Raw genomic sequence first — 53,883 nt, 5'->3', positions numbered from 1 at the left:
ACTCCCCCGCCCACCCGGCGCTTCGCGATGATCCAGGCGGAGCTGCCGAACGCGCAGAGCGGCATCCGCAACGAGCCGGCGACGGACGAGGGCGGCGGCGAGAACGCGGCGTACATCACCGCCGGTGACTGGCTGCGCTTCGACAAGGTGACGTTCCCCAACGAGTTCCCGATGAATTTCTTCGGCGCCCGCATCGCCTCCGGTGCCCGGCCCGGCGTGACCGGCACGCTCGAGGTGCGCCTCGACGGCATCACTTCCCCGGTGGTTGCGACGATCCCGGTCAGCAACACCGGCGGATGGCAGAACTGGCGTACCGACACCGTCGTCATGACCCGGACCATCGCCGGGGTGCACGACATCTACGTGACGTTCACCGGTCCCAGCCGGGCGGACTTCGTCAACGTGAACTGGGTGACGTTCTCCTGATCCACCGACGTACCACCGGCGGCCGGGGCCTTGAGGCCCCGGCCGCTGTCCTTCAGGGTCGCTTGCGCACGCCGAGATAGTGCTGCCACAGCAACCGGGCCGCGACCGCGCGCCACGGACGCCACGCCTCGGCGCGCACAAGAGTTTCCGCCGGGCTCGGCAGCGCCGGCAACTGCCACAGCTGAGCGATCCCGGCCACGACAGCCAGATCCCCGCCCGGCCAGGCATCCGGGCGCCCGAGGGCGGAGAGGCGATAGATCGCCGCCGTCCACGCGCCGATGCCCACCACGGCCCGCAGCTTGACGTCGACCGTATCGTCGTCGCATCCGGACAGTGCGTCCAGGTCCAGCGAGCCGTCCTCGACGGCGGCCGCGATGGCTCGCGCGTACCGGCTCTTCTGCCGGCTCAGCCCGGCCTGCCGGAGCTGCGCGTCGTCGAGCTGCAGCAGGTTCTTGGCGGTCAGCGGAGCAGCCAGCGCACCGAGCCGGTCGAAGGTGACGCGCGCCGAGGCCAGCGACACCTGCTGCTCCAGCATGATGTGCAGCAGCGAGGCAAACCCCGGCGGGCGATCCCACATCAGCGGAAACCCGTGGTGCGCCACAACCCCGGCGAACAGCGGCTCACGGCGGGTGAGCTCCTGCACCCCGAGTCGCAGATCGGCCGGGGTCATCGGCTGGAGGCTCATGGCACCGTAATGCCCCCCACGCGCGCCTTGACGCCTGCGCGCGTGCGTTCCGACTCCAGGACAACTCGTCCGGTGGATCATTGCGGCCTTCACCAGGCCTGCCCGATGCGCGACCCTGAACCCATCGGAAGCGTTCGCTGTAATCCAGGTCACACGCCCGAACGGTTGCTTCGAATTCGAAGCGCGCTATGGTCGGTGAGTGCTTCAAGTTCGAAGCACACGGCACACCAACCGGAAGGCACGTGGTTCTGATGAAGGCAGTGCGTTTTTACGAGTACGGCGACCCGTCCGTCCTGCGCGTCGAGGACGTCGAGCAGCCCACCCCCGCCGCCGGACAGGTGCGCGTCCGCGTCGCCGCCACCTCGTTCAACGGCGTCGACGCCACCATCCGCGGCGGCTTCATGCAGGGCCCGATCCCGGTGACCCTGCCCCACACCCCCGGCATCGACGTCGCCGGCACCGTCGACGCGCTCGGTGCGGACGTCACCGGCCTCACCGTCGGCGACCAGGTCATCGGCTTCCTGCCGATGGGCGGCGTGGGCGCGGCAGCGGAGTATGTGCTCGCCCCGGCCGAGGCCCTCACCGCGGCGCCCACCAGCATCCCGCTCGCCGACGCCGCCGCCCTGCCGCTGGTGGGCCTCACCGCCTGGCAGGCCCTGTTCGAGCACGCCAAGCTCACCGCCGGGCAGCGGGTGCTGATCAACGGTGCCGGTGGCGCGGTCGGTGACTACGCCATCCAGTTCGCCAAGAACGCCGGAGCCCACGTCATCGCCACCGCCAGCTCGCGCAGCGCCGGACGCGCCGAGACCGCGGGCGCCGACGAGGTCATCGACCACACCAGCACCGAGGTGAGCGCGGCGGTCACCGAGCCGGTCGACGTGGTGCTCAACCTCGCCCCCATCACCCCCGACCAACTGACCACGCTGATCACCCTGATTCGCGATGGTGGCGTCCTGGTCAACACGACGGTCTGGATGCCCGCCCCCAGCGACGAGGACCGCAACGTGCGCGGCATCGACCTGTTCGTGCGCAGCGACGCCGAGCAACTGGCCCAGTTGGTCGCGCAGATCGACGCAGGCCGGCTCCGCGTCGAGGTCGCCGGACGGGTGCCGCTGGCCGATCTCCCGGCTCTGCACACCCGGGCCGCCGCCGGCGAGCTGTCCGGCAAGGTCATCGTCCTCGCCCCCGCCGCCCGCTAGGAGACCACCATGATTCCCGACGGCGGTCGCCCGCCCCCGCCGTGCCGCCGACCTGGCCGCAGCGAGTTCCTGTGGCGCCTTCGTCCGGCCGGTCGCCCGAAGAACCGCAATCTCGAAGGGCGCGCCCGGGGTTTCAGGAGCGAGGCTGAAGCAGACGAGCGGGCGACGGGTGGGGGCCACGTGAGCGGGCAGGTCGTACGGTCAGCGCAGCGGGTCGACAGCCGGGCGTTGCGCGACGCCTTCGCGAGCTTCGCGACCGGGGTCACGGTGGTCACCGTCGGAGGGCCCGCCGCGCACGGCATGACGGCGAATTCCTTTGCCTCGGTGTCGCTGTCGCCTCCGCTGCTGCTGGTGTGCGTGCACAGCAAAGCCCAGATGCATGGGCTGCTCGCCTCGGGCACAGCCTTCGGCATTTCCGTGCTGGCCGAGCACCAGCGCGACCTCGCGGCCTACTTCAGTAATCCTGGCCGGCCCACCGGCATGGCTCAGTTTCGTTGCACCGCAACGGTTCCGGGGTCGCACACCGGCGTACCGCTGATCGCCGGGGCGCTGGCGCACTTCGAGTGTGAGGTCAGGAACCGCTATGAAGCGGGTGATCACACCATCGTCGTGGGGCACGTGTGCTCGCTGTACCGCTCGGGTGGGAGTCCGCTGCTGTTCGTATCCGGGCGTTATGGCCATACCGGTACGCACTGAGGCACCGCGGTAGACGTTCGTCGCATCCCACTGTGCAGTTGCGAGGGAGGACACATGTCGCTGATCACCCCGTCTCAGCAAAACCTGGTCCCGCCACAACCAGCGCACTCGGTGCGTACCGGATGGATCGTGCTTGGCAGTGTGGTCGCCGGCTTGGCAATGGCGTTGTTGTGGTCGTTCGAACTGGTGGACTCGGTCATCGGTGACAACGTGGCCAACACGGTGCTCGGGCACGACGCGAAACATGATGCCATCACCGGTACGGCCGCCGGGTTGCTGTTCGCCTTCGTCTCCGGGTTCGCCGGCACCTTCACGGCCTGCAACATCGCCATGGCGGCGACGGTCGGCCCGATGACCCGGTTGCAGGCGCACGAAATGCACGGGCAGCGCGCGACGTGGCGAGTTCTGTTGCGGCCGATGAGGTTGCTGGTCGCGGGCATGGTTGCGGTGTCGGCATGCTACGGCTTTGCCGGCGTGCTGCTGGGCGCTCGCCTGCCGCAACTGTCGACCGATCGGATCGGCGATTTTCCGGTACGGCTCATGCAGTCCTCCGTGGTCTTCGGCATCATCGGTCTTGCTCTGGTGTATCTGGGTCTGGCCTCGCTGGGGGTGCTGCCCGACGTCTTCCGGAACCGCCCCGCGGCCCGTGTCATCACGCTGGGCGCCCTCATCGGTGGCTTCCTGATCGGGCGTCCCTATCCGCTGTTCAACAAGCTGTTCCACTGGGCGGTGGAGGCCGGTAACCCGTTCTACGGCGCGCTGGCTTTCGTGCTCCAGTCGCTGGGCAATGTGCTGCTGGTGTCCTGCTTGTTTGCCTTGCTGCTGCTGCTCACCCGTGGCCGCTTCACCGGCTGGCTGGCTCGCAGCCCACGGGCCACCGCCATCGTCACCGGCGGCTTGCTGCTCGCGCTCGGCGTGTTCACGGTGGTCTACTGGGATCTGCGCGTGCCGTCCACATTCTCGGGTGGCTGGTTCCCTGTGTTGCCCTACAACCGCTGAGAGCCGATGCCGGCGACCGGTGGAGCGGCTGGGCCGCGCGCGAGCAGAGCCCGAAGATAGTCGCCGTAGGCGCGGGCGCCTGCCCCGGCGGCCAGCCGCTCCAGCCGATCGTCGTCGATGAGCCCGGACCGCCAGGCCGCTTCCTCGACGCAGCCGACCCGCACCCCGTCGCGGTGCTGGACGGCGGCGACGTAGCGCGTCGCCCGTTCGAGATCCGGGAAGGTTCCGGCATCGATCCAGACCGTACGGGCGGGTAGCCGGGACACGGTGAGGGCACCCCGGCCGAGGTAGCACTGGTGCACGGAGGTGATCTCGAATTCACCCCGGCGGGCCGGCCGCAGATCGCGGGCCAGCGCCACCGCCTCAGCGTCGAAGCTGTAGAGACCGGTGACCGCCTGCCCCGGCTGGGGATGGGCCGGCTTCTCCCGCACCGACAGGACCCGGCCCGCGTGGTCGCTTTCCACCACGCCGTAGCGCCGGGGGTCGCTGACCCGCGCGGAGATGAGGCGGGCACCGTACGGCGGGCCGGGAAAGTCCGGAGGCAGGGGGCCGTGGAACACGTTGTCGCCCAGGGCCATCAGCACCGGGCGGCCGGCGATGAAGTGCTCACCCAGCACAAGCGTCTGGGCGATGCCTTCCGGTCGCGCCTGCACGGCGTAGCTCAGGGACACCCCCCACGCCTCGCCATCACCCAGCAGACGCCGGTATTGCGGGAGGTCCCGGGGTGTCGTGACGACGAGGATGTCGCTGACGCCCAGGCTGAGCAGCGTGGCCAGCGGGTAGTGGATCATCGGCTTGTCGTGGACCGGCAGCAGGTGCTTCGACACCGTGCGGGTCAACGGCCACAGCCGGGTGCCGGTGCCTCCAGCCAGCAACAGGGCGCGCGTGGTCATCAGCGTTGTACCAGACCGGGCAGCGCCACCGCGCAGAGCCGCAGATCGCGGTGATCGCAGTACCACACCAGTTCGCCGTCCCAGGTCAGCCCGGTAGGGTTGCCCACCACACCGTACGAGACCAGCTCCCGCCCGGTGACGATGTCAACAACGGTCAGGCTTGCACCGGCATGATCGGCGTACAGCAGGTAGCGATCGGTAACGGTGAGCCCGGCGACGGCTCGGCTGATAGCGAAGGTGCGCAGCAGGGTCCCGTCCCGGTCACGCAGGTCGACGCGCCGCAGATCCTCGTATCCCAGCCAGAGTCCCTCACGGGTCGCCTCCAGGCCGCACAGCTTCTTACCGGGGCGGGGGTTGGCGAACTCGTACGCTACCTCGCCGGTGTCCGGGTCGATGGCCCGCAGCACGCGTTCGGCGGTGGCCACCTGCAGCAGGTTGCCGTCGACGGTGGTGAGATCGGTGCGGACCTGCGCGCACGGCACAGTGTGCGCGGCGGTACCGGAGACGGGATCAATGGCGCAGATGCGGCCGGAATACGCCTCGGAATACCACAAGTAGTCGCCGGACCAGGTGAGACCGCAGAGCTGCAGTCCTCGTACCCGGATGTCTCGGACGGTGTTCACCAACAACGGCATCACTAACCCCCGAGTCCGTACCGACGGCGGGCCCAGCCTGCCGCGTCCCTCTCCGGTGCGCCGGAGAGGGACGCGGCAGGCGCGATGCTCAGATGTTGACCGCAGCGGTCTCGCCGACGGTCGCCTCACGCATCACCAGGGTGACACCGGTCAGCCGGCCACGAGCCTGGCCGTCCGTGGTGACCAGCGCCGTGTCCGTGCCATCGAGCGTCAGCTCGGTGCCCGTGGCGTCCATGTCACGCAGCTTGCCGTTGATGTGCACCGCGTTCGTCGCATACAGCGTCTCGCGCGGGGTCACAAGCTCGAACTCGGCGTCGATGTGCAGGTCGCTGGGGAAGCTGACGCGGCTGAGGCTGTCCTCGGAGCCGTCGCCCAGCGTTCCGCCGGAGACCCGCGGCCAGCTTGCGCGCAGCATGACCCGGCCACCGAGCTCGGGGCTGTGCCCGACGACCGCGACGCGGGCCAGCTGGGCGAGCACGCCCGGGCCCTCGTCGTGCTTGTCGGGGGCGAACAGCAGAACCTCGGCGCCACCGGCCTTGAGGTGGTCGCCGGCGAGGTCGACGTGCACGGTCTTGCCGTTCACCTCGAGCGAGACCCGGCCCTCCATGCTGGTCTGCATGATCATGGACGGGTCGACCAGCATGGACATGCAGGGGCCGGCGCTCGGGGCGAAGAACAGGTTGGGCGTGATGCCAACCGGCTCGTTGTTGTCGTTCGACGGGTACCACGCCTCGGGGAGGGTGGTGCCGCGCACGACGTTGACGGCCTGAGCGACCTCGAACGGACCGTCACCGCGCGGCTTGCCGTTGTAGGGGCCGGTCAGCGGCTTCTTGAAGGGCGGCACGTGGTCGACCACACCGTAGATGTCGATGACATTGCGGTGGGCCAGCCGCAGCGTGCTGGACTCCAGGATGCCGAAGCGGCGGATGTAGAACTCCGCGGGGAAGTTCTTGCCCGGCACGATCTGCCGGACGTGGCCGCTGTTGGGCAGGAACGGGTTGGACAGGACCTGGATCCGGTCGTCGAGCTCGTAGCTGAAGCCCTTGATGCCGACCTCGGGGGCGCTGATGAGCTCGGTCTCGAACTCGGCGTAGCCCTTCTCGTCGACCCGGTGCTCAAAGCCCGGCATGGGCCACTTGTTCAACTGGACGAACCCGGACAGGTTGATCGTCTCACGACGCCCTGAGTAGTAGTCGTCGCCGAACACCACCGTCGCCGCCGCCAGGATGTGCGGACGGATGGGCTTCGGTTCGAGATTCAGCGACTCGTACGTCTCGCGCACACCGCTCAACGCGAACACCTCCATGAGCTTGGCAGTCTGTGACCCGAGTGGGCCCGTGACCCAAAAACTATATATTTCTAAAGTGACGGTCAACGACCCAGACTTCCGATAGTGCGGGTGCAACCTCCTGCATGGGAACCAGATAGCGTCGCTATCGACTGGCGCCCACGGTCGTTGATGATCAATTTACTTGATTATCCTATGGTAATCTCGGTCCGCGTCGTCATGGAGGAGGAGCAGCAGTGCTGCAGCGAGAGGCACCCCCAGCCGCCCATCCAGACCTCGAACCGTCCCCCGCAGGGCTGCATGCAGCCCCGTGGGAGCGGATCAGAGACCTTTTCCCCCTCGATCACGGCACGGCCCACCTCAACTCGGGCACCGTCGGCGTGATGCCGCACGCGGTCCTGGACACCTACACCCGGGTGACCCGCGAGTGGACCGGCAGCCTGGCCAACATCTACCCGCCGAGCCTTTATCCGCAGGACCGGGCAGCGATCGCCGCCGACTTCGGGGTCGCGCAGGACGAGATGGTCATCTGCCACAACGCCACCGAGGGCATGGCCCGCATCGTGGCGGGCCTCGATTTCCGGGCCGGCGACGAGGTGCTGACGACCACCCACGAGTGTTTTTCCGTGCTGTCCAACCTCAATCTCGCCCACAACCGGTACGGCGTGCAGGTCCGCAAACTCACCTTGCCGACCGGTTACGACGTGACCACCGAGCAGATCCTGGACCTGTTCGAGTCCGCCATCACGCCTCGTACCAAGGCGATGTTCTTCGCAGCGGTGACCCTGTTCGGCGGCGTACGCATGCCGATCCGGCAACTGTGCACGATGGCCCAGCGCCGGGGCATCATCACCGTTGTCGACGGCGCGCTGCTGCCCGGCATGCTGGACAGCGACCTGCGCGAGCTGGGTGTCGACTTCCTGGTCGGCTCCGGTTCCAAATGGCAGTGCGGCCCGCTGGGCACCGGCCTGCTCTACGTACGCAACCGGGTGACCCCGGCCAACCCCCTGCCGCTGCCGGTCTTCTGGCCGGTCATCTCCACGTGGTATCCGCTGGAGGGCGCACCGCCACCGCGCTCACACCCGGACACCACTGCCACCAACAACATCGGTGACTACCTGCAGAGCGCCGGCAGCGCCAGCGTGGCCCGCGCCGCCGCCCTGGCCCGGGCGTGCGAGATCTGGAACATGATCGGCCGTAACCGCATCCAGGAGCGCGTGCTGGAGCTGGGCCGCTACGCCAAGCGGCGCATCGCCGAGACGCTCGGCCCGCAGGCGCTGTATTCCCCCACCGCCGACGAACGGCTCAACTCGCCGCTCACCACGTTCCATCCGTTCCGGGCCGGCGAGGATGCCCATGACGGCATGAAGTTCGAGACGCTCGTGGCCCGCCTCGAGCAGGAGGACCGGGTCTGGATCCGGTGGGTCGAGTTCGACGTTCCCGGATCGGCGCGGATGCGCTACGCGGCCCGCTTCTGCACCCACCTGTTCAACTCGGAGGACGACGTCGACCGGGCGTTGCGGGCCGTCGTACGGCTGGCCGCGCAGTTGTCCTGATCCCTGTGCGCACGGAGGCAACGATGAGCGACACCCAACCGCGCTACGGCGGCGTCCTGCGCCTCTACGGGCCCGGCAGCATGGACCATCTCGATCCGGTCTGCGCCTACTACGCTCTCGGCGGGCAAATCATCCGGCTGTTCGCCCGGCAACTGTTCACCTACCGCTCGCTGGAGGACCTGCGCGATCCCTCGGCGATCACGCCGGTGCCCGATGTCGCGGCCGAAGTGCCCACCCGGGCCAACGGTGGGCTGAGCGCCGATCGCACCGTGTACACCATCACGCTGCGCCCGGACGTGCTCTGGGACACCAGTCCGCCGCGGCCGGTCACCGCGTACGACTTCGTGCGCGGCTTCAAACGCCTCGGCAACCCGGTTTCCACCAGCGGTGCCATCGGCTACTTCACCAGCACGATCCGGGGCATGGCCGAGTACTGCGAGCGGTACGCCAGCCAAACCGGACTCGCCGGAGCCCACGCCCAGCGCCTCGCCGCGTTCCAGAACGACAACGACATCGCCGGTATCCGTGCGCTCGACGAGACCACCATCCAGTTCCGCCTGCTGCGCCCGGCCAACGACTTCCTCAACATCCTGGCGCTGACGTTCGCCTCCGCCGCCCCCGTGGAGTACGACACCTTCGTCCCCGACAGCGATGAGTTCCGCGCCGCGGTGCGCTCCAACGGTCCGTACCGCATCACCCACTACGCCCACGGCCGGCGGATCCGGCTGGACCGTAATCCGGTGTGGTCACCGGCCGCCGACCCGGTACGCCATCAGTATCTCGACGGTGTCGAGGTGACGATGGAGCACGCCACTCCGGAGCAGGTCGGCCAGATGATCGCCGGTGGGGGCGCCGACCTGTCCTGGGCGTCGCCCATCACCGAGCCCTACGACGCCAACCCCACGGATCCCGGCAACGACCTGGGGTACGCGCTCAATCCGTACCTCGTGTTCAACATGCGCAGCCCCAACCAGAACGCGGCAATGAGCAAACGCCGGGTCCGGCAGGCAATCGCGTATGCGATCGACAAGGTCGCCATCGCCGAGATCTACGACAAACTCGAGGCGGGCACCGTCATGCGTCCGGCGCACAGTGCGATTCCGCCGGGCAACGACGGCCACCACGACTTCGATCTGTACCCGACGCCGGGCGACCGCGGCGATCCCGAGCGCGCACGGTGGTTACTGGCCAAAGCTGGATACCCCGACGGGCTCACGCTCATAGCGGCACACCGCGATGTCGATGCCAACCCCGAGGTGGCAAGTTCGTACGCGGCGGACCTCGCCCGCTGCGGCATCACCGTGCAGTTCCGCTCGTTCGGCCACGCCGGCTACTACCCGTTCCTGCAGGACCCGGCGAATGCCCGAGCCGGGTTGTGGGACATCACCGCCGCGTCGTGGACCCCGGATTGGTACGGCAACAACGGCCGCGCCTACATCCAGCCGATGTTCCAGACCAACGACTCGCGCGGGACCAGCAACTACGGCGGCTACCACAATCCTGCGGTGGACCGGCTCATCGAGCAGGCACTGTCGGCAGCGGACCCGGCCCACGCCACCGAGTTGTGGCACCAGGTCGACCTGCAGGTGATGAACGACGCGGCGATCGTGCCGATTCTGGCGCACGCCCCGACGATCCCGCACGTACGCGGCCCCCGGGTGCGTCACGCCATCGCCATGCCCACCGTCGACCGGTGGTTCGACCTGGCCAACCTCTGGCTGGAGGACTGAGCATGAACACCGGGGCCCCGCGGTACGGCGGCACTCTGACCATGGTCGGCGCCGGTGACGTCGACTTCCTCGATCCGGCGCTGGCCTATCACACCGTGACCCGAGGCATCATCCGGGCCTACACCCGCCAGCTGGTCACCTACCGCTCCAGCCGCGACCGCGCGGCCACCGCCGTGATCGTGCCCGACCTGGCGACCACGGCCCCCGTGCCGGAGCAGGACGGCCGGCGCTACCGGTTCACGCTCAAGGAGAATGTGTGCTGGGACGCGCCCACCGGCATCCGCACGCTCACCGCCCAGGACGTCGTCCGTGGCATCAAGCGGCTCGCCCATCCGCTCGCGCCCAGCCCGGGGCTGCCCTATTTCATGAGCACAATCGACGGGCTCGCCGAGTTCCGCGACCGGCTGGCCGCGGCGGGCAAGGATCCGGCGATCATCGCCGACGCGCTGGAGACCACACCGGTCGCGGGGCTGCGGGTGCACGACGAGCGAAGTCTCACGCTGACGAGCATCCGGCCGGTCCCCGACCTGCTCAACATCCTCGCCCTGCCGTTTGCCACCCCGGCCCCGGCGGAATACCTGCGCGGGGTCCCGGGCAGCCCCGGGCAGGAACAGCGGATCATCTCCTGTGGGCCCTACCGGATCGCCGGTTACACCCCCGGCGAGACGATCGCGCTCACCCGCAGCGCCGCCTGGACGCCGGCCAGCGACGACATCCGGGCCGCCTACGTCGACGAGATCCTCGTTCACGAGGGACTCGGCGAGGACAAGTGCTACGCCATGGTGATGGCGGGCGAGGCGGACATGCTGTGGGACATCCAGCCGCCGACCGAACGCCTGGACGAGCTGTTCGCGACCGGCGACACGCGGCTGGAGGTCTACCCGGCCGGGCTGCTCAGTCCGTACCTGGTCATCAACATGTGGTCCGGCACCGCCGGGCATGCCCTGGCCAAACCCGAGGTACGTCGGGCCCTGCAGTACGCGGTGGACAAGGCCGAGGTGTCGCGGGTCTGGGGCGGCCCGCGGCTCAACGACATAGCCGATCAGATCCTGCCGCCGCTGTGCACCGCGCACCGGCCGTTCGCGCCGTATGCGACGCCGGGTGGGCGGGGCGATCCCGGAAGAGCCCGGCAACTGCTGAACCAGGCCGGCTATCCGCACGGGCTCACGCTCAAGCTGGTGTTCCGCAACCGCGACATCCATCCGGAAACCGCAGCGGTCGTACGGGACGCGCTCGCCCGCGCCGGGATCACCGCCGACCTGGTACCCGCCTCGATCGGCGAGTTGTTCGGCTCCTACCTGGCGGCACCGCAGGCCGCGCGCGACAACCGGTGGGACATCGCCTTGACCGGGTGGGAACCGGACTGGCACGGGCACAACGGCCGGGTATACCTCCAGGCACTGTTCGACAGCTCGGCTGCCTCGGGCGACGACGGCTGGGGAACCAACTTCGGGCACTACCGCAGCGCCCAGACCGACCGGTTGATCACCGAGGCTCTCAGCAGTGCCGACCAGAACCTCGCCGACGAGTTGTTCCGCCGCGCCGAAGCCGAGATCCTGCGGGACAGCGCTGTCGTGCCGATTCTCTTCGCGCACCAGTACTGGCTGCACGCGAGCCGGGTTCGTAGCTGGTTGCCGTACCCGGTGCTCAACGGAGACCTGACAAACCTGTGGCTGGACGGCCCCACCGACCGCGAGGAGTTCCCGCTATGACAACACCGACGGCAGCCGTGCAACGTTCGCTGCCGGCGCCCGGCAGCTACATGTGCGGGCTCACCTTCGACGGCGAGGTGTTCTGGCACTCCGATCAGGACGGCGAGCTCATCTCCGCCATCGACCCGGCATCCGGCGAGGTCCGCCGGTCCCTGCCAAATCCCTGGGTACGCGCCGACTTGACCGTGCACAACGGTGAGCTCCACCAGATCGGTGGCCGCCCGAAACGCCTGGTACGCATCGACCCCCGCACCGGGCAGGTGCTGGGCCACGTCACCGTTGCGCCCCCCAGTGGGCGGCTGTGCGGGGTGGAAGCTGCGCCCGAAGGCATGTGGATGTCGTTGCGTTCCCCCGATGTCGTGCAACTCCGCGACTTCGCCACGATGACCGTGCAGCGCGAGATCCCCATCGAGGCACCGCCCTCGGGTCTCACCTGCACCCCCGAACTGATCGTGTTCGGCGAGTACGAGGCCGGTCTGGTGCACGCCATCGATCGGCAAAGCGGCCGTCCCCTCGCCCGGGTACGCGTGGAGGGCCGCCCCACCGGGCTGACGTACGACGGCGAATACATCTGGTACTGCGACTTCCCCGCCCGGGAGCTGAAGGCCCTGTGCGTCGAGGACCTGACGGAGCCGGCCAATGCTGCCTGAGCCCCGGCTGGTCAAAGCCGTCGAATACAACCTGAAAGGCCAGTGCGCCCGGATGCATGCCGTGGCCTCGTACGGCGGGAACTTGTGGCCGGCCACCGTGTGCGGTCTGGCCGGTCAGGCTTACGTACCAACTGGATCTTCGTATGTGCCGGGGCAGGGACAGCCGAATTGCTCCGCCTGCGATGCCGCTCTCGCCGAGGCAGCCGGCTGAGGCAGATGCTTCACTAAGATATGGTGCAAGCCTCCGCGTGTCGCAGGGATCCGCTTGTCGAAGGGAGTCGCGTCATGACCGCACCCGGTTTCGATCCGGTGAAGTTCAAGGCCGGTCAGCGAGCACTGTGGAATTCCGCCAGCGAGGTCTGGAGCGACCTGCCACCCGAGTTCGCCGCCGGCGCCCGGCTGCTCGACCGGGAACTGCTCCGCCTCAGCGGGCTGCGCCGCGGGCAGCGAGTGCTCGACGTGGCCTGCGGCACCGGTGACACCGCGCTGAGCGCTGCCCAGGTGGTCGGCGATTCCGGCTCGGTCACGGGCATCGACCTGGCTTCCGACATGATCGCGGCAGCCCGCAAACGCGCGGACGACCAGCCGCACGTCGAGTTCCGGGTCGCCGATGCCGATGATGTCGAGCTGGCCCCCGGCTCCTATGACGTCATCCTCAGCCGGTGGGGGCTCATGTTCTCCGCCGACCGGCCCGCATTGTTCCGGCGGCTGCGGGAGTTGCTCACCGACGACGGGGTGCTGGCTGCGGTGACGTGGGGCCCCGATCACCGGTCCCCGATGATGACGCTGGGCGGCACTGTGCTGGCCGCGCGGCTCGAGCTGCCCACTCCCCCGCCGGGGGCTCCGGGGCCGAGCGGCATGGTCGACCCGGAGAAGATCCGGACGGAATTCACCGGCGCCGGTTTCTCCGCGGTCACGGTCGCCGAGTTCATGGTGCCGTTCAGCGTGTCGTCGCCGCAGCGGTATGCCGCGTTCGTCAGGGACATGTCGCCACCGATGATGCAGCAGATGCTGCAGCAGCGGTTCGGCGATGCCGGGGATCCCGCCACCTGGCAACTGGTCGCCGCGGCGGCCGAGCCCTATGTGGCTGCGGACGGCACGGTGCAGCTGCCCAGCAGCACCAACCTCATCAGAGCGGTCCGCTGAAGGCGACCGCCCCAGCCCAAGCACCCCGCCGGTGACCGATCCGGTCACCGGCGGGGGGCTTGGGCTGGGCGGTATCCAGGTCCTAGTGGCGCCGGGGGCTCGAGGCGGCGAACAGTACGCCGTGCGGGCGGGCAAAGCCGGTGGCGCCGTGTGGCCAGGTCGTGCGGTTGAACTGCAGGCACGGCTGACCGGTGAACTCGTCACGGAACCTCTGGTCGATGCTCAGCGAGCCGTTCACCCCCTGGTGCAGCATGCAGATCCGGTGGTCGCCGTCGATCCCGGTGGGGGCCACGAAGTAGTTGGCCACCGCGAGCCGGTCGGGATGCCGGGTCTCCTTGATGACGCCGCGCGCGTCGGTGGCGAAGTTGTCCAAGGCACCCCAGTGCGGGCCGACACCGATGGCGGTCGACGTGGTGTCCCGGATGGGTACGGCGTTGATGAGTTTCGGGCAGTCCGGCTCGAAGCCACCGCGTTCCACCTCGGCCAGCTCGTCAACCGAACAGCGGGCGCCTGCCCCGGAGCCGATCAGCTTGCGGACGTCCAGCACGTAGACCATGCCGGTCTGCTCGGCGCGCGGCAGGAAGCCGTTGGTGCCCATCACCGCGTGGTACAGATAACGGTCGTCGGGGCTCAGTTGCAGCCAGCTACCGCCGTCGAAGGCCCCGCTCAGCGGTCCGTCCGGCTGGAACGACCGGTAGGCCGCCGTGTCGTCGAAGACCTCGCGCCACACCGGCTTGGCCGCGGTGATGTCCGGCGTGTAGAAGACGCTGCCGCCCTGCATGGTGGAAGCGAACGCACCCCGGTGCTTGCGCTCATGCGTCAGCGCGGTCTCCATCACCATGCGCTGCTCGTCGGAATACGCGTCCGGGTCCGGCGGGCGCGGCCCCTTCGGCAGGTGGGACACCGACAGCAGTTTCGGCCGGTTGCGGTGGGCGATGTCCCAGATCCGCACGGTGTCGCGCGACAGGTAGGGGTTCCTGGAGCCCTCGGTGGGCGCGACGACGTTGCGGATCTCGACGTAGTCGCTGGTCACCATCCGGTTGAGGTCCTCGCGTACGCCGATACCGTGCGGGTTGGCGCAGGACGGAACGGGCAGCGACGGTACGGACGGGCAGGTCACCGCGTCCTCGGGTGTGGGCAGCGCAGCCGCGGTCTCGCTGAGCGTGCGCCCCGACGAGTTGATGCGCACGACCTCACCCGGCGTGCCGGCGAACCCGTTGCCCGTACGGACCTCGCCGTTGCTGTAGCGGCACGGCCCGCTCACGTTGGGACCGCCCATGTACGTGCCGTACGCTGTGTTGTCGCTGAGCACCCAGAACGCGTCGGGGGCGGTGCCGCACGGCGTGTCCATCGGCGTGTTCACCCCGCTGAGCCGCAGCTCGGGCAGTCGCGAGGTGTCGAAGACGAACGTGGTGTCGCTCAGGATCCCGCCGGCGTACAACGACTGACCCTGGTGCCACGTGTACTGCATGTGGTGCGGCTCGTTTCCCTTGAGCGGCCCCAGGGTCACGGTGTTCACCACTTTGCCGTACGAGGGTGAGGTGGCGGATGCGTCGACCACCGCAAGAAAGTCCGGGTCCGGGGTGTCGCCGGAGGCCGTGCCGCCGGCCCAGACCAGCAGCCATTGGTGGGCCTGGTTGCTGTGGGCGTACCGGATCGTATGGTTGATGGCTGTGTAGGTGACACCGTCTGTCCCGACGACGCTGGAGCGCACGTTTCCGAGCCGTTCGACAGCCCCGGAAGGCACCGCTCCGGCCGTGCCGCCGGAAATCAGCACCACGGCGCTCGCGAGCGCGAAAAGGCTCAGGCCACTGCGCCGGGTTTGAGATCTGTACCGATTCCTCGGCATGCTTCCCCCTAGCAGACACTGTTCTTGATCGGTAAGACACCCGGGACGCCGACGGCGCGGCCGTCAGACCGGACCGGCCGTTTCCCGGGCGCGTTCCGCGGTGAGGAGCAGGTAGCCGGGCTCGTCGATCGCCAAGCAGTCCTCGAAGACGGAGACGAAGGTGTGCACCATCTCGGTGCCGTAGAGTTCTTCCAACTCGAAGCGCTGCTTCTCGACGTTGGCGATCATCTCGCGGTGGTGGCGCATGGTCTGCCGGGTGATGTCGAGGAATTCGACCTGGTGCAGCCCTGCGGTGCGCAGCAACGGCGGGAAGTCCTCGGGCAGCAGCAACTCGCCGTTGAGCGAGAGCCGCCGGTATGCCTCCACCACTTGCGCGGCGTGCCCCTGCAACGGCTCCTTCTGGAAAAAGATGGTCAACACGATCCGGCCGCCGGGTTTGAGCACCCGGCTCACCTCGCCGAAGACCCGGGGCAGATCGGTCATGTGCACGATGGACTCGATGGCCAGCACGGCATCGAAGGAACTGTCCTCGAACGGCAGAGACAGCGCATCGGCGACCTGGAAGCCGACGCGATCGCTGACCCCGGCCGTCCGGGCGGCTTCCTGAGCCTTGCCGATCAGCACCGAGCTGGTGGCCACCCCGGTGACGCGCACGTCGGCGGCTCGGGCGAGGCGCACCGCCGGCGCCCCCAGCCCGCATCCCAGGTCGAGCACCGTGGCACCCGGTCCGGCCCCCAGCCGTCCGACCATCATGTCGGTGAGCCGGTCGGTGGCCTGCTGGACCGAGCTCGGATCCTCGGGCGACGTCCAGTAACCGAGGTGGACGTTGTCACCGACCAAGCGGTTGATCATGGGGACCGCGTGGTCGTAGAAGGCGATCACCTCGTCGGTCGTGGGACGGTACGCCTGAACCATGCGAGCCTCCTGAGGAGCACCGGCGGGCGGGATGGCGTCCGAGACCCGTGCGGCAACGGACCGCACCGGCTCTTAAGCTTTACAAAGATATGCCGATCGTTTCGACCTGGCAAGCCGCAGATCGCGGCCGCAAACCCGTCACGAACAGGCGATTAAGGATGCCTTGCGCACCGGGCGGGTCCATTTCGGATCAGCTATGCTACGGTAACCGATAGCCAAGAATGACTGATCGTCAACGACGAACTGCCTGGCCACTGTGGAGTTCCCGGGGTCGCACGCCTCTTGACGGGGGATCACCCATGCGCATTTTGTTCCTGCCCGCGCCGGCTATCGGTCACGCCTACCCCATGGTGCCGCTGGCCTGGGCCTGCCGCGCCGCCGGGCACGAAGTCGCGTTCGCCGCCTCCGGCGACGCAGTGGCCGTGGCGCAGGCCGGACTTGCCGTACTGGACGCGCTGCCCGGTGTCACCTCGCAACAGATGTTGTTCACCTTTGTGAGCGACGCACCCGAGTTGTTCCGCCCTTTCGAGGGTGACCCCGCCGCGGACATGGCCCGGCGCAAGCCGTCGATCGTGGCCGTTTGGGACCGCTACGTGGATGTCCACCTCGACGCGGCGGCCCGCTTCGCTGCTGATCTGATCATCTCCGACTCGGTCTTCGCGGTGGGGCTGCTGGCGGGCGCGGTGCACCACGTGCCGGTGATCTCGTTCGACGTCGGCATCGTGCGGTTCGGCCCCGACCTGGTGCGCGAGTTGCCGGCCGGCGTCGCCTTCCGCCGGCACGGCGTCGCGGTGCCGGACAACGTGCAGACCATCGGCATCGCCCCCGATGCCCTGGCCGACGACAAACCTCCTCCCGGCATCGCCATGCGGTTCGTGCCCTACAACGGCGGCGCGGCGGTTCCCGGCTGGGCCTGGCAACCCGGCGACCGCCCACGGATCATCGTGTCGGCCGGATCCCTGCTGCCCGGCTCGGCGGCCCCCGAGTTGCTCGGGCGCATCGCCCGGATCGCCACGCAGGTGGACGCGGAGTTCGTGGTCACGCTCGGGCAGGCGGGCGCCGCTGCGGCCGCCGGCCTGCCCGCCAACGTCCGGGTGACCGGCTGGCTGCCGTTGCACACCATCCTGCCCACGACCACCGCAGTCATCCATCACGGGGGCGACGGCACCACGCTGACCTGCGCCGCACTGGGCGTACCACAGATCGTGGTGCCCGAGGGTCCCCAGCGGGTGCTGAACGCCGAGATCACCCGCCGCCGGGGCGTTGCCCGGGTGTTCTCCGAGTTCCCCGGGGCCACCGCGATCAAGGCGCTGCTGCAGGACGACGAAGCGCGGGCTGCGGCGGCGGGGCTTCGCGCCGAGATCGCGGCGCTTCCGGCGCCGGCCGAGGTGGCAGCGCGCCTGACCGAGCTGTTCTGACAACGCTCCGGCTGCTCAGCACCGCGCCGGGCCATCCTGCGAGGAGAAAGCGATGTCCACCACCGAGACCCCCCGTTCCGAGTACGTCGGCAAGGTCTTCAACTGGATGGCCGAGCTGATCGAGATCCAGGGCGGCAGCATGCACGTCGGCTACTGGACAGACGACGACGACCACTCACCGATGCTCGAGGCGATCAACCGCTGCACCGACATCGTCGTCTCGCAGCTACGGCTCAACCCCCGCGACCGGTTGCTCGACATCGGCTGCGGGGTGGGCATGCCGGCGATCCGGGCCGCGCACATGTTCGACGCGGACGTGGTCGGCATCGCCAACAGCGAGTGGCAGGTCGAGGAGGCCCGGCTGCGCGTCAAGCAACTCGGCGTGCGCGCCCACGTGACGATCGAGTTCGGGGACGCGAACGCGCTGAAGTACCCGGACGGCTCGTTCGACGCGGTGCTCGCCTTCCAGTCGCTGCAGCATGCCGAGGATCGCGGCCGGTGGCTCGGCGAGATGCTGCGGGTGCTGCGGCCCGGCGGCCAGGTGGTGATCGTTGACTTCTACACCCAGACACCGCTGACCGATGAGGAGGAGCACATCCTGCTCGCCCAGGGCATGGAGCCGCCGCTGCCGCGCGAGGACCTGCTGGACACCATTGCCGGCAGCGGGTTCGTGCTCGCTCACACGATCGACGGCAGCGCGAACATCCGGCGCTCGTACCCCGCGTATTTCGAACGTCTCGAGCGCATCCGCGACGATCTCTCCGCCACGCTCGGCGACAAGGTGGCCATGCAGGAGCAGGCCATGCGGCAGATGCTGCCCATCTACCAGCACAAGATCGGCTTTTTGATCATCTCAGCGGACAAGCCCGAGTGAGTGACGTGCTCGCCGGCGGAAAGGGATCATGACCGGGCAGACAAGATCCGAGACGACGCCATCCGGACCGATGGGTGGCCCCGCCGCGGTGGGTGACGAGGCGCAGCGGGTGACGCCGCGCATGTGGCTCGGCCTCATGGCACTCTCGCTGTCGGCGATGATGCACGGGGTCGACGCCATGGTGGTCAGCGTGGCAAGCCCGACCATCAGCAGGGAACTGAACACTGGACTGCACCAGCTGCTGTGGATCACCACCGGGTACATGCTCGGCTATGCGGCCAGCCTCGTGGCCGCCGGCATGCTCGGCGACCGCTACGGCCACCGGCGGGTCTTCCTCGTCGGCATCGTCGGTTTCGTGCTGAGCTCGGTCCTGGTCGGACTGGCCGGCGGCATCGGCACGCTGATTGCGTGGCGCGTCGTGCAGGGCATCTGCGGCGGCGCCCTGGTGCCATCCGCGCTGGCGATCATCCGGCTCACCTTCCCCCCGGACCGGCTGAAGATCGCCATTGGCGTGTTCGTCGGCACGTTCGCGCTCTCCTCGGCCGGTGGCCCCGCGCTCGGCGGAGTGGTGGTGGAATATGCGGGCTGGCGCTGGGCCTTCTTCATCAACGTCATCGCCGGCTCGATCACCTTCGTGCTGGCGCTGCTGCTGATCCGGCCCACCCCGGCGGTGGGCGCCCGGCGCGGGCTCGACATCCCGGGCATCCTGTTGCTGGCCGCCGCACTGGCCGCGTTTGTGCTGGGCATCAACCAGGTCGCCACCGAGGGCTGGACCGGTGTCGTACCGCTGACCTCGTTCGCCGCCGCGCTTGTGCTCGGCACGCTGCTGGTGCTTCGCGAGCGCGCGGTGACCCATCCGCTGCTGCCACCGAGCCTGTTCCGGCCGCGGGCCTTCATCGCCGGCAATCTGCTGATCCTGGTCGCCGGTGGGCTGCTGTTCGCGGTCTGGTTCTACCTGTCGCTGTTCCTGCAGAACGTGCAGAACGCCTCGCCGCTGCGCACCGGGGTCGATCTTCTGCCGATCGCGCTGGCAGGCATTTTCGGAGCCCCGCTCAGCGGGGTGCTGAACCAGAAGCTGGGCGCCCGGCTGCCCCTCGCCATCGGCGTCGTGCTGTCGATGGTCAGCTTCTTCCTGCTGTCCCGGTTGTCGATCGGCTCGGGTTATTCGGCGCTCTGGCCCATCCTGGTGATCATCGGCCTGAGCATGAGCTTCATCGTGCCGGTGGCCACCGAGGCCGTGGTCAGCAGCGCCCCGCAGGAACAAGCCGGGGTGGCCTCCGGCATCGCGGAGACCATGGGCAGCCTCGGACCGGCGCTGGGAGTGGCTGCGGTCGGCACCGCGATGACCTTCGCGGTCAACCACGACCTGTCCGCGCAGGCCGCGCGGGCCGGCATCGACCCGGCGACCACCGACCGGCTCCACGACGGGGTGGAGGAGATTGCCCAGGGGGCGAACCCGGCCGGGCTGCCGGACGCGCTATCGGCAACGGTGTCGCGCGTTGTCGATCAGTTGTTCACCGACGGGTGGCACACCGTTCTCCTCGGTTCGATGATTGCGGTGCTGGTGCTGCTGCCCTTCGTCTGGCTCATCGCATCGTCTACGCCGGCGCGCGCGGACACCTCATCACGGCAGGGAGGCACCCATGACGCTCAGTGACTTGCGCCGGCGCAAGCTCGCGAAGTCCTACGGATCCATCGACGTCGACCAGGACGGGGTGATCGACGAGCTGGACGTCACTGCCCTGTCGCAGATCTGGTGCGACACCTACGATCTGCCGGCCCGCTCGCCGGCCTGGCGCAGGATTCACGGGCAGGGGCAGCAGATGTTCCGCGGCATGGCCGGTTCGGTCGATGCCGGCGGGGTCAAGCGGGTCACCCTCGACGACTGGCTGACCTGGGCGACGAAGCCGGAGTTCGCTGAGTTCGTGGAACGCGACGCCATCCCGTACAGCATGGCCGTGTTCTCGGCAGCCGACAAGGACGAGGACGGCAAGATCAACGCGGCGGAGATGATGGCTGCGCAGATCCGCGGCGGCATGTCGGAGAAGGAGACCACCGACGCATTCGGCGTCCTGGACACCGATGGGGACGGCTACGTGACGTACGACGAGTACGTTGCCGCCGCCCGCGATTTCTACTTGAGCGAGGACCCCGAGGCGCGCGGGAACTACATCGCCGGCGACCTCTGACCCGCGTCCGGACGGCCGATGGCCCCGAACCCTCTCACCCGGGTCCGGGGCCATCGCACGGCGGCGCGAAGCCGGGGCCGTCTCAGCAGTGCCCGCCGGTTCGCCCCGGGCCGCCGCGACGGTGCGGCACCATCGGCAGCGAGTCCACCGGCATGGTCAGGGCCGGCTTGGGCCTCGGGGTGTGCCCGGGCACAGCGCTGAACTGCCAGTAACCGGCCAGGGCCGCCAGCACAATGATCATCTCCGCCCAGGCGAACTGTTCACCGATGCAGCCGTGCACGCCCGTTCCGAACGGCATGAACGCACCCCGCGGGATCTGAGTCGCGCGCTCGGGCAGCCACCGGTCCGGGTCGAAGCTCTCCGGTTGCGGATGGATCGCCGGGTTGTGGTTGAGGGCATGGAAGCTGTACAGCACCGTGGCGCCCGCGGGAATGCGGTAACCGCCCAGATTGGCCTCGCGTGTGGTGACCCGGCTCTGGAAGTAGCCCTGGGTGCGCACCCGTAGCGTTTCGGTGAGCGTCCGCCGGGTGTAGTCGAGCCGGCGGACGTCGAAGTATCCGGCTGGCCGGCCGCCGAGCACCGAGTCGACCTCCGCTTGCAGCCGCTTCTCTACCTCGGGGTGCCGGTTGATCTCGTGAAGCGTCCAGCTCAGGGTGTTCGCCACGGTGTTGCTGCCGGCGATGAAGAAGGTGATCACCTCGTCGTGCAGCTGCCGGTCGGTCATGGCGGGACGACCTTGCTCGTCCTTGGCGAACACCATCATGGACAGCAGGTCCCCACGGTCGACACCGGCGGTGCGGTAGGAGTCGATGATGCTGGCGATGGTGGCGCGCAGGTGAGCGGCGGCATTCTCGAACCGCCGGTTCGCAGGGGTGGGCAACCGGCTGAGCAACCCGGTGGCATCCGTCATGCGGCCGAACAGCCCGCCCAGCACCACCGCGGTGGCGGCAAGGAACCGCGGCCGGTCGAAGGCGGTCTGCGGGCTGAAGATGACCTGCGTGACGTTGGCCAGGGCCAGCTCGTCCAGCTCCCGGTCCAGCCGCACGACCTGGTCCGGCGGCCAGGATTGCACCCGCTGCCCGGTCAACTCGCCCATCATCGTGCAGTACCGCTCGATCCGGCGGCGGTGGAAGGCCGGCTGGATGATCGCCCGCTGCCGCCGGTGGAACTCCCCTTCGGAGATGCCCAGTCCGTTGCCGAACATTGTCCGGAAGCGCTCGGCGATGGGGCCGCCACGACCGTAGACCTCGGGTTGCCGCATGACCTCACGCATCAGCTCGGGTGTGTTGACGACGTACATCGGGGTTCGTCCGAGCCGGATCAGCGTCACCGGCTCGCCCGGCTGCAAGCTCAGCATCAGCCCGCCCGGATTCTTCTTCATGGCCAGGCCATGCCCGAGAACGGCGCTAGCTCCGGGGGCGAGAGTGGGTGTGAGAAGTGTGTCCGTCATGGCAGACGTCCCCCGTTCGAGGGTTTCGGCGGAATTGCGCCGGCAGATGGCGTGCACGGCCCGTGCTGCACAGAAGGCAATCGCCCGAACTAAGCTAACTTATCATGTAGCAAATGGACGGACAAGGCGGCCCGTTTCCGCAGCTGACCGACCCCCGCGCTGTGGTAGGGTCCCACCCGTCGATTTGTCCTTCCAATGCTGGAGATGGTGGCGATGTCGCCAGAAGCGATGAGGCTCGAAAAGGCGCCGGTCGTCGAAACCGGAATGCTGATGCGCAAACCGGTGGACGAGGTTTTTGAAGCTTTTGTCAATCCCGAAATCACCACGCAGTTCTGGTTCACCGACAGCACCGGCCCGCTGGAGCCCGGCGCCGAGGTGCAGTGGACCTGGTCGTTCTACAGCGTGACGACGCCGGTGCGGGTGCACGAGTTCGACAAGAACGCCAGGCTCGTCATCGAGTGGGGCGAGCGGCCCGCGTCCACGACGTTCACCGTCACGTTCACCCCCAAGGGCGAGAGCACGACGTACGTCGAGATCAAGGAGAGCGGCTTCGGCGGCGACACCGGCGACGACGTCGTAGCGTGGGCGCTGGGGTCAATGGGCGGGTTCACGCAGGCGCTGGCCGCCTTCAAGGCCTACCTCGACCATGGAATCGTCGTGCGGATCGTGGCCGACCGGTTCCCCGACGGCAAGCACGCCTGACGGAGCCCGCCATGGCCGACACCGAGGGCGCCTTCCTGCCGATGTGGCCGCAGGACGCCAGCGACGAATACATCAGGGCCCGGATGGAGCTGGCCGCGGCCGGGCGGCGGCTGCGCGACGAGATCGAAAACGTGGCCGCCGCCCGCCGCGCCCTGCCGCCCGGCGCCCTCGTCGAGGACTACCGTTTCACCGAGGGCGACCCCGAGCGGCCGGCCCGGCTTTCCCAGCTGTTCGGCGATCACGACACCCTGGTGATCTACCACCTGATGTTCCACCCCGAAGCCGACGCGGCGTGTCCGATGTGCTCGATGTGGGTCGACGGTTTCCATGGCGTCGGTCACCATCTCGCCCAGCACACCGGTTTCGCCGTGGTGGCCAAGGCCCCGCTGGCGAAACTACGGGACTGGGCAGCAAAGCGCGGGTGGGACGGTCTGAGGCTGCTCTCCAGCCACGGCACCACGTTCAACGCCGACCTGCACGCCGAATACCCCAACGGCGACCAGCGGCCGATGATCAGCGTGTTCACCCGGGATCCGGGCACCGCGGCGATCCGGCATTTCCACTCGCTGCCGGCGAACTTCACCGACGGATCGCAGCGGGCCATAGATCTGCTGTCCCCGGTGTGGAATGTTCTCGACCTGCTGCCCGGCGGTCGCGGCGAGTGGTATGCGGACAACAGCTACGCGGGGCGTAGCCGCTCCTGACCGGACCCGGTGACCTGGTCGTCGGGCCGGGTTTCGGTCAGTTCCTCGCGCAGGTGCGAGGGCAGCAAAGGCTCGTGCAACAGCCGCGCGTACCGCTGGGTCCGCGCGGTGCCCGGCGGTGCGGCGGCGAGCCACTTCCCGACCAGCCGGGAACCCTCAGCGTACGTCGTCGTGTAGGCCCGCCACAGGGGATGAGTCAGGAACCGTACCGTGTGCCGGGCCTGCTCCTCATCGAGCAGCATCCACCGCTGCAGATATGCCACCACCTCATCCTCGCCCGCGCCGTGGGCGTGCAACATCAGGGCGGCGTCCTGCCGCACGCTGAGCAACTCCCGGGTCAACTCCCACATGCGGGCGCCGGTGACCCCGTCGATGCCGATGCCGATGCCCGCGAGCAAACGGGTGTTCCAGGCGCCCCAGTCCTGGTCGAGCAGGATCAGCAGTGCCTGCTCGGCGGTGCCCTCCGCGACCAGGCACTGCGGCGTGTTGACCAAGGCGATGCTGTGCTCGGCCTGACCCAGTGCCCGGACCAGGTGGGCCTCCTTCACGCACCGCTCGGTGTGATGGCCCGGGTAGACCTCGTGGGTGGCCAGGATCGGCACGGCCGACAGCCCGTGCGCCCCCGCCGCGTTCAGGCTGACGTGGGACCGGAACGCCCCCCGATAGTCGTTGAAGGCGTTCCACGGCGCGTCGGTGACCACAGTGAACTCGGCGCTCTCGGTCTCGGGCAGCGTGAACGCGGCGTGGGCTCGTACCCGTAACTGGGCCGCGACCAGCGCGACAGCCTCACCCAGCCGGTGCCGCGCGGCCGCGTCATAGCAGCGGAACCGGCTCAGCCGGTCGTCCAGCGGCGCCGGCCCGGGCAGCAGCGCCGCCATCTCGTCGTGCACCGCGGCGTACCGGTCGGTCTCCCCCAGCGCGACCGGTACGTCGAAGCACGCCTCGAGTTCCGCCACGAAAGCCGGCTCGGCCCCGTCCAACCGCCGGGCGCAGTTCTCCACCGCCCGTAGCTGACCGGCGAGAAAGAGGCCACGCTCAACCGCCAGCTCCCCCGCCGCCACCTCGCGCAGCAACCGGCGGGCCTCGGCGGCGAGCACACCCGGTTCCGGCATCGGCTCACCGGCGACCTGTCGCGCCAGCTCGCGGTCGCCGAAGTAGCAGTCGACATAGCCCTCGACGAGACGGCCCATCCGCAGGCCCAGCAGCAGGTAATCGCGGACGACCGGTTCCGGGGGGTTCACTCGGGCCGGACCCCGCGCAGGCACAGCGCGGTCGACGGCAGCGCGAGGTAGCCGTTGTCCCGGGTGGCGTGGCGTTGCGCAGCGGCTCGGACGGCAGCCCACAGCGCGCTGTCGTCGGTGCCGAAGGTACGCGCGACGGCTTCGGCCACTGCGGGCGGCAAGGTGTCGCGGGTGAACCGGACGTACTCGTCGGCATCACGCAGCCGGAACGGCACGATGAACTCGTAGACGCCGATATCACCGAATCCCGCCTGTTCGAGGTGGCCGGTCAGCACCGCCGGGTCCGCCAGGCTGTACGGCCCCGGAGTGCCTGGGGCCGGTGCGGGCAGCGCCAGCCGCTCGGCGACGCTGGCATAGCCGAGGCTCATCATCGGTACGCTCGCCGGTCGGCTCCAGACCGCCGCAGCGAGCACCCCACCGGGCACCAGCGACCGGTTCGCCGCCCGTAACGCCGCGACCGGGTCCACGGCGAACATCAGCCCGAAACGGCTGAGCACGACGTCGAAGGACCGCTCGGGCAGGTCCGGGGTTTCCACGTCGGCCGCCCGGAAATCGATGCCGGACCCGGCACAGCGCCGGCGAGCCGCCTCGAGCATGGCGGCGGAGATGTCGGTGGCCACCACGTGGCCGTCCGGAGCGACCCGGCGGGCGGCGGACAACGCTGGTTCGCCGAGCCCGGTCGCGATGTCGAGCACCCGTTGCCCCCGGCGTACCCCGGCCAGCCGGAGCAGTTCCCCGGTCAGGGCGGTGGCACCGCGTTCGAACACCTCCATGCTGGAGGTCCAGCCGGGACTGATGGCGTCCCACAGGGTCCGCTGCTGATCTTTGATCATCTGGGCGTCCGCAGTGCCGGTCATGATGTGATCCTGTCGTGGCCGGATCACCGCTGGTTCTCGCATCTTGCGGTCCTGGTCGCGCCGGCGATTGCGCAAGCTGCGAGTAGCCGGGGCCCCGGGCAGCGGACACGATGGTCCCATTCCCCCACTGGCGAGGAGTCGATGTCGTCGTGTCGCACATCAGCCTTCCCGAACAGGTGCCGGGGCTGATCGCCCTGGCCACGCAATATCCCGAGACCGCAGGGCCGCTGTTCGCGCTGGCCGAAGCGGTGCTGCGCGGCCCGTCACCGCTGAGCGCCGGTGAGCGCGAGCTGATCGCGGCCTACGTCTCCGAGCGCAACCAGTCCGTCTTCTGCCGGGAGAGCCACCGGGCCACGGCCCGTTTCCTGCTGCCGGATCCTGGGCTCATCGACCGGCTCGGCGGGCCGGAGGGTACGCAGGCCGCCGGCGAGAAGCTGGCCGCTCTGCTGGCCATCGCCGAGGCTGTCACCCAGGGCGGCAGCCATGTCACCCCCGCGCTGATCGAACGCGCCCGGCAAGCCGGCGCCGATGAGCGCACCCTGCACGACACGGTGCTGACGGCAGCGATCATGTGCATGTACAACCGCTATGTGGACGGTCTGGGCGCCTGGGCTCCGGAGGACCCGGACCACTACACCGCCATCGGCGAGTCCCTGGGTAGCGTTGGCTACGCCTCGCGGTGACGCCCGCACTGCCGTTGCGAGCACTGCCATGAAGATCGCCGAACTCAGCCGCCGGACCGGTGTGCCCGTGCCGACCATCAAGTACTACCTGCGGGCCGGGTTGCTCCCCTCCGGCGAACGGGTCAACGCCAACCAGGCCCGGTACGCCGACCTGCACGTGCAGCGCTTACGGCTGGTGCGCATCCTGCTCAGCATCGGGGGTCTCACGGTGGCTCAGGTCGGCCGGCTGCTGGCCGAGCTCGACCGGCCGCAGCCGGACATGCCGGCGGCGCTGGGCTCGGCGTCCCTGCCCGCGGCGCTGGGCACCCCGCCCGATCCGCCGATGCTGGCGGCCGCGCTGAGCACCACTGACGCCCTGATCAAGCGGTGGGGCTGGAACGCCGGCGACGGCGTTCCGGCCCGGCACGCCATCGCCGACGTGATCCGCGCGTTGTGGGAGATGGACCTGAACGTGACGGATGACCTGCTGGACCGGTATGCGTCGGCAGCCGTGGCCAGCGTCGCCGCGGACCGGGCCCTGTGCGACGAGGCGAGCCCGGTGGACACCGGCGCCAACCGGGCCGTGGCTTCGATCGTGGGCGACGGGCTCATTGCGGCCCTGCGCCGGCTGGCCGACCGCGAACCGGGCCCGGACGGCGCGCCGCAGCGCCCCGGGCCGTGACCCTGCTGCGCCCCCGGGTCAGCGCACCCGCCGGCGGAACACCAGCGGCAGGACCAGCACCGCGAGCAGGCCACCGAGCACAAGCAGCACCGCGCTCGCCGGCCCCGATCCAAGATGGTCGTGCCCGGCCAGGTCCACCGGGTTCGGTCCGCCCGCAACCGGGTTCAGGCCGGCGCCGACCGTGAAAGCCGTCGTACCCGTGAACTCCTGACCACCGCGAAGGGCGACGTGATAACCCACCCGGTAGGTCCCGTCTCCCGCGGTTCGCAGAGGTATCCGCACGATGCGCCCTTCGATGAGTGGGTTCACCTGCGCGGACCGCCCATCGGGGTCCTGCACGGCCAGGTGAGCCTGGGCCGGATCGATCGCTGCGGAGAACGTCAGCTCCACCGTCGCCGGCGCGTGAGCCAGCCGGGCACCGTCGGCGGGTGACTCCGCCACCAGGCGGGCTGGCTCCTGCGGTCCGGGGCGCGCCAGCACCAAAGCCATCAGCACAGCGACGCCGGCGACCGTCACCGCGGCCAACCGGCGCCGCCGCGCCTCAGCGGGCATGGGCGACTTCTCGGCAACTGCAGGTCATCGCAACGAACTCGGTGCGGTGGGGGTGCAGGTGCAGATACATCGCGACCACCATGGGCACGAACACCACCGCGTTGTAGAACAGGTGCAGCTCGACGCGCGGCAGCACAAGTTGCAGGAGGCTGGTGGGCACGGCACGGCCCATCAGGTACGCCCCGGACAGCGCCTGCACCAGCAGGAGCAGATGCTCGAAGTGATGCCAGACCTGGATGCCCAGCGCGATGTTCCACCAGGTCCGGGCCCGACCGGTGAATCCCTGGCGCAGCAGCACCAGACCGACGAGCATGAGCAGGGCGTAGCCGTAGTGCAGCCATTCCGAGGAGATCAGCCAGGGGAACGGCATGCCGAGCAGGCCACGCGCCTGTGGCCGGGGCCAGTGCAGGACCCAGATCTGCACAGCCTGGACGATGTGCTCGGCCCAGTGCGCCACAACGATAATCATGAAAATGTTGAGCGCCGCCCGGTGGTGCACCGTGTTGAGCCGGCCGAGCAAGCTTGCCGGTTTACCGACCTCGATGCGCGCGGTCATCACTACCTCCGTGGGTCATCCATGGGTGGCGTAAGCCTCGGTGCGGTACGGAGTGAGAGCCCGAACCAGGGGTTCGGGAACCCGCACAGGTTCGGTTCCGCGGCCATCGGTGGCCCGCATGCAGGCGATGCGCTGGCGGCCCTTGGCCACCAGCCGGTCCTGACCGCCGGTCACCAGCAGGTAGACGAAGCTCAGTTCCAGCTGGGTCTGGGTCAGTTCGGCCAGGCTCATTTCGATCGCCACGTCGTCGAACGCGGTCAGCTCGGCGACGAATTCGCAGCTGACCTGCAGCGTGAACAGCTTGAGGCCGTTGGTCAGCTCGGTGAGCACCTCGGGCGCCCGGTCACGCAGGAACATCTCCCGGCACCGGCCCTGCCAGCGCAGGTAGTTGACGTAGTAGACGTTGCCGACGAGGTTCGTCTCCTCGAAACCCACGACATGGCGATAGCGGTAGTGCCTCTTCACGAACTCTCCTCCCCGCTCAGAACCGCCAGGACTACGGGATCGCCGGCCGGGCGCAGCCGGGCGGCATACGTGGTCACCACCAGGTCACCGCTGCGCAGGACCACGCGGGGACCGGCGCTGCGCTCGGGAGCGAGCACCAGCGGTGCCCCCGGTGGGCGTCCCGCCTTGATGAGGCATTCGACGGCACACCACACCCGGGTCCGGGCCACGCCGGGGTTTTCGTCGCCGGCCCGTGCCGCCTCGGCGACCGCGAAGTTGCCGGTCAGCAGGGCCCGCCATTCCTGCTCGGTACGGGTCTGTACGAACTGCACGTCACACGCGACCGGCTGCGGCCCGGTCACGGCCATGCTCAGCGTCGTCTCGTGTGCGGCTGAGACACCGCCGCCGCCGTCCACTTCCGGGCGGCCGTCGGAGCGGTGACGTACCACCGTGCTGACCCCGGCCGCCCGGGCCACCGCGATGCTGGTGATGTCACGCCGCCCGGTCGCGGGCCCCGGCTCGTGCGGTTCCACCACCACCGTGACGTCGTTGGCTCGACGCCCCGGAAGCTGCCGCTGCAGGTGCGGTCCGAGCAGCGCCGGGGCCCACGGCATCCGGCTGTCGCGGCGGCGCACGGCCCGCAGGCGCAGCCCGGTCATCCGTTCCACCACGGTCCCTTCCGGCGTGCGGACGGTGACGTCGTAGCAGTAGGTCTGCCCGTCGTACTCGCGTTCAGTGGCGGACAGCTCCAGAGCGGTGGCGGCGTTGAGCTTGCCGCCGGCCGTTTCGATCCGTTGCACGCTGACCGGCAGCAGGACCGCATCCGGTACGCACACCTGCAGCCCGTGCAGGAAGGCGTCGCGGGCACCGGGGTCGCCCAGGATGAGTTCGGCAGGCAGGAAGGGGCTGAACCACCCGGCGTCCTCCATGGTGGCGACCTCGGCCTCGGCGGCCCGGGCGGTGACCCGCCGGTAGGAGCGCAGCCGCCGGAAACGCCCGCTCTGGAACAGCACGTCACCGTACATGTCCCGGGACGGATCCAGCCGGACCGGCGCCAGCTTGGCCAATCCGGACGAGGGTTCCTCGTCGAAGGGCTCGGCCGGCCCGAACCGGAACGCCGCCCGGAAGTGCGCGGCGCCATACCCGCTTTCGCTGCTGCGCAGCTCCACCTCGACCCGGTCGCCGGTCATCAAGGCGACCGTGCGGATCACTACGGTACGCCCCCTGGGCACCACCAGGGCGCGGGCGAACACCGCGTCCTCGATCACCGGCACGCTGCTCAGCCCGGACACCGCGACCGCGGCCTGAGCCATCGCCTCCAGCCCCAGGACGGCGGGGAAAAGCATGTCCCCGTCTACGACGTGGTCGCCCAGGTACGGATCGGTGGCCTCACTGAGATCGGACTCGGCGATCAGCTCGATGCCGGGGTAGTGCACGAGCGGGCGTTCCAGGAACCGCAGCACGGGCAACTGGACCCGCTCACGGTGCAACGTCTCCAGGTTGTCGGTGCGCCCGGTGACCACCACGGCCGGCGGGGTACGCACGGCCAGCACCTCGCGCAGCACCCGTACCCCGTCGTCCGGCGTGATCGGGGTGATACCGGCGCGGGACAGTTGCTCCACCACTGACAGCCGTTCACCCATGCCCACGCCCGACCAGACCGACCATTCCAGGCAGACGGCCCGGCAGCGCGGGTGGCGGCGCCCGAACTCCGCGGTCAGCTCGGCGAGCCAGTCGTTGGCGAGCGCGTAGTGGGCTTCGCCGTGCAACCCGGCCCGGCCGATGATGCTGCCGAACGACACCAGCAGGCGCAGCCGTCGTGGGTCCACCGCGGCGAGCACCCGCTGCAGGCCGTGCAGTTTGGGCGCCAGTGCCCGGCCCACCATCGCGTCGTCAATCAGGGGCAGCGGCGCGGGCTCGTTCCACCCGGCGCCGTGCAGCACCGCGGTCACCGGTCCGAACTCGGCTTCGACCGCTTGTACCCCGGCCACCACCGCTTCCGGATCCGACACGTCGGCGCGGACATAGGTCACGGTTGCCCCTGCGGCCCGCAAGCGCGCGAGGTTCTCCGCCAGTTCGTTGTCCTCGCCGACCGCCGAGCGGCCGAAGATTGCCACCCGGGCGCCGGTGTCGGCGGCCAGGGCCAGCGCGCACTCCGCGGTGATGCCCTTGCCGCCGCCGCTGACCAGCAGCACGTCGCCGGGGCCGAGCTGACCCTGACTGGTGGGCGGACCGACCGGCATCCGGCGCAGCACCGGAATCCGCCGCTCCTGGTCGGGACCCAGCCGTACCTCGTGATAGCCGGTGGTGATCGCAACCTCGGCGACCAGGTCGGCCACCACATCGCCGGACTCCCCCGGTACGCAGTCGACCAGCGTGGTGAGCAGGTGCGGCGCTTCCAGGCGGGCGCTGCGCACCAGCGCGCCGACGCCACGGCCGGACTGCACGACGACCAGCCGGCTGCCGCTGGGTTGTGCCAAGGCTTCGCGCAGGGCGGCCAGCGCCATCGGGAGGTCCGATTCGGTGCAGTCCGGTGGCAGGCAGAGCAGGACGCCGGCGCCCAGGTGAGCGCCTCGCAGGTGATCGGCCAGGGCGGTGGCGAACGGATGCCCGGGCAGCGCATGCATGCTCCACGAGCCGGCCGCCGGTTCGGTCATCGGCTGGGGGCGCGGCTGAGGTACCCAGTCGACGACGAAGGGACGCACCCAGTCGGCGTATCCGGGTACGAAACCGCCGTGCGGTCCGGGCTCCCCGGCCTGGCTGAGCTCGCCCAGCGCGTCGGCGAGCTGGCCGATCGTGGCGGTCGCAAAGGTGGTGGGCGCGCTCATCGTGGTCAGCCCCAACTCGGTGGCCGCCTGATTGACGAGCTGGCCGACCGCGATGGAACTCAGGTGCAGCTCGTCGAGCAGCCGGGTCTCCTCGCGGATCAAGTCGATGGGCAGCTCGGCCCGCTCGGCCACGAGCCGGCGCAGCACGTCGACCGGGGCCTGACCGCGACCGCCCGCCTCGGTGGCGAGCCGCTCGCCAGGCGCCGGCTCACCCACGGGGGCCGCCATCGCGCTGACCGGCAGTTCCGGCACGGTCTCGCAGGGGCTGGTCAGGAACGTCAGACTGGCCTCAGCCTCGAACGGGTGCACCGGCCGGCCGTCGAACAACGCCTGGTGGCGCACCGGCGCACCGGCCGTCCACGCCGCGCCGGCCACGCTCAGCAGCCCGGCCAGGGAATCATCGTCGGTGTCCATGCTGAACACCGGCACCGAGCTCTGCTCGGTGGCCAGTCCGTGCAGCACCCGGCCGGGTCCGACCTCAATGAGCAGATCGGCACGCGAAGCCGTGGCGGCGAGCGCGTCGACGAACCGTACCGGTGCCGTGAGCTGCTGCAGCAACAGCCGGCTGAGGTCGGTGCCGCGGCGCAGCGGCGCCCCGCTGACCGTGGAGATCACATTGCGTCCGACCGGCTGCCAGCGCACCCGGGCGAGCGCGTCGCCGAAGTCCTCGGCGGCCGAGAACATCAGCGGGGAGTGGAACGCATGCGAGACCGGAAGCGGCGTCCAGCCGACCCCGCGGCGGGTGGCGATCTCCCCGACCCGGCGTACGGCGTCAGCCGGCCCCGACACGACGGTCTGCCGCGGACCGTTGAGGCCCGCGACGACAACGGGTTCGGCGCCGATCAGCACCTCCACCGCGCCGGGCGGGGCGGCAACCCCGGCCATGGCGCCCGCCTCGGGGCACCTGCTCATCGCCGCGCCGCGCTCGGTCGCCAGGGCCAGCAGCGTCGCCATGTCCATCGCACCCGCCCAGTGCAGCGCCGTCAGTTCGCCCAGGCTGTGCCCGGTGGCGACGCCGGCCCGGATGCCCAGGTCCTCCAGGACCCGCAACCCGGCAACCGAGCTGGTGACGATGCGCGGCTGGGCATGCTCGGTCGCCACCCCCGCGGTGGCCGCAGCCGGCGCGGCCTGCCAGACCTGCTCCGCTGCGGCGAACCGGCGGCGCAGCGCGCCGTGCACGCCACCACGCCCGGATCCCTGCCCCGGGAACAGCAGCCCGATGCGCGGAGCGGTGCCGGCGCGGTGCAGGAAGACCCCGCCCGCGACGGTGAGGCGGTCGAGGTTCTCGTCGTCCAGCACACCGGCATCCAGGGCGTCGGCGGCCTGGCCGAGACGGTGCTCGAACTCGTCGGGCGAGGACGCCACGACCGCCAGCCGGTACGGCCGTTCACTCAGCTCGGACCGCAGCGCTGCGGCCAGATCGGTCAGCTGGCTGTACGACAACTTCAGAGCCAGCTCCCGCAGCTGCACCATCCGTTCACGCAGGCCCCGCTGGCTGTCGGCGTCGACCATGAGCAGCTCGTGGTCCTGCACCGCGCGAGCAAGCCCGGGAAAGCGGCCGGTGGTCGCGGTGGCGACCCCCACCCCGGTGACGACGACATGGGTGTTGATCCCGCCGAAGCCCATCGCGGTCACGCCGGCCCGAAGTTCGGCGTCGCTCGGCCATGGCTCGGCGGTGTGGGGCAGCCGCAGGACCGCCGTATCCGCGCTTGTTTGCGGATGCGGGTCACGTACCCCGATCGCCGGAGGCACAAGCCGATCGTGCACCGCCAGCGTCGCCTTGATCAGACCGGCCACCCCGGCCGCCGCCTTGGTGTGCCCGATCTGCGCCTTCACCGAACTGACGGCCGCTGGAACCGGGTCTGCTCCACCGGCGCGCCGGGCCCGGGCCAGGGCGCGCAGCTCGGTGTCGTCGCCGACGCTCGTACCGGTGCCGTGGCCCTCGAAGACCGGCACCGTCTCGATGCCGAACCCGGCTCGCTGGTAGGCGCGGCCCAGGGCACGCCGGTATCCGTGCGCCTCGGGCCGGGTCATGCCGCCGCGGCCGTCGGACGAGATACCCCAGCCGGCGATCGCCGCGTAGACCCGCCGACCGGCGGCCAGGGCATCCCGGTGGCGCATCAGCACCACCATGCCGCAGCCTTCGCCGGGCCAGAAGCCGTTGGCCGCGCGGTCGTACACCCGCATCTCGCCGTGGGCGAGGGCACCGGCGCGGGCGAAGCCTATGAGCTCGAACGGGTCGATGGACAGGTCGACACCACCAGCCACGGCGACGTCAACGTCCCCGCCGGCCAGGTCGCGGCAGGCGGTGATGACCGACAGCAGCGAGGACGAGCAGGCACCGTCCACCGTGTACCCGCCACCGCCCAGGTCGAAATGGTTGCAGATGCGACCGGCGATCGTGTTGGACAGCGACCCGGGCAGCGTGTCCTCATCGAGCGGCGCGAACGGCGCCTTGTACCGCTCCTCCAGGCTCGCCAGGAACGCGCCGACCTGGTCGTCCGGCCACAGTTCGCGCAACGCCCCGCCGACCACCCGCCGCACGTACGGCCACCGCAGCCGCATCACGTTGGCCCGGCTGGTGTCGCCGGTCAGCGTGTTGCCGACCACCACCGAGGTGCGCTGGCGGGGCAGACCGGCGCCGTCGGGGAAACCGGCGTCGGCGAGCGCCTGGCTGGCGATGTCCAGCGCCAGCCAGTGCGCCGGGTCGGTGGAGCGGTACGTGCTGCCGGCGATGCTGAACGCCACCCGGTCGAACGAGTAGCCGTCGATGAGCGCGGCATGCCGGGTGTACATGCGGTCCATCTCGGCCGTATCCGGTGACCAGTAGTCATCGAGGCTGAGCCGCTCCGGCGGGATCCGGCGGAACGCCCGCCGGCCGGTAAGGGCGTTCTCCCACAGCGCCCGCGGGGTCACCGCCTCGGGATACCGGCACGCCATACCGACGATGGCGATGTCGTTGCCCTCGCCGTCCGGCGGCGGGCTGCAGGGCCCGCTCACGCCCGGACCGCCTCGCGGTGCGGCGCGTTGCCGTCGGCTGCGGCAAGCGCGGGACTCCACTCGCTGGGCGCGGTCGCTGCGCCGGTGGCCGTCTGGGCCGCGGTACGGCGTACGGCCATTGCGTGCGCCACCCACAGGAAGACGCCCCGGCCGAGACAGGTGATGGTGGTGGCGAAGAACAGCCCGTAGACCACCGACATGCCGGTCAGCACGCCGTACACCAGCGCCACCGATCCACCGAACGCCACCTGCGCCGCCGGCCGCATCGGGGTCGTACCCGGGTCGGTGATCATGTAGTTGGTGAACAACACGAACGCCACGCCGGTCATGGTGCCCAGCGCCGCCGGGATCGAGGTGTCCAGCACCAGGCCCCGGAAGAGCGCCTGCAGCACGAAAACGCCGAGCCAGCCGCTGATCAGCCACAGTCGCTTGGTCAGCATGCCGTTGAGCATGGTGCCGAAGGTGACGATGATGGCCGGTACCAGCCAGTCGAGCCAGCCGTGCAGGTATTCGGTGAACTCGTACGGCGGAGCGATCGACACCCAGGGGAACAGCAGCAGCACCGTGGTGATGCCGAAGTTCGACGGGTTCATGAAATGCCGGAGCCGGTTGTTGACCGGGACCCGCAGCAGCCATTTGCCGCTGATTGCCACCATCACGCCGAACAGGGTGACGAGCAGCCGGTCATTGGTGTACAGCAGCATGTTGACGGCCAGCGCGGTGATGTGCGCCGGATACAGGAACTCGATCCAGCCGCGCAGGCCGCGTCCGGTGAAGCGTGGTGGCCGTCGTTCGGCGCGGGCTCCGATCACTTCCAGACCGAGTTCCATCCCGTACGCCACCAGCAGCGCGACCACCGGCCAGGCGGCCGCCTGCTCGAAGCCGAGCACCGCGTATCCGAAGATGTTGAGCACAGTGATGGAGATCGCGAAGTTGCGCAGCGCGATGATGCGCGGATCGCGCGGTGTGGTGCTGCTCATGACTGCTCCTCCCGAGCCTGGGTGCCGAGCGACAAGGTGTGCCAGCCCGGGGCCAGCGTCACCTGCTGGCGGTGTGCCGTGCCGGTGCGGTCCCGCCAGGCGATGTCCGCGGTGACCGGTGTGCTCACCTGTCCCAGCCCGATGACGACGTCGAAGGACCGCTTGCCGGAGTGCCCGCTGCCGCCATCGACATGGCCCAGCAGCACCCGTCCGTCGGGCGTGGTGACCCGGACCTCGGCGCCCACGGCCGGTGAACCGGTCGTTCCGGCGCTGGCCTCGTGGCGCAGCCGCAGACCCAGGAACGCACCGGTGCCGGGGCTGCTGTTGTGGTAGAAGATCGGGGTGTCCCACTGCCGAGCGACGGCCATGTCGAGCCGGCCGTCGCCGTCGGCGTCGCCGATGGCGATGCCCCGGGTCGGCACCGGGATGTTCAGGCCCAGCCGGGGACTCAGGTCGGCATAGCGCCCGTCGGGCATCCGGCTGTGGAACAACAGATGCTGGCCACCGGCGAGGTCGTCGCCCTGGCGTACGTGCGGCCACCAGGTCGGGTTCGACAGCAGGGTGTCGTTCGCGGTGGCGAGCTCCTGCAACTGCGCCCAGCGGTTGACGGTGCCTTTGACGAAACCGGCAGTCTGCACGATGTCCGGTACGCCGCTGTTGGTGAAGTCGGCGACCTTGACGTCCCAGCTCCAGCCGCTCCAGGCGAGGTTGAGCTGGGAGCTGCGGTCGTGGAACGGCGCCTCCCCGCTACGCAAACGACGCTGCAGGTCGGCGTTGTCGGCAGCGGTGTTGACGAAGGCGAAGTTGCTTTCCTGGATGCCGAAGGAGGTGGTGATGTTGCCGACGTACATGTCGTAGAGGCCGTCTTCGTCGAGATCGGCGACGTCCACCCCCATCCCCTTGAACGAGTCGTGGCCCAGCCGCTTCGACTTGGGGGTCAGCGCCCGGCTGTCCTTGCCGGTGGCCGGCTGGAACACCACGTGCCCGGGGGTGGAACGGTTGACCAGCAGACCATCGGGCCCGAAGTCGTTGGCGATGTACAGCTCGGGGAGCTGGTCGCCGTCGAGGTCTGTCGCGCTGGACGCGAGGGTCCAGCCCCGCGACAGCTTGTCCGGCAGCACGGCGCCCTGATCGGTGTACGAGGCGCTGTCCGCCGCGCCGGTGTGCAGCAGCACGTGATCGGCTCCGCCGTTGTGGGCGTCGGACATCGACAGGTTCATCGAGACCCCGCCGTCGATCGTGTCGTCGAGCACCGGGCTGTCCGGGAAGTAGTTGCCGATGTAGATGTCCTCGTGGCCGTCGCCGTCGAAGTCCGCCACCGACACCGAGTTGGTGTTCCACTGGGCCCCGGCGTAGGTGCCGTCCGAGCCCGTACGCGGGGCGACCACCTCGGTGGGCCGGAAAGCGGCGGCACTCGGCCGGCTGGTTGCGGGCTCGGCCAGGAACAGCACGGGGGTCCGGCCCCACCAGTACACCAGCAGGTCCATCCGGCCGTCTTCGTTGAAGTCGCCGGGTACGCAGCCCATCGGCGCGATGGCTGCGTTCATCGGCAGGGCACCGGTGTCGAGGGCGAACGCCGGGTAGCGGTTCTCCCGGCCCCCCGGTACAGGGGTGACGAACACCCGGTCGGTGCGGACATCGGTGACGCAGAGGTCGTTGGCCAGCCCGTCACCGTCGATGTCGTTCATCGCGATACCGGCCCCCACCGAGGAGATCCAGGCGGCGATGCCGGAGTACTTGCCGTTCACCTTCCTGATCGTCTGCTGGGGAAACCCGCCGGGCAGGTCGATCGACAGCGGGTCGAAGCGGTAGCGCTGCGCGGCGTCCTGACGGTCCGCGGCGGAAGCCTGGGGCGTGTGTGCCACGACGTACATGCCGATGATGAGCAGCAGCGCCACGACCCCCGCCGCCTGCCGCCGGAGCAGGTCACGTGTCCATACCATCGTCAGAACCTTCCTGAGGGTGCCAACCGGAGGGAGATGCGATCCCGCCACACGGCGAACGCCGGTCGGCTCCCGTCGCCCGGCAGGTCGAGCAGGGCCTGATCGGTGACGTCGGCGGCTTCGGCCGGGGTCAGGCCGCAGAGCACCTCGGTGGCCTGCGCTGTGGCTTCGGTCTGGGTGCCGGCCAGCAGGCGCGCCTTCGCGGCAAAGGCCGAGCCCTGGGCGACGGCCGGGTGATGGTGCCCGGCGCGATCGCGGAACGCGGTGAGCTCTGCGCGGCTGGCCCCGGTGGCGTACGTCGCCGCGAGTCCCGCACCGCTGTACAAGTCGGACCGGCGTCCGGCGGGGAACCGTTCGATCACATCGGCAACGGCGGCGGGGTCGGCGCCTTCGACGAACCACAGGGCGCGGCCGATCCCTTGGTCGACGACCTGGGCGCAGTAGGTGCCGCGCCACGGCGAGGGCCAAAACCCTGGCGCATGCTGATATTGCCGCCGCACATACCGCTCGGTGTGGAAGTACGCCTGATGGAAACCGAATCCGTCGAGGGCCAGCCAGCGCAGCAGCGGGTCAGGTGGGGTGATGCGGGGCCAGCGGAACCGGGGCAGCCGTGCCATCGCCCAGCCGGCGCCGACGTGCACCATGTAGGTGTGCCGCTCGGCCGGGCCGGTCAGAAAGGCGGGCAGGCCCGGCCCGGAGCCCAACCCGGCTAACAGCGCGTACGCCATTGCCGCACCTTCATAGGCGAACCCCCGGACCGGCCTTTCCACCTGCTCCAACCCGGAGTGCGCCGCGGCCGGTGAGACGGTTCCGGCCGCTTTCGCAAATCCCTGCAGAAATGTCCGGCCGGCCGTCTCGAGTACGGTGCGAGCCGCGGCATCCTTGATCCGGAAACCGCGATGCATCAGGTCCGCTTCGCGGGCGGCCGGGGTGAGCAGCCGACGTCTCAGTGACAACCAGGCAGCAGACATGATTCTCCAAAAAAACTGTCAATGAATGGCTCGCAGCAGCCGGATGAATGGGCTGGATGTCAAGGGCGCCCCGCTCAGCGCCCCACCCATAATCGCCGAGTTCCCCGGCGCGGCATTCTCTGAGATTGCTCTGTCGGATGCCCGTCACAGCGAACAGAACCGTCCACTGTGACTCGACATCCAAACATCATTCGCTATATGAAAATCAAGAGTAATTCAAGACTGTAAACGCACACTCGGCGAAGATGTCCGTGGATCTCCCGACAGCGAGGACTACTTATGTCTGTTTCGATTAAAGTGCCGGGCTCGCGCCACAATGTCGATGCCGTCGAACGGGCGATCGCGCAGATGCGAGCGGATCTCTGTGCGCCGCTGCGACTGGTTGACCTCGCGCGTACCGCATCGTTCAGCCCCCACCATTTCCACCGGGTCTTCCGGGCCATCACCGGTGAGACCCCAGCGCGATTCCTTGCCGCGCTCCGCATGGCCCGGGCCCGGCAGTTGCTCACCCGGAGCCGGTCAAGTGTCGCAATCATCAGTGCCAGCGTCGGCTACACCAGCGTGGGCACCTTCACCACGCAGTTCCGCCGGCTCGTCGGTTTGCCGCCCGAGCGCTTCCGGCACCTGGCGCACCGGCTGGACGGCCTGCTCATCGGGGGCCAGCAAACGGATGTCGCCGACCGCCCGAGCTGGGGCGCGACCTGGCGCCCGGCCGAGACCGGCATGATGCTCAGCGAGTTCCGGCCGTTGGAACCCGATGGGCGTCCGGTTCGCTGGGGAACGGCCGACGCCCGGTGCTCGGTGTGGCAGGTGTCGTCGCCCCTCGCCCCCGGCACGTACCAGGTGCGGATGCTGCAGCTAGCCGGGCGGTGGCCGGCGACGTCGGCCCTGATCGATGACGAGCCGGGCAGCTACCGGGTCGGCATGGCGCGGCTGTCGGTCGCCGCGCCGGTATGGCTCCCAGCGGTGGTACGTCCGCTGATGCGCGTCCCCGCCGCAACCGATCGGCCGATCCTGGCGGCCGAGCCGGTGCGGCTGCTCGCCGATACCCTGCAGAACAAGGTGCCCGGGCAGCGCCTGCTGCGGCTGGTCTGACCGGTCCCGGCGGAGTGGCGTGGCCCGGACGACCACAGCCACTCCGGAGCGGGTCAGTCCTGGCTCGCCGGCACGGCGTCGGGGAAGGTTGCTCCCCGGTCGGCGCCCGTGAAGACCAGCTTGGACTTGTCGGTGTTCTCCGGGTCGCCTTCACAGTCCACGACCACGATCTGGCCGGGACGCAGCTCGTTGAACAGGATCTGCTCGGACAAGGTGTCTTCCAGGTCACGCTGGATCGTGCGGCGCAGCGGGCGGGCACCCAGGACCGGGTCGAAGCCCTTCTTCGCCAAATACTTCTTCGCGTTGTCGGTCAGCTCAAGACCCATGTCCTTGTTACGCAGCTGGGACTCGATACGCGAGGTGAAGATGTCCACGATCTCGAGGATCTCGTTCTGGCGCAGCTGGTGGAACACGATCGTGTCATCGATGCGGTTGAGGAACTCCGGGCGGAAATGCTGCTTCAACTCGTCGTTGACCTTGACCTTCATCCGCTCGTAGTTGGACTCCTCGGCCTCGGAGGCCTGGAAGCCCAGCGACACCGCCTTGGCCACATCCCGCGTGCCCAGGTTGGTGGTCAAGATGATCACCGTGTTCTTGAAGTCCACGATGCGGCCCTGACCATCGGTCAGCCGGCCGTCCTCAAGGATCTGTAGGAGCGTGTTGAACACGTCCGGGTGGGCCTTTTCGATCTCGTCGAACAACACCACCGAGAACGGCTTGCGGCGCACCTTCTCGGTCAGCTGGCCACCCTCGTCATAACCGACGTATCCGGGAGGCGCACCGACGAGGCGCGACACCGTGTAACGGTCGTGGAACTCCGACATGTCCAACTGGATCAACGCGTCCTCGGAGCCGAACAGGAACTCCGCCAGCGCCTTGGACAACTCGGTCTTACCCACACCCGACGGGCCGGCGAAGATGAACGAGCCGGACGGGCGCTTCGGGTCCTTCAACCCGGCCCGGGTGCGGCGAATCGCCTTGGACACGGCCTTGACCGCGTCTTCCTGGCCGATGACGCGCTTGTGCAGCTCGTCTTCCATGCGCAGCAGCCGGGAGGTCTCCTCCTCGGTGAGCTTGTAAACCGGGATACCGGTCCAGTTGCCCAGCACCTCAGCGATCTGCTCATCATCGACCTCCGACACCACGTCGAGGTCGCCGGCCTTCCACTCCTTCTCCCGCTGCGCCTTCTGACCCAGCAGCTGCTTCTCCTTGTCGCGCAGCTGCGCGGCCCGCTCGAAGTCCTGCGCGTCGATCGCGGACTCCTTGTCCCGGCGGACCTGGGCGATGCGCTCATCGAAGTCGCGCAGGTCTGGCGGCGCGGTCATCCGGCGGATCCGCATCCGCGCGCCCGCCTCGTCGATCAGGTCGATCGCCTTGTCCGGCAGGAAGCGGTCCGAGATGTAACGGTCAGCCAGCGTGGCCGCCGCGACCAGAGCCGCGTCGGTGATGCTGATCCGGTGGTGCGCCTCGTACCGGTCGCGCAGGCCCTTCAAAATCTCGATGGTGTGCGCCAGCGACGGCTCACCCACCTGGATCGGCTGGAAACGGCGCTCCAACGCCGCGTCCTTCTCCAGGTGCTTGCGGTATTCATCAAGGGTGGTCGCCCCGATGGTCTGCAACTCACCACGAGCCAGCATCGGCTTCAAAATCGACGCCGCGTCGATAGCACCCTCGGCGGCACCCGCACCCACCAAAGTGTGGATCTCATCAATGAACAAGATGATGTCGCCGCGGGTGCGGATCTCCTTGAGCACCTTCTTGAGGCGCTCCTCGAAATCACCGCGGTAACGCGAGCCAGCGACCAGCGCACCCAAATCAAGGGTGTAAAGCTGCTTGTCCTTGAGCGTCTCGGGCACCTCGCCCTTGACGATCGACTGCGACAGGCCCTCCACCACCGCGGTCTTACCGACGCCCGGCTCGCCGATCAGGACCGGATTGTTCTTCGTCCGGCGTGAGAGCACCTGCATGACCCGCTCGATTTCCTTCTCCCGGCCGATGACCGGGTCGAGCTTGCCCTCGCGGGCGGCCTGCGTGAGGTTGCGTCCGAACTGATCCAACACCAGCGACGTCGACGGGGCAGCCTCGCCCGCGGCGGCACCAGCAGCGGCCGGCTCCTTACCCTGATACCCCGAGAGCAACTGGATGACCTGCTGGCGGACCCGGTTCAAATCAGCGCCGAGCTTGACCAGCACCTGAGCGGCAACACCCTCACCCTCGCGGATCAGACCCAGCAGGATGTGCTCGGTACCGATGTAGTTGTGACCCAGCTGCAGCGCCTCACGCAGCGACAGCTCCAAAACCTTCTTGGCTCGCGGCGTGAACGGGATATGCCCGCTGGGCGCCTGCTGACCCTGGCCGATGATCTCCTCAACCTGCTGCCGGACCCCCTCAAGGGAGATGCCGAGGCTCTCCAAAGCCTTCGCGGCAACGCCTTCGCCCTCGTGGATCAGGCCGAGCAGGATGTGCTCAGTCCCGATGTAGTTGTGGTTGAGCATCCGGGCCTCTTCTTGGGCCAGGACGACAACCCGTCGCGCTCGGTCGGTGAACCGCTCGAACATGACACCACCACCATCATTCGTCGTCACCCGATAAGACGCCCCGTAATAAGCTTCATATTAATATAGTTACCGGCCGCCTCGGAGCGATGCGGCGATATGTCGCTGCTTGCTGGATGCCCCGTCGGCGCTCCTCGATGCATCGACGAACATTCTGTACTGTCACCCTCACCCAATGTATTTGACAGCAGTCAAGGGGAGCGGGTGTGAATCGGTGTGGCCGGGGCGGGGTTACGGTTCCAGGTGCTCGGCCCGGTCCGGGTGTGGCGTGGCAGCGACGAGGTGCCGCTCGGCCCGGCCAAGCAACGCGCGGTCCTTGCCCTTCTCGCCCTGCACGCCGGCGTTGGCGTACCCATGGCGGACCTGCAGGACGGCGTCTGGGGGGCGGCGGCGCCGGGGCGGGCGAACCAGCTGATCCACACCTACATCGCCCGGCTACGCCAGATTCTTGAGCCGGACGCGCCCCGGCGCCGCCGGACCGGGGTCATCGCGTCGACCGAATCCGGTTACATGCTGTGCGTCGAACCGCATGAAAGCGACGTGGCGGTCTTCCGGTCCCTGGTCCGCCAGGCCGGGCAGTATCACGCCGCACACCACAACATCTCCGCCTTCCTCCTGCTCAAGGAGGCGCTCAAGCTGTGGGAAGACCCCTCGCTGAGCGAGATGGACACGCTGTTGCACCGCCCCTCGGACCTCGTGGATCTGCAGTCGAGCTGGACCGAGGCCGCCCGGCGCTATGTCGCGCTGGGCCTGGGCATGCAGCGCGCCGAAGAAGTGCTGTCGACCGCCCAGCAGTTGATTTTGATCGATCCGCTTGATGAGAGAGGCCAAGCCCACTTCCTCACCGCGCTGCAGCGCGCCGGACGCCGGACAGCCGCTTTGCGGCATTACAGCGAGGTCCGTGAGCTTCTGCGTCACGAACTCGGCGTCGAGCCGGGCACGGCTCTACGGTCGGCCTACCGGCGGCTGCTGGCATCCCCGGCCGGGTATTCCGCCGCTCCGGCCGCCCCCGACGACCATGCCGATGGCTCCGGGCCACCGGTCGCCCTGCTGCACCGCGACAACGAGTTGCACGCCCTGCTGGCCATGCTGGACACCCAGCGGCTGATCACGGTGACCGGACCCCCGGGCGCCGGCAAATCGCTGCTGATCCGCCATGCGCTCGCCCGGATCACCGAGTCCGGCGCCCGCGTCATCGCCGCAGACGTCGCAGATCTGCTCGACCGCGCCGAGTTGATGACCTGGCTGGCGCGCGAAGGCCTCTCCCCCGGCGAGCGAATCTGGCTGGTGCTCGACAACGCCGAGCATCTCACCGACGCATGCGCGCTGCTGGCAGTTCAACAGTTCCCCCAGTGGCCGGGGGTATCGCTGCTCATCGGCTCGCGGGAACCGGTCGGACTTCCCGGCGAGGCGGTGCTGCGGCTGACCCCGCTGGGCATCCCCACCATGGCGGCTCGCTCGACGGTCGCCTCGGCACCGGCCGCCGAGCTGTTTCTGCGCCGCGCGGCCGAGGCGCAGCCAGGTTTCCGGCTGAGCAAAGTCAATGCGCTGCACGTGCGCGAGGTGTGTCACCGGCTCGACGGCCTGCCCCTGGCCCTCGAACTGGCGGCTGCCTGCCTGGCCGACGAGCCGTTGCCCGCCCTGGTCCGGCGGCTCGACCGGCCACTGGCCGACCTGGCCCCGGCGCGGCTGTTGTACCCGGGGCGGCACTGGTCCGTACGCGGCATGCTCAATCGCAGCCTGGCCACGTTGAACGGGGCCGAGCGGTGGCTCATCTCGAGGCTGGCGTGCCTGCCACCGGACTTCGGGCTCGAGGCGCTCGCCCGGATCGGCGCCCCTCCGCTGCGGCGTCCGGTCGACGTTGCGGACCTGCTGACCCGGCTGGTGCGCAAGTCACTGCTGCTGGCCGAACCAGCCGGCGCCACACCTCGGTTCCGGCAACTGACGGTGGTCCGCAAACTCGCTGCCGAGCTGTGTGCGTCCGAGGACGGCGTCATCGACGGACGTGATCAATACTTTAGCATCATGTAGTTAATCTGCTGGCTCGCCTTGACAGCCCGGTCCGGTACTCGCGAAAACTGTTAGACGCGACGGCCGCGTACGAGGGGATCCTTATGGACCAGCGATTGCTGCTGATGCACCAGACGATGCTGGCGGACACACCACGGATGCGCGCCTACGACCAGGCCCTGCAGCAGAGCTTGCGCCCCGGTGACATCGTCGTCGACGTCGGAGCGGGCACGCTCGCGCTGTCCCTGCTCGCCCTGCACCACGGCGCCGGGCACGTGTACGCGATCGAGGCGGACCCGCAGATGCTCGACGTTGCCGCCCACCTCATCGAGGTGAACGAGCTGAAAGAGAAGCTCACGCTGGTCGCCGGCGATGCCCGAGCCGTACGCCTGCCCGAGCGAGCCGACGTGATCGTCACCGAGATGATGGGCAACCTCGGGCCGGAGGAGGAGATGGCCGAAGTCGTTCGCGCCGTGGCCCGCCGGGTGCTCAAACCGGGCGGCCGGGTGGTGCCCCGCCGGCTCATCACCCGGCTGGCCGCCATCGAGTTCGACCACGAGGGCTGGGGACTGTGGAGCGATGACTTCCACGGATACCGGCTGGACCCGGTCTGCGACCACGTCGAGGCCGCGGCGCACCTGCACTTCTTCCAGCGTGAACCGAGGGTGCTCAGCGATGTCGTCGCAGCCGCCGATTCCGCCCTGGGCACCGGGAACACCCAGCTCAGACCGAGCCTGCGGCTGCACCTGGCGCAGGCCGGCACCCTGCACGCGATCGTCGGGTATTTCGCCGCCGAGCTGACCGGCTCGGTGTCGCTGGCGAACTTTCCCTCGTACCCGGGTTGCAATTGGGCGGTGTGGATCTGGCCCCTACGCCATCGGGCCGTGACAGCCGGCGAGCAGATCCGGATCGAGGTCCACCGGCCCAAGGCGCGGGCGGGGATCCGGCTGGCCGGGGACTGGCGTCTTGAATGCGGCTTCGTCCGGCGAGGTGAGGCATGATGCCGTTCGCGGTGGGTACGGTGCGCGACATCCCGGTGCGGGCCCTGAAGCTGTGCGGGATGACGTGGTTCGGCGAGTGCCTCTGCTTCTCCGAGGCCGTCTCCGAGCAGATCATCATGGTCGATCCCGTTACCGGCGAGGTACAGCACCGCATCCCCTGCGCCGGGGTGCTGACCGACCTCACCACCGCCAACGGCCTGCTCCTGCAAGTGGCCGGCGATCAACGGTGCATCCGGGTGGTCAACCCGGGCAACGGGGGCGAGATCGGTGAGATCGCGAACCCCCGGCCGGGACACAAACTGCGGGGGCTGGAGGCCAACCGGCACGGACTCTGGCTCGGCTACGACGATCTGCACCTGGTGGAGCTGCGCGACCCCCGCGAGCTGACCCTGATCGACGTCTTCCAGGTCCGTCGCGGGATCGCGGGACTGACCGCCTCGGACAGCTACCTGATCTACGCCGACCAGGCCGGTGGCACCATCAACGTCTACGACCTCGAGGCCCGCCGCGAGATCGCGGGCTACTCGGTGGCCGGCAACCCCACCGGCCTGGCCTGGGACGGCCAGCTCATCTGGTACTGCGACTTCACGACCCTGCAGCTGCGGGCCGTGGAACTGCCCGGACTCGTGCGGGGCTGAGGTGCGCACCCGTTGGGCGCTGACGCGCCGGGGCGTACGGGTGCTGGCAAGCGTGGCCTGGCACCTGGCCCCTGTGCTGGTGACCGGTCCGGTGATTGCGGTGACCCACGGCCGGCAGCGGGCCCACCGGCACGCCGCCGGCCGGCTGACCACGCTGCTGACCCGCCTCGGTTCCACGTACGTCAAGGCCGGTCAGGTTCTGGGCACCCGCCGGGATCTGCTGCCGGCCGCACTGTGCGAGTCCCTCGCCACGCTGCACGACGCCGTGGCGCCACTGGACCGCGCAGGCACCCGCAGGGCGCTGATCGAGGCGTACGGCACAGCGCAGCCCGACACCTTCCGGACCCTGGACGAGGAGCCGGTGGCCAGCGGCAGCGTGGCCTGTGTCTACCGCGCCACGCTGAGCACGGGTGAGACGGTTGCCCTCAAGCTGCGCCGGCCCGGGGTTGAGCCGATCATGCGGCTCGACCTGGATCTCATGCGGGTGGTGGCGACGGTGCTGGCCCGGCTGCCCATGTTCCGCAACGTACCCGTGGTGCAGGTCGTCGACAGCATGTGCGCCGCGGTGCTCGGCCAGCTCGACTTCGAGCGGGAGGCGGACAACCTGCGACGGCTGCGCCGCAATCTGTCCCACGTACCGCGCGTGTGGGTCCCCCGGGTGCACGACGAGGCCACCCGGGCGCGCTGCATCGTCATGGAGTTCATCCCTGGCCTGGACACCCGCACCGCCGACGGGCTGTCGCGGGCGGTGCGCCGTCGCTTCGCGTCCTCGGGCATGACGGCGATCTACCACATGCTGTTCGTGGACGGCTTTGTGCACTGCGACCTGCATCCCGGCAACCTCTACTTCACCGCGGGCTCGCAGGTGGTGGTGCTCGACGCCGGCTTCAGCGTGCAGCTCAGCGAGGAGCTACGGAGGCTGTTCGCGGAGTTCTTCATGAACATGTCGATCGGGCGCGGGCGCTACTGCGCGGAGATCGTGGTGCGCAGCGGCACGGGGCTGCGTCCCGACGCCGACGTGCCGGTCTTCCTGGAACGGATGGCCGAGCTGGTGGAACGCAGCCACGGGCTGCCCGCGCGGGAGTTCAGCCTGATCTCGTTCGCCGCCGAGATGTTCGACCTGCAGCGTCGCTACGGCGTGCACGCGGCTCCAGAGCTCATCTTCCCGCTGTTGTCGCTGCTGGTCATCGAGGGCACCGTGCGGGACCTGGACCCCGGGATGGATTTCCAGGAGCTCGCGAAGCCGGTGCTCATGGAGGGTCTCTTCGGCCGTCGTCAACCGCTGTGATCGTGGTCGCTCGGCCGGGCATCGACACCGAGACTATCCGTTATGATAGTGGAATGCAGAAAGTGGCCGGCGGCAAACGGGGCTATCACCAATATTGCGGGCTGGCGTCCGCGCTCGACATCCTGGGCGAACGCTGGACCCTGCTGGTCGTCCGTGAGCTGCTCATGGGTCCACGCCGATACAGCGAGCTACTCGCCGATCTGCCCGGCATCGGCACCAACCTGCTGGCCGAGCGGCTCAAATTCCTCGTCGAGCACGGGGTCGTCCGCCAGATCGATGTGCGCGGCACCGGCTCCCGGCTGTCCTACGAGCTGACCGGCACCGGCCAGCGGCTGCGCCCGGCGGTGCTGGGCCTGGCCCAGTGGGGGATGGACTTCGTGGGTGAGCTGGCCGCCGAGGACACGGTCCGGCCGCACTGGGGGTTCCTCGCGGTGGAAGCCATGATCGACCCGGCCCGGGTCCCGCCCTTCGACGAGAGCTACGAGTTCCACGTCGACAGCGAGGTGTTCCACATCGCCGTCACCGGCGACACCGCGCGGGCCATCCGGGGTCCGGCGGCATCGCCGACCATGATCGCGACGACCGACGCGGCAACTTTTGTGCAGATCGGGTCGGGCCGGGTGACGCCGTTCATCGCCGTGATCCAGGGCAAGCTCAAGCTCGAGGGCGACGCCGAAGCGGTCGTGCGGTGCTGCGATCTGCTCGGGCTGGAGACCACCGCGACCGCCCCCGTCCCGCCACGCTGACCCGGCGGGCCACCCGGTCCACACCCCTCGCCAATCGCTTTACAAAGCGATAGCATTTTCCCCGTGGCTGTTCGACGTCGCGGGGGAGGCCCGATGCCGGAGAACGACTCACCCGACGTGGGTCTGGTACGCATCGCGCAGAGCTACCTCCGGTCTCGTCCATGGTTGCCGGGACACCGGTCCTTTCCCACCGATTCGCAACCGCCGCGCCCCCGCAGCGACGAGGGGCTCGGCCGGGAGATCGCCGCGGCCTACGAGGCCGCCCCACGAGACGGCGACCGGCGCACCGCCGAGCTTTACGAACGGCTGACCGAGGAGAACCTGGCCCAGTTCGAGGCCGTCACCGCTGCGGGCGTGCGGGTGTTGCCCTGGCAAGGGCCGCATCAGCCGTACTCCAGTTCCGCCGACCTGCGCCGCAGCTTTCACGCCACCGGGTCGCTGCGGGTCTTTCTCACCCGGCACGGATACGGCAGCGACGGCGGCACCAGCGCGCACCCGTTGCAGCGTCCCAGTCCCGTGGTGACAGACGGCATCCGGTTCGCCCACAACGACGTCTTCCGCGCGGTGCACGACCTGTTCGGCCATTGCATGTTCGCCAACTCCTTCGGGGTCGGCGGCGAGTTCACCGCCTCCTACTGCCATCTGCTGATGTATCCGCGGCCCTTGCATCTGTTGCTGTTCACCGAGCAGGTCGCCCAGATCTGCTGGTTCTTCTACGGCCCGCACGTGCTCGACGAGCACGGCTCACCCCGGCGACCGGGTGATCCCCGCTACGTCGCGCCGCGCGACCGGCCCTATCCCCCGCAGAAATGGTTCCTGCTCGACCCCGGCCTGCTGGAGCGGTATCTGTCGCTCTTCGACCCCCTGGAGGACTCATGAGCAGCACGATCCAGCAAGAACGCCGTGGTGGCCCGCCGCTGAGCGCCACGGTGCGCGACGACTTCCCGTTCTTTGCCGCTGACGCACCGGGCGCCGGTCTGGCCTACCTGGACAACGCGGCGACAACGCAGAAGCCGGCCGCCGTGCTCAATGCGCTGACCGATTACTACACCCATGCGAACAGCAACGTGGGCCGCGGCTACTACCAGCTCAGCATGACCTCGACCGAGCGCTTCGAAGCGGCGCGCGAAACCGTGCGCACCGCCATCCAGGCCGGCCCGCAGGACGACATCATCTTCACCGCCGGCACCACGCATGCGGTGAACCTGCTGGCCGCCACGATCGGCCGCAAGCTCGTCGGCAAGGGCGACCGCCTGGTGGTCACCGGGATGGAGCACAACTCCAACCTGCTGCCCTGGCGGCGGCTGTGCGAGGAGAGCGGCGCGCGGCTGGTGGTCGTCCCGGTGCAGAACGACGGCACGGTCGCCGCGGCCGACTTCGCCGCGGCGCTGGGACCCGACGTTCCGCTGGTGGCCATCGCGCACGTCTCCAACGTGCTCGGGACCGTGAACCCGGTGCGAGCGATGGTCGCGGCCGCCCACAGCCACGGCGCGTATGCCGTTGTGGACGGCGCGCAGGCGGTCCCGCACGGACGTACGGACGTTTCCTACCTCGGCTCTGATTTCTACTGCTTCTCGGCTCACAAGATGTACGGGCCGATGGGCACTGGCGTGCTGCACGCGCGATCGGGATTGCTGACCAGCGAGCCGCCCTACCAAGTGGGTGGCGGCACGGTGAAGGCCGTGTCCAGCCGTAAGCCGGTGCACTACGTCGGCGGCCCGGCGCGCTGGGAGGCGGGCACCCCCAACGTCGCAGGCGCGGTGGGCCTGGCCGCGGCGTTCGACTACCTGGGCGCGCTGGGCTGGGACGCCGTCCGGGCTCACGACGAGGCGCTGGTGCGCGCGGCGACCGAGGCGCTCGCGGACATCCCGGCAGCCCGCATCATCGGTGATCCCGCGGCGCAGCCGAGCGGCCTGGTGTCCTTCGTGATGACCGGCATCCACCCGTACGACGTGGGCGGTCACCTCGACAAGCAGGGCATCGCCGTGAGGTGCGGGGTGCACTGTGCCAGCACGTTCCTGGACGATCTCGGCTTGCTGGGTACGGTCCGGCTGTCCTTCGGCGTCTACAACACCGTCGAGGAGATCACCCGGGTGCACGACGCCTTGCGCACCGTCCGACCCGGCTACTGGACGTCCGAGCAGCCGACGACCCGGTTTGTGTGACGCCGTGCGCTTCGACACCCGGCTCGTGCACGAGGGCCAGACGCCTGCCCCGGGAACGGGCGACATCGTGCCGCCGCTGCATCTGGCGGTGACGTACTCGCGTTCCGCGCAGGATCCGCCGCGCTACTTCTACGCGCGGGGGGAGAATCCAACCCGCGAGGACCTGGAGCGGTGCCTGGCCGCTCTGGAAGATGTCCGCTTCGCCACCGCGTACGCCTCCGGGCAGGCCGCCGCGGTAACGGTGTTGTCGTTGCTGCGCCCTGGTGACCGGCTGGTGGCCTCGGATGATGTCTACGGCGGCACGCATCAGCTGCTCGAACAGGCCCGTTCCCAGGGCATCACGGTCGAGCAAGCCGACCTCAGCGACGCGCGCCGGCGCGACCGTGTCCTGTCGCCGCAGGCCGGGCGACTCGACTTGGTCTGGCTCGAGTCACCCACCAACCCCTTGCTCAAAATCACCGACATCGCCGCGGTCAGCGCCGCCGCGCATTCCCGCGGCGCGCTCGTTCTCGTGGACAACACGCTGGCGAGCCCGGCCCTGCAGCAGCCCCTCGCGCTGGGCGCGGACATCACGCTGTACAGCGCCACCAAGTTTCTCGGCGGCCACCTCGACGTGCTCGGCGGTGCGCTGGTCTGCGCCGACGAGACGCTGCACGAGCGGTTCGCCAACTATCGCACCATGGCGGGCAATGCGGCAGCGGCCATGGACTGTTTCCTCATTCACCGGGGCGTCAAGACGCTCTCACTGCGGGTCGCCCGGCAGGTGGGCAATGCCCGTGCGGTGGTGGCCGCCCTGGCCGCCGAGCCCGCGGTCGGTGCGGTGTACTTCCCGGGGCTCGCAACGCACCCGGGACACGAGCTCGCCACCCGTCAGATGCGAGAACCGGGTGCGCTGGCGAGCTTCGAGTTCCACGGCGATCCGGTCAAACTGCTGGACCGCTGCGAGTTGTTCGCGCCGGCGGTCAGCCTGGGCGGGGTGCGATCGCTGATCGAATGCCCAGCGTTCATGACCCACCGCCCAGTGCCCCGGCAGACCCGGCTCCGGCTGGGGGTGAGCGACAACCTCATCCGGTTGTCGATGGGCATCGAGGACCCGGCGGACCTCGTCGAGGATCTGACCGGCGCGATCCGGGACGTAGCAGCGACTCACTGACGGAGGACGGCGTGGACCAGACAACGACAACGCGCACGACCCGGCTCGACGGCGGAACGGCATCCGGGCTGGAGGCCGCGGGGATCACGATGACACCGCCCTGGTGGACAACGCGAGCGCTGCTCAGCGATGAGAAGCGCCGGGTTCTGCGGTCGCTGCACGAGCAGTTCCTTGCCGCCGGGGCTCAGGTGATCACCGCCGGCACGTTCCGCACGAACTTGCGCACCCTGCAGGCGGCCGGGCTGCAGGACGCCGGGCTGGCCTGGATGGTGCATGCCGCCGTCGGAGTGGCCCAGGCCGCGCAGAAGGCCGCGAACCGCAACGCCCGGGTGGTTGCCTCGATGGCGCCGGTGGCCGACTGCTACCGGCCCGATCTGGTTCCCGACGACGACTCCTTGCGAGCCGAACATCATTGGCTGGCCGTGGAACTGTCGCGCGCCGGCGTGGACACGGTGCTCATCGAGACGATGAACACCACCCGCGAGGCCCGTGCCGCACTCGAGCAGGTGCAGGCCGCCGGGATGACGGGCTGGGTCAGCTTCGTGTGCGGCGATGACGCCCGCTTGCTGTCCGGGGAGTCACTGGCCGATGCGGCGCGCGCGGTGGTTGCCGACGGTGCGGCCGCCGTGATGGTCAACTGCGCTGATCCGGTACGTACTCAGCTCTGCTTGCCGGTTCTGGCCGACGTCAGCGTGGCGCCCATCGGGGCCTACCCGAACCTGGAGGACCGCGACGGCATCACCGGTGGCTGGGAGCCCAAGGCGTTCGCGGCACTGATGACCGGCTGGTGTGAGGACTACGGCCTGACCTTCGCCGGTGGGTGCTGCGGCACCACCCCGGAGCACGTGGCGGCCATGACCGCGGCGCTGGGCGGCTGAGCCGGTGACCACGACCAGCACCGGTATCGAGTCATCCTTTTTGGACCTGCCGCTGCGCGGACTCGCCGATGCGGCGCTGCACAGGGCTCAGGGCCTGGGTGCCGAGGAGGCGGCGGTGCGCATCGAGCGGGTCCGTACCGCGCACACGGTGCTGCACAATGCCCGCCCCCGCGGCAGCGACGACCTCACGGACACCGCGCTGGGGGTACAGGTCAGCTATCGAGGAGCCCGGGGCTTCGGATCCGTCGCCGAGCTGACACCGGCCGGCGCCGCCCGCGCCGCCGAGTACGCCGTCGCGGTGGCGGACGCGTGCCGTACCGCCGGTCACCCACCGGCGCCGACCGGCGAGGGGCAACCCGTGATCGCCCAATGGTCCTCGCCTTGCGAGCTGGATCCGTTTGCCGTGCCGGCCACCGAGGTGCGTGGGCTGCTCGCCGGTTGGAGCAGCACGCTGCTCGCCCATCCTCAGGTGGCGCAGGTGATGGCCAAGGTGACGGTGGCCCGGGAGAACAAGTTCTATGCCGATGCTGAGGGCAGCAGCATCCACCAGCAGCGCACCCGGGTTCACCCGCAGGTCCTGGCGATCGGCGAGCGGCCCACGGGTGGCGCGGTATCGGTACGAACGGCCGGCCCGCCCACCGCACGCGGCTGGGAATACCTGCTCGGCCGGGGCTGGGATTGGGATGGCGAGCTGGCCGGGTTACCCGCGCTGCTGGCCGGCAAGCTCACCGCGCCGCCGGTCCGGCCGGGCACCTACGATCTCGTGCTGGCCCCTTCGCATCTCTGGCTGACCATTCACGAGTCCGTCGGCCATGCCACCGAGATGGACCGGGTTCTGGGCGGCGAGACCTCCTACGCGGGCGGCTCCTTCGTACGGCCCGGCGATGTCGGGACGCTGCAGTACGGCTCGCCGCTGATGAGTGTGACCGCCGACCGGACGAGCGAGCACGGCCTCGCCACGACGGCCTACGACGACGAGGGGGTCGCTGCCCAGCGCTGGACGCTGGTCGACGGTGGGGTGCTGACCGGCGGGCAGACCGACCGGCGCACCGCAGCCCGGCTCGGTGCGGCCCGCTCGAACGGGTGCGCGTACGCCGAGTCGGCCCGGTACGCGGCGATGGCCCGGATGCCCAACGTTTCCTTGCGACCGGACCCGTCGGGCCCCGACGAGGCGGCGCTGATTGCCGGGGTCACCGACGGGCTCTACCTGAGCGGCTCGGACAGCTGGTCCATCGATTCGCAGCGGCGCAGCTTCCAGTTCACCGCGCAGACGTGCCACCGCATCCGCAACGGGCGCCTGGCGGGTCAAGTGACCGGCGCCGCCTACCAGTCGGACACGCTGACGTTCTGGCGCTCGCTGGCCGCCGTGGGCAGTCCCGGCACGTACGCCACGTTCGGCGCCGACCTGTGCGGCAAGGGCCAGCCGGTGCAGGCCGCCGCGGTGAGCCACGGCGCCCCGGTGGCGGTGTTCAGCGGCATCCGGGTGATCGACGCCGACCGGGACGGGCTGCGATGAGGCCGGGCGAGCTGGCCGAGCGTGCGCTGTCCTACGGTACGGACAGCACCGGCCTGGTCGTGGTGGTGGACAGGACGGCCGCGGCGCAGTTGCGCTGGGCCTCCGGAGCCGTGACCGGGGCCGGGGCGGTCGACGACACCCGGGTCAGCGTGGTGGCCCTGCACGGCCCCTCGGTGGGTGCCTTGTCACACGCCGGGGCGCTGGACGACGACGAGCTACGCGACCTGGTGGCCGGGGCCGAGCGCATCGCCCGCGACGCGCCCGCCGACCCCGGCGCGGAACCGTTGCTCACCGGTGCCGGCGGGCCCGCCGGCGACCTTGCGGCGGTGGCGATGGAGCCGGCGGTGGCGGCGCTCCGCTCGGGGGCCGGCGAGCGGGCGGCCCCGCGCCAGCAACTGCCCGGCCC

General features: G+C 69.4%; 46 protein-coding genes. 29 read left to right on the top strand and 17 right to left on the bottom strand.

Annotated elements, in window-relative coordinates; all coding sequences use genetic code 11:
• A partial coding sequence (locus TFC3_RS37950; RefSeq protein WP_161952584.1) for a carbohydrate-binding protein occupies positions 1-426 on the top strand: 426 nt, incomplete at its 5' end.
• A 52-nt stretch (positions 427-478) separates the two neighbouring features.
• Here the strand turns inward: TFC3_RS37950 and TFC3_RS12225 are convergent.
• Positions 479-1,111: a DNA-3-methyladenine glycosylase gene (locus tag TFC3_RS12225; protein ID WP_067499275.1), complete on the bottom strand. Its 633-nt coding sequence runs from the start codon at positions 1,109-1,111 to the stop codon at positions 479-481.
• 251 nt (positions 1,112-1,362) lie between these two features.
• Here TFC3_RS12225 and TFC3_RS12220 point away from each other — a divergent pair, with 251 nt between their 5' ends.
• The 3 genes from TFC3_RS12220 (at position 1,363) to TFC3_RS12210 (ending at position 4,005) form a co-directional block, all read left to right on the top strand.
• The gene (locus TFC3_RS12220; RefSeq protein ID WP_067506491.1) at positions 1,363-2,310 is read left to right on the top strand and encodes an NADP-dependent oxidoreductase; all 948 of its coding nucleotides are present in this window, start codon (positions 1,363-1,365) and stop codon (positions 2,308-2,310) included.
• 180 nt (positions 2,311-2,490) lie between these two features.
• Positions 2,491-3,006, top strand: coding sequence for a flavin reductase family protein (locus tag TFC3_RS12215; protein ID WP_067499273.1), 516 nt, complete (start codon positions 2,491-2,493; stop codon positions 3,004-3,006).
• A gap of 54 nt (positions 3,007-3,060) precedes the next feature.
• Positions 3,061-4,005 (top strand): hypothetical protein, encoded by a 945-nt coding sequence (locus tag TFC3_RS12210; RefSeq protein WP_067499272.1) that lies wholly within the window; start codon positions 3,061-3,063, stop codon positions 4,003-4,005.
• On the opposite strand, the gene TFC3_RS12205 is transcribed toward TFC3_RS12210, so the two are convergent.
• The 3 genes from TFC3_RS12205 to TFC3_RS12195 all read right to left on the bottom strand — a co-directional run bounded on the left by TFC3_RS12205 (position 3,993) and on the right by TFC3_RS12195 (position 6,839).
• Entirely contained in the window at positions 3,993-4,898 is a 906-nt protein-coding gene (locus TFC3_RS12205) for a sugar nucleotidyltransferase (RefSeq protein ID WP_067499269.1), read from the bottom strand. The genes TFC3_RS12210 and TFC3_RS12205 overlap by 13 nt on opposite strands.
• Entirely contained in the window at positions 4,898-5,521 is a 624-nt protein-coding gene (locus TFC3_RS12200) for a PQQ-binding-like beta-propeller repeat protein (protein ID WP_236718087.1), read from the bottom strand. Before TFC3_RS12200 ends, TFC3_RS12205 begins: the two co-directional genes overlap by 1 nt.
• Before the next feature lie 100 nt (positions 5,522-5,621).
• Entirely contained in the window at positions 5,622-6,839 is a 1,218-nt protein-coding gene (locus TFC3_RS12195) for a DUF6004 family protein (RefSeq protein ID WP_173745316.1), read from the bottom strand.
• Between the two features lie 218 nt (positions 6,840-7,057).
• Between TFC3_RS12195 and TFC3_RS12190 the strand changes: the two genes are divergently transcribed.
• The 5 genes from TFC3_RS12190 (at position 7,058) to TFC3_RS12170 (ending at position 13,615) form a co-directional block, all read left to right on the top strand.
• Positions 7,058-8,377 (top strand): aminotransferase class V-fold PLP-dependent enzyme, encoded by a 1,320-nt coding sequence (locus TFC3_RS12190; RefSeq protein WP_067499267.1) that lies wholly within the window; start codon positions 7,058-7,060, stop codon positions 8,375-8,377.
• Between the two features lie 23 nt (positions 8,378-8,400).
• On the top strand, positions 8,401-10,107 hold the full coding sequence (locus TFC3_RS12185; RefSeq protein ID WP_067499265.1) for an ABC transporter substrate-binding protein: 1,707 nt from the start codon (positions 8,401-8,403) through the stop codon (positions 10,105-10,107).
• A 2-nt stretch (positions 10,108-10,109) separates the two neighbouring features.
• Positions 10,110-11,819, top strand: a complete 1,710-nt coding sequence (locus TFC3_RS12180) for an ABC transporter substrate-binding protein (RefSeq protein WP_067499264.1) — start codon at positions 10,110-10,112, stop codon at positions 11,817-11,819.
• On the top strand, positions 11,816-12,469 hold the full coding sequence (locus TFC3_RS12175; protein WP_067499262.1) for a hypothetical protein: 654 nt from the start codon (positions 11,816-11,818) through the stop codon (positions 12,467-12,469). Before TFC3_RS12180 ends, TFC3_RS12175 begins: the two co-directional genes overlap by 4 nt.
• A 285-nt stretch (positions 12,470-12,754) precedes the next feature.
• Entirely contained in the window at positions 12,755-13,615 is an 861-nt protein-coding gene (locus tag TFC3_RS12170) for a class I SAM-dependent methyltransferase (RefSeq protein WP_067499260.1), read from the top strand.
• 82 nt (positions 13,616-13,697) lie between these two features.
• Here the strand turns inward: TFC3_RS12170 and TFC3_RS12165 are convergent, their stop codons facing one another.
• Positions 13,698-15,395, bottom strand: a complete 1,698-nt coding sequence (locus tag TFC3_RS12165) for a selenium-binding protein SBP56-related protein (protein WP_201787147.1) — start codon at positions 15,393-15,395, stop codon at positions 13,698-13,700.
• Between the two features lie 132 nt (positions 15,396-15,527).
• On the bottom strand, positions 15,528-16,379 hold the full coding sequence (locus TFC3_RS12160; RefSeq protein ID WP_067499255.1) for a methyltransferase domain-containing protein: 852 nt from the start codon (positions 16,377-16,379) through the stop codon (positions 15,528-15,530).
• A gap of 299 nt (positions 16,380-16,678) precedes the next feature.
• Between TFC3_RS12160 and TFC3_RS12155 the strand changes: the two genes are divergently transcribed.
• From TFC3_RS12155 to TFC3_RS12140, 4 genes are all read left to right on the top strand, one after another.
• Positions 16,679-17,797, top strand: a complete 1,119-nt coding sequence (locus tag TFC3_RS12155) for a nucleotide disphospho-sugar-binding domain-containing protein (RefSeq protein ID WP_067499248.1) — start codon at positions 16,679-16,681, stop codon at positions 17,795-17,797.
• 52 nt (positions 17,798-17,849) lie between these two features.
• Entirely contained in the window at positions 17,850-18,671 is an 822-nt protein-coding gene (locus tag TFC3_RS12150) for a cyclopropane-fatty-acyl-phospholipid synthase family protein (protein ID WP_067499246.1), read from the top strand.
• A 70-nt stretch (positions 18,672-18,741) separates the two neighbouring features.
• Entirely contained in the window at positions 18,742-20,328 is a 1,587-nt protein-coding gene (locus TFC3_RS12145; RefSeq protein ID WP_067499244.1) for an MFS transporter, read from the top strand.
• Positions 20,315-20,860 (top strand): EF-hand domain-containing protein, encoded by a 546-nt coding sequence (locus TFC3_RS12140; protein ID WP_067499242.1) that lies wholly within the window; start codon positions 20,315-20,317, stop codon positions 20,858-20,860. Before TFC3_RS12145 ends, TFC3_RS12140 begins: the two co-directional genes overlap by 14 nt.
• A gap of 82 nt (positions 20,861-20,942) precedes the next feature.
• On the opposite strand, the gene TFC3_RS12135 is transcribed toward TFC3_RS12140, so the two are convergent.
• A complete protein-coding gene (locus TFC3_RS12135) occupies positions 20,943-22,310 on the bottom strand; it encodes a cytochrome P450 (protein ID WP_067499240.1) in 1,368 nt (455 codons plus the stop codon).
• Between the two features lie 228 nt (positions 22,311-22,538).
• Here TFC3_RS12135 and TFC3_RS12130 point away from each other — a divergent pair, with 228 nt between their 5' ends.
• Both TFC3_RS12130 and TFC3_RS12125 read left to right on the top strand, forming a co-directional pair.
• Positions 22,539-23,012 (top strand): SRPBCC family protein, encoded by a 474-nt coding sequence (locus TFC3_RS12130; RefSeq protein ID WP_067506481.1) that lies wholly within the window; start codon positions 22,539-22,541, stop codon positions 23,010-23,012.
• Between the two features lie 11 nt (positions 23,013-23,023).
• A complete protein-coding gene (locus TFC3_RS12125; protein WP_067499238.1) occupies positions 23,024-23,716 on the top strand; it encodes a DUF899 family protein in 693 nt (230 codons plus the stop codon).
• Here TFC3_RS12125 and TFC3_RS12120 read toward each other — a convergent pair.
• Both TFC3_RS12120 and TFC3_RS12115 read right to left on the bottom strand, forming a co-directional pair.
• On the bottom strand, positions 23,692-24,957 hold the full coding sequence (locus TFC3_RS12120) for a DUF885 domain-containing protein (RefSeq protein WP_236718086.1): 1,266 nt from the start codon (positions 24,955-24,957) through the stop codon (positions 23,692-23,694). The genes TFC3_RS12125 and TFC3_RS12120 overlap by 25 nt on opposite strands.
• Complete coding sequence (locus TFC3_RS12115) at positions 24,954-25,814, bottom strand: class I SAM-dependent methyltransferase (RefSeq protein WP_067499236.1); 861 nt, start codon at positions 25,812-25,814, stop codon at positions 24,954-24,956. Before TFC3_RS12115 ends, TFC3_RS12120 begins: the two co-directional genes overlap by 4 nt.
• A gap of 149 nt (positions 25,815-25,963) precedes the next feature.
• On the opposite strand from TFC3_RS12115, the gene TFC3_RS12110 reads away from it, so the two are divergent.
• Entirely contained in the window at positions 25,964-26,497 is a 534-nt protein-coding gene (locus TFC3_RS12110) for a carboxymuconolactone decarboxylase family protein (protein ID WP_067499234.1), read from the top strand.
• 28 nt (positions 26,498-26,525) lie between these two features.
• On the top strand, positions 26,526-27,158 hold the full coding sequence (locus tag TFC3_RS12105; protein ID WP_067499233.1) for a MerR family transcriptional regulator: 633 nt from the start codon (positions 26,526-26,528) through the stop codon (positions 27,156-27,158).
• Positions 27,159-27,176: 18 nt separating this feature from the next.
• Here the strand turns inward: TFC3_RS12105 and TFC3_RS12100 are convergent, their stop codons facing one another.
• The 7 genes from TFC3_RS12100 to TFC3_RS12070 are packed head-to-tail and all read right to left on the bottom strand — an operon-like array spanning position 27,177 to position 38,432.
• Complete coding sequence (locus TFC3_RS12100; protein WP_067499231.1) at positions 27,177-27,710, bottom strand: copper resistance CopC family protein; 534 nt, start codon at positions 27,708-27,710, stop codon at positions 27,177-27,179.
• Complete coding sequence (locus TFC3_RS12095) at positions 27,700-28,266, bottom strand: hypothetical protein (RefSeq protein ID WP_067499229.1); 567 nt, start codon at positions 28,264-28,266, stop codon at positions 27,700-27,702. The genes TFC3_RS12100 and TFC3_RS12095 overlap by 11 nt, the downstream gene beginning before the upstream one ends.
• Before the next feature lie 15 nt (positions 28,267-28,281).
• A complete protein-coding gene (locus TFC3_RS12090) occupies positions 28,282-28,731 on the bottom strand; it encodes a thioesterase family protein (protein ID WP_067499227.1) in 450 nt (149 codons plus the stop codon).
• Positions 28,728-34,538: a type I polyketide synthase gene (locus TFC3_RS12085; RefSeq protein WP_255363758.1), complete on the bottom strand. Its 5,811-nt coding sequence runs from the start codon at positions 34,536-34,538 to the stop codon at positions 28,728-28,730. Before TFC3_RS12085 ends, TFC3_RS12090 begins: the two co-directional genes overlap by 4 nt.
• Positions 34,535-35,518 (bottom strand): enediyne biosynthesis protein, encoded by a 984-nt coding sequence (locus TFC3_RS36965; RefSeq protein WP_067499225.1) that lies wholly within the window; start codon positions 35,516-35,518, stop codon positions 34,535-34,537. The genes TFC3_RS12085 and TFC3_RS36965 overlap by 4 nt, the downstream gene beginning before the upstream one ends.
• Positions 35,515-37,461, bottom strand: coding sequence for a CRTAC1 family protein (locus TFC3_RS12075; RefSeq protein ID WP_067499223.1), 1,947 nt, complete (start codon positions 37,459-37,461; stop codon positions 35,515-35,517). Before TFC3_RS12075 ends, TFC3_RS36965 begins: the two co-directional genes overlap by 4 nt.
• Before the next feature lie 2 nt (positions 37,462-37,463).
• Positions 37,464-38,432, bottom strand: a complete 969-nt coding sequence (locus TFC3_RS12070) for a DUF1702 family protein (protein ID WP_067499222.1) — start codon at positions 38,430-38,432, stop codon at positions 37,464-37,466.
• 279 nt (positions 38,433-38,711) lie between these two features.
• On the opposite strand from TFC3_RS12070, the gene TFC3_RS12065 reads away from it, so the two are divergent.
• A complete protein-coding gene (locus tag TFC3_RS12065; protein ID WP_082771997.1) occupies positions 38,712-39,527 on the top strand; it encodes a helix-turn-helix domain-containing protein in 816 nt (271 codons plus the stop codon).
• A 53-nt stretch (positions 39,528-39,580) separates the two neighbouring features.
• Here the strand turns inward: TFC3_RS12065 and TFC3_RS12060 are convergent, their stop codons facing one another.
• Positions 39,581-42,085 (bottom strand): ATP-dependent Clp protease ATP-binding subunit, encoded by a 2,505-nt coding sequence (locus TFC3_RS12060; RefSeq protein ID WP_067499218.1) that lies wholly within the window; start codon positions 42,083-42,085, stop codon positions 39,581-39,583.
• 240 nt (positions 42,086-42,325) lie between these two features.
• Here TFC3_RS12060 and TFC3_RS12055 point away from each other — a divergent pair, with 240 nt between their 5' ends.
• The 11 genes from TFC3_RS12055 to TFC3_RS37945 all read left to right on the top strand — a co-directional run.
• On the top strand, positions 42,326-44,113 hold the full coding sequence (locus TFC3_RS12055) for a BTAD domain-containing putative transcriptional regulator (protein WP_153040203.1): 1,788 nt from the start codon (positions 42,326-42,328) through the stop codon (positions 44,111-44,113).
• Positions 44,114-44,196: 83 nt separating this feature from the next.
• A complete protein-coding gene (locus TFC3_RS12050) occupies positions 44,197-45,093 on the top strand; it encodes a methyltransferase domain-containing protein (protein WP_067499214.1) in 897 nt (298 codons plus the stop codon).
• Positions 45,090-45,731 (top strand): hypothetical protein, encoded by a 642-nt coding sequence (locus TFC3_RS12045; protein ID WP_236718085.1) that lies wholly within the window; start codon positions 45,090-45,092, stop codon positions 45,729-45,731. Before TFC3_RS12050 ends, TFC3_RS12045 begins: the two co-directional genes overlap by 4 nt.
• A 1-nt stretch (position 45,732) precedes the next feature.
• Positions 45,733-47,019: an AarF/ABC1/UbiB kinase family protein gene (locus tag TFC3_RS12040; protein WP_067499211.1), complete on the top strand. Its 1,287-nt coding sequence runs from the start codon at positions 45,733-45,735 to the stop codon at positions 47,017-47,019.
• Positions 47,020-47,072: 53 nt separating this feature from the next.
• Positions 47,073-47,765, top strand: a complete 693-nt coding sequence (locus TFC3_RS12035; RefSeq protein ID WP_067499209.1) for a winged helix-turn-helix transcriptional regulator — start codon at positions 47,073-47,075, stop codon at positions 47,763-47,765.
• 63 nt (positions 47,766-47,828) lie between these two features.
• On the top strand, positions 47,829-48,644 hold the full coding sequence (locus TFC3_RS12030) for a hypothetical protein (protein WP_153040202.1): 816 nt from the start codon (positions 47,829-47,831) through the stop codon (positions 48,642-48,644).
• Entirely contained in the window at positions 48,641-49,930 is a 1,290-nt protein-coding gene (locus TFC3_RS12025) for an aminotransferase class V-fold PLP-dependent enzyme (protein ID WP_067499206.1), read from the top strand. The genes TFC3_RS12030 and TFC3_RS12025 overlap by 4 nt, the downstream gene beginning before the upstream one ends.
• A gap of 4 nt (positions 49,931-49,934) precedes the next feature.
• Positions 49,935-51,083 carry a PLP-dependent aspartate aminotransferase family protein gene (locus TFC3_RS12020; RefSeq protein WP_067499204.1) on the top strand — a complete coding sequence of 383 codons (1,149 nt, stop codon included), beginning with the start codon at positions 49,935-49,937 and terminating at the stop codon, positions 51,081-51,083.
• Between the two features lie 11 nt (positions 51,084-51,094).
• Entirely contained in the window at positions 51,095-51,961 is an 867-nt protein-coding gene (locus TFC3_RS12015) for a homocysteine S-methyltransferase family protein (protein WP_067499202.1), read from the top strand.
• Positions 51,962-51,965: 4 nt separating this feature from the next.
• Complete coding sequence (locus TFC3_RS12010; protein WP_067499200.1) at positions 51,966-53,477, top strand: TldD/PmbA family protein; 1,512 nt, start codon at positions 51,966-51,968, stop codon at positions 53,475-53,477.
• Positions 53,474-53,883 (top strand): hypothetical protein (locus TFC3_RS37945; protein WP_369819613.1); only part of this gene is annotated, 410 nt, incomplete at its 3' end. The genes TFC3_RS12010 and TFC3_RS37945, both read left to right, overlap by 4 nt.

This window comes from Actinoplanes sp. TFC3, from assembly GCF_001553785.1.
GTDB lineage: Bacteria > Actinomycetota > Actinomycetes > Mycobacteriales > Micromonosporaceae > Actinoplanes.
This window is presented reverse-complemented; position numbering and strand designations above follow the sequence as displayed.

Coding starts and splice junctions, on each gene's coding strand:
- TFC3_RS12130 (WP_067506481.1), top strand. CDS start 22,539: ATGAGGCTCGAAAAGGCGCCGGTCGTCGAAACCGGAATGCTGATGCGC.
- TFC3_RS12170 (WP_067499260.1), top strand. CDS start 12,755: ATGACCGCACCCGGTTTCGATCCGGTGAAGTTCAAGGCCGGTCAGCGA.
- TFC3_RS12095 (WP_067499229.1), bottom strand. CDS start 28,266: ATGACCGCGCGCATCGAGGTCGGTAAACCGGCAAGCTTGCTCGGCCGG.
- TFC3_RS12035 (WP_067499209.1), top strand. CDS start 47,073: ATGCAGAAAGTGGCCGGCGGCAAACGGGGCTATCACCAATATTGCGGG.
- TFC3_RS12185 (WP_067499265.1), top strand. CDS start 8,401: ATGAGCGACACCCAACCGCGCTACGGCGGCGTCCTGCGCCTCTACGGG.
- TFC3_RS12145 (WP_067499244.1), top strand. CDS start 18,742: ATGGGTGGCCCCGCCGCGGTGGGTGACGAGGCGCAGCGGGTGACGCCG.
- TFC3_RS12045 (WP_236718085.1), top strand. CDS start 45,090: ATGATGCCGTTCGCGGTGGGTACGGTGCGCGACATCCCGGTGCGGGCC.
- TFC3_RS12180 (WP_067499264.1), top strand. CDS start 10,110: ATGAACACCGGGGCCCCGCGGTACGGCGGCACTCTGACCATGGTCGGC.
- TFC3_RS12075 (WP_067499223.1), bottom strand. CDS start 37,461: ATGGTATGGACACGTGACCTGCTCCGGCGGCAGGCGGCGGGGGTCGTG.
- TFC3_RS12070 (WP_067499222.1), bottom strand. CDS start 38,432: ATGTCTGCTGCCTGGTTGTCACTGAGACGTCGGCTGCTCACCCCGGCC.
- TFC3_RS12100 (WP_067499231.1), bottom strand. CDS start 27,710: ATGCCCGCTGAGGCGCGGCGGCGCCGGTTGGCCGCGGTGACGGTCGCC.
- TFC3_RS12125 (WP_067499238.1), top strand. CDS start 23,024: ATGGCCGACACCGAGGGCGCCTTCCTGCCGATGTGGCCGCAGGACGCC.
- TFC3_RS12225 (WP_067499275.1), bottom strand. CDS start 1,111: ATGAGCCTCCAGCCGATGACCCCGGCCGATCTGCGACTCGGGGTGCAG.
- TFC3_RS12195 (WP_173745316.1), bottom strand. CDS start 6,839: ATGGAGGTGTTCGCGTTGAGCGGTGTGCGCGAGACGTACGAGTCGCTG.
- TFC3_RS12150 (WP_067499246.1), top strand. CDS start 17,850: ATGTCCACCACCGAGACCCCCCGTTCCGAGTACGTCGGCAAGGTCTTC.
- TFC3_RS12160 (WP_067499255.1), bottom strand. CDS start 16,379: ATGGTTCAGGCGTACCGTCCCACGACCGACGAGGTGATCGCCTTCTAC.
- TFC3_RS12135 (WP_067499240.1), bottom strand. CDS start 22,310: ATGACGGACACACTTCTCACACCCACTCTCGCCCCCGGAGCTAGCGCC.
- TFC3_RS12105 (WP_067499233.1), top strand. CDS start 26,526: ATGAAGATCGCCGAACTCAGCCGCCGGACCGGTGTGCCCGTGCCGACC.
- TFC3_RS36965 (WP_067499225.1), bottom strand. CDS start 35,518: ATGAGCAGCACCACACCGCGCGATCCGCGCATCATCGCGCTGCGCAAC.
- TFC3_RS12155 (WP_067499248.1), top strand. CDS start 16,679: ATGCGCATTTTGTTCCTGCCCGCGCCGGCTATCGGTCACGCCTACCCC.
- TFC3_RS12210 (WP_067499272.1), top strand. CDS start 3,061: ATGTCGCTGATCACCCCGTCTCAGCAAAACCTGGTCCCGCCACAACCA.
- TFC3_RS12205 (WP_067499269.1), bottom strand. CDS start 4,898: ATGACCACGCGCGCCCTGTTGCTGGCTGGAGGCACCGGCACCCGGCTG.
- TFC3_RS12060 (WP_067499218.1), bottom strand. CDS start 42,085: ATGTTCGAGCGGTTCACCGACCGAGCGCGACGGGTTGTCGTCCTGGCC.
- TFC3_RS12050 (WP_067499214.1), top strand. CDS start 44,197: ATGGACCAGCGATTGCTGCTGATGCACCAGACGATGCTGGCGGACACA.
- TFC3_RS12115 (WP_067499236.1), bottom strand. CDS start 25,814: ATGACCGGCACTGCGGACGCCCAGATGATCAAAGATCAGCAGCGGACC.
- TFC3_RS12220 (WP_067506491.1), top strand. CDS start 1,363: ATGAAGGCAGTGCGTTTTTACGAGTACGGCGACCCGTCCGTCCTGCGC.
- TFC3_RS12065 (WP_082771997.1), top strand. CDS start 38,712: ATGTCTGTTTCGATTAAAGTGCCGGGCTCGCGCCACAATGTCGATGCC.
- TFC3_RS12175 (WP_067499262.1), top strand. CDS start 11,816: ATGACAACACCGACGGCAGCCGTGCAACGTTCGCTGCCGGCGCCCGGC.
- TFC3_RS12025 (WP_067499206.1), top strand. CDS start 48,641: ATGAGCAGCACGATCCAGCAAGAACGCCGTGGTGGCCCGCCGCTGAGC.
- TFC3_RS12140 (WP_067499242.1), top strand. CDS start 20,315: ATGACGCTCAGTGACTTGCGCCGGCGCAAGCTCGCGAAGTCCTACGGA.